The organism is Tenacibaculum sp. TB-56, assembly GCF_059716275.2.
Window position 1 is genome coordinate 1,641,444 of record NZ_CM201367.1, and the last position, 57,671, is coordinate 1,699,114.

Here is a 57,671-nt window from a genome sequence, read left to right on the forward strand (position 1 = left end):
TTGATTTTTTACTTCGGTAACTCGAACTTCAACCGCTAATACGTCAGCACGTTGCAAATACTCTTGCTTAAAACTATTTTCTGCCATTTGTTGGTTTGCTTCCGCAGCTTTTAAGGCTTTTTCTAATACTGAAACTCCCTTGTGAGCTAATTGTAATTGCATGTATGCTTTTTCTACTTCAAGTAATAAATATTCTTGAGTACGTTGCGTTTGCAAGTTGGTTGCTTCCATTTTAGTTTTAGCAGCTTTACGTTGGTAAATACCATCTAAATTCACTAAAGGTTGTTGTACTTCAATTTTAGTAGCAAAGTTTTGTGTTCGCTTTGGGTTGTTCAATAAATCAGGATTGAAATCCGCTTGCGTTAAAATTTCTTGATTCAACTTACTACCAAATGCCATTAATGGATTCGTAGTTACAATTCCTGTATGAGAAGCAGTAATATTTGGCAAGAACACAGTATTGGTTTGCTTATAATCGGCACGTGCTTGCTGATAGTTTTGTTCAGATATTTTTAAAGAGGTGTTATTTTCCTGAACTCTTTTTAAAACTTCACCTTTTGAAATGGAAATTTTAGTTTGAGCTTTTATAGTAGTAGCCATAAAAAAAGCGACTATAAATAAACTAACATATGATTTTTTCATCTTAACTATTTTGTTACAGCAAATTTAGTGGCATAAAACACAGTAGTCAGTAACTAATGTTACAATGAAAAAACGCCTAAACAAAAGTCTAGACGTTATTTACTAACAATTAAAAATCAACTAATACTTGGAAATGTTTCTGTTAAATGCGTTTAAGTGATTGTATGAAGCGTTTAATAAATTGGTATATACATTTATACTGTATTCATCATTGGTGTTCTTAATAGCTAACTGTAGATCTTCAATATCTTTTTCTTCAATTAGCTTACCTACTTCAAGTGCATCTAGTTTAGATTTTTGTCCTTTACTTATTAATTCATCATATAACTTTTGAAGTTCAGAATTTTTAAAAATACCTCTTTCTTTATTTAAGGTAAAGGCAATATTATTGTATTGTAATAAACCTTTCATGGCGTTCATATGTCGCTCTTCACTTTGACTGATGTTTCCAAAAACACGTAGGTTCCATTTTTCATTAAGGAAGTTATAAACATCAAAAGCTAATTTTTCTTCTTCTAACATCAAAAGCATTTCGTTTTTTTCTTGTTGAGAAAGAGTAAGATCGGTATTGTTTGTATTCTGGCAAGAGCTACTAATACTTGAAAAAAGTAATAAGAATATCAAGCCTATTGTATTTAAAGTTTTCATAATAACAGCTTTTAAATTATATACTAATTTAAATATTGTGTAGGCTGTAGTCTGCAACTTTAGTTACATAGGAGTAAGGTTTTAATAGAATGTCTTTTATTTAGTTAAGTATAAGAACTAGACTAATGCTCACCATAGTCTACATCATCCATTTTTCCTTTAAAAACTTTATACTGAATAACAAAATAAGCAACTACTAGTATGGCAGCTATAAAAAACCAATTTAAACCTACGGACAAACCATACTCGTTAGCAGCTACATTATAAATTGTTAAATCGGGATTTATGTTATTGGTTGAAGGTAAAACTTTAGGGAAAATTGAAGCGACTGTAGTTGCCAAACCTCCTAATAAAAACAAAGAAGAATATAAAAACCCAGTGATGTGTTTTTTGTGCTTTTTTACGTTGAATAAACCAAATAACCCTACAAAAGTTAGCAGAGGGAAAATCCATAAAAAAGGATGCTCTATGAAATTATGAAATGGTTTAGGCTCTATAACATGCCAAGCGATTAATGAAATAATTACTAAACCTAATAAAACAAAAGAAAGAGTAAAAACAACCTTTTTTAGTTGGTTGTTAATACTAGCATTAGTTTTGAAAATAACCCAATTAGCACCATGGATAGTTAGTGATACCACTGCAATAATTCCCAGAAGTAAAGTAAACCAATCTATAACTCCAAGTGTTTCAGAATGAGGAGAGAATTCCGAATTCCATAAAGGGAGGAAAAAGTAATGTGCTTCATGAGTAGAAACACCATCTACTACATTTCCTAGATTAACACCACGTACGACATTTCCTAATGCAACTCCAAAAAATAAGGCAAGAAGTAAACTGGCAATTCCAAAAGCTTTATCCCAAATACTTTCCCATATCCTATTATGTATTTGTCCGCGAAGCTCTAAACCAATAGCTCTAAAAATTAGTAACCATAAAACCATCATTAAAGGGAGGTAAAAACCACTAAATGAAGAAGCATATAAAGTAGGGAAAGCAAAAAATAAAACACCACCTGCAGCGATTAACCATACTTCGTTCGCATCCCAAAAAGGGCCTATTGCTTTTACAACCTTTTTTTTGTCCTCTTCTTTTTTAGCAAAGAATAAATGAATAATTCCTGCGCCAAAATCATAACCATCTAAAATAACATAAATGGCTAACATTGTAACTAATACTACATACCAAAATAGTTCCATAACTTAACGTGTTGTTTGAGGTCCTTTGTTAATGATTTTTCCAACTAAAATTAAAAATAACATTCCTAATAGTAAGTATAAACCTATAAACCCTAAAAGAGTAAATAAAGTGTTTCCTGATGATACTGTAGGAGATGCTCCAGCAGATGTTCGTAATAAGTTATAAACTAACCAAGGTTGACGACCTAGTTCAGCAGTATACCAACCAGTGGTGTTAGCAATATAAGGAAATGGAATCATGAAGAGTAATGACCATAAAATCCACTTTGTATCATATAACTTTTTTCTAAATAATTGAACAATGCTAGCTAGCATCAAAGCAATAAAAATAGTTCCTAATCCCACCATTATATGATATGCATAATACAAACCCGGTATATTTGTTGGGTAGTTTTTTTCATCAAACTCATTGAGTCCTTTAATCTCAGCATTCCATTCTTGATAGGTTAAAAAGCTTAAGATGTTAGGAACAGCAATTTTATTGTCTAATTTTTTCTCCAGCATATTTGGTTGTCCAATTAATACTATTTCAGAGCCTCCTTTTTCTGTTTCAAATATTCCTTCCATAGCAGCAAAGGTTATAGGTTGATATTTGACAACATTTTTAGCGGCTAAATCGCCAGTAGGAAAAGCAACCAAAATAGAAGCAATAACACCAAAAACAACTCCAGTTTTTAAAAATAATTTTCCAAATTCTAAGTGCTTCTTGTTTAAAAGGTATAGAGCTCCAATACCAGCTACTACAAAAGAACTAGTAACCAAAGAAGCTGCTTGATTATGTAAATAAGAAGGCCATAACCATGGATTTGAGAACAAGGCTGAAAAGTTATTTAGTACAAATTTACCATTGGCTAGTATTTCATAGCCTACAGGATTTTGCATCCAAGAATGTGTCGCAATGATTAAAAAGCCACTTGCCCAAGAGCCTAAAAAGACAAGGAATCCAGTTAAAAAATGAAGTTTATGTCCTAGCTTTTTTTCACCAAATAAAAACAATCCTAAAAAGGAAGATTCTAGGAAGAAAGAAAACATCCCTTCCATAGCTAATGTTTGACCTATAATACCACCAGTGAGCTCAGAGAACTTAGCCCAGTTAGTTCCAAATTGAAATTCCATAGGAATCCCAGTAACAACTCCCATGGCAAAGTTTAAAGCAAAGATTTTCATCCAAAACTTAGCAGCGTCGTTGTATTTTTCAAGTTTAGTTCTTAAAAATTTCCATTTAAAGAAGACTATCATTAACGATAGTCCCATTGTTAATTGTGGAAATAAGTAGTGAAAAGTAATAGTGAAAGCAAACTGCATTCTATCATAAAAGAGCATGTCTTCCATACCGAAGATTGTTTATGAGGTTATTAAATAAGAACGTTTTTAGTAGCAATAAGGAGGAATAAAAATAATGATATTATTTCACATGACTATTAATAATACTAATCAAATCGTTCTTATATAACATTCCTGATTGTCTCCATAATAGTTTGCCTTCTTTAAAAAGCATAAAGGTTGGAACACCTCTAATTTGGTAGGTATTGGCTATTTGTTGATTTTTATCAATGTCTATTTTTAAAATAATAACATTTTCTCCTAAATCTTCTTTTACCTCTTTTAATATAGGAGCCATCATTTTACATGGACCACACCATTCGGCAAAGAAATCTACCAAAACAGGTTTGTTTCCTTTAATTATTTCAGAAAATCTTCCCATAATTTTAATTTTTAAATGAATTATTTACTGTTGTTGTTAAATGAAATACTCCAAATACCACGTACTTGATTTACATCGTAACCCTGCGCTTTATCCGAAGTATATAAAAGAGCTAATTCTTGCAAAGTCTCGGTTTTTATTTGTGTTTTAGGAGTTCCGTGGCATTGTAAGCACATGTTATTCGTTATAATTGGATAATAGAATTGTGTTGTGCTTCCTACCTGTTTCGTAACGGGTTTGATAGTTTCGTTGTTACTTACCACTTTTTTATAGCCTTCAATAATCTCTAATTCTTCTTTGTTAGCAGCATTGTTAGGGTTTCTAGGTTTATCAGAAACTCTTTTGATTGTAGCATTGAACTTCGTAGCCATACTATCGGTTAATTTGTAAGCTTGCTCGTTGCAAAATTGTAAAGCGTGTAAAGTTCCTTGTTTTTGAATAGCTCCCATTAAGTTTTTACCTAATGCTTTTTTGGTTTCCATGGCGTATTCTAGCCCAATTTCTTCTGGAGTTTTGTCAGGTTCAATACTGCTTACTTTTCTACCTGAATTGATATAGCTTTTACCTTGTTTAGACTCCCAATGTTCTTTAAACCAACTAGGTTCTTCAATTTGATAGTTGTACAAATAATCAGCTATTTTTTTAAGGTCTTCTTCTTCAAATTTTTGATACGGCATTAGTCCAAATCGTTTAACAGCACCTCTCATTTTAGCGCTTTCTTCTGTAGGGTTTAGTACGAAACTTACAAAATTTTTAGTAAATTCTTCTTCCGTAGTATTTGCATTAAGATAATGAGCTTTGATAGCAATCATTGGAGGAGCTACTCTTTCGTCATGTGGTGTAGAAGCATTATGACAAACAAAACAGTTTGTTTCAAGCAATTTTTTCCCTGGAGGAATACTAGCTTCTACAGTTGTAATGTCTTTGGTGTTTTTTTTAGAGTAATCACTTTTTTTAGTTTGATTACAGCTAACAATAGATAAAATTGTAAGTAAGGCTATTAATTTTTTCATCGTTCTAATATTTAGTATAAAGGTAGAACGATTCTCTTATAAAATATGTAACTTAAGTTACAAGGTTAAAGTTCTAACACTTTAATCTGATTTCTATTCAGCTCTATTTTATCTTTTTTTTCTAACGCTTTTAAAAGTCTAGATACAACAACTCGAGAGGTGTGTAAGTCGTTAGCTATTTGTTGGTGTGTTACGCTAATTGTTTCGTTTTGGTTTACTAGAGCTTTATCTTTTAAATACTTTAACAAACGTTGATCCATGTTTAGAAAAGCAATAGTATCAATAGCATCAATAAATTCTTGTAGTCTACTATGATAACTATGTAAAATAAACTCTTGCCAACTTTTATATTTACTAAGCCATTCACTCATTTTTTGCTTAGGTATCATTAAAAGTTTTACATCAGTTTCTGCAACCGCTTTTATTTTACTTTTAGTTTCACCCATACAACATGAAAGCGTCATGGCGCAAGTATCACCTTTTTCAATATAGTATAAAACGAGATCGTCACCTTCTTTATCTTCACGTAAGATTTTAATTGCACCACTTAAAAGTAGAGGTATAGAGGTAATGTAGCTTCCTATATCAATAATTACATCATTTGCTTTTACATCTTTTGCTATGCCAACATCAGCTATTTCTTTTAATAATGCATCTTCAAATAAATACCCGTAGTATTTCTGTAAGTCTTCAATCAAGATAAAATATTTTTTGTAAAAATAGGTAATTATTTACACTTTAGATATACATAAAATAGTAGTTAATCTATGATTTTAATCAGTTTTTTAGTTGAATTTAATACTGAAATTTGAAATAGTTAATAACATAAAACTATAGTAAAATGAAAAAAAGAACTCCAGTTTCAGCTATAATGACCAAAGAAGTAATTACGTTAAGTAGTACGGATGATTTAATGACTGCGGAAAAAATATTTAAAAAAGAGAAGATAAGACATATTCCAGTAGTAAGTGGAAGCGAAATTAAAGGAATGTTAAGTTATACAGATTTGTTACGAATTAGTTTTGCAGATGCTGTTGATGATAATGAAACAGATGTAGACACTGTGGTATACAATATGTTTACAATAGACCAAGTAATGGCAAAAAACTTAGTAACCGTAAATTCAGATACAACTATTAAAGAGGTTGCTGAGATTTTAGCAAAAAAAGAATTTCATGCATTGCCTGTTGTAGATAATAATGAATTGGTGGGTATCGTAACAACGACTGATTTAATTAACTTTTTACTAGAACAATTTTAAAAGAAAAGGAGGTTTTTTAGCCTCCTTTTTTAATTTATAATATTTTTTAAGTTTTCAATTGTATCTGTAGGGTTATCACTACTAAAAACAAAACTACCTGCTACTAGTACATCAGCACCCACTTCGATTAGCTTATTTGCATTTTGGTCAGTTACACCTCCATCAATTTCAATTAAGGTAGATGCCTCGCTAAATTCAATCAAGTTTTTTAATTGTTGAATTTTTTTGTACGTATTTTCAATAAATGACTGTCCACCAAACCCAGGATTTACACTCATAATACAAACCACATCTAAGTCTTTGATGATGTCTTCTAAAACAGCGATTGGTGTATGCGGATTTAAAGCAACTCCTGCTTTCATTCCAGCTGCTTTAATAGCTTGAATTGTTCTATGTAAGTGAGTACAAGCTTCGTAGTGTACGGTTAAGATGTCAGCTCCTAAATCGGCAAAAGTTTGAATATAACGATCAGGGTCTACAATCATTAAGTGTACATCAATAGTTTTGTTAGCATGTTTTGTGATTGATTTTAAAACAGGCATTCCAAAAGAGATATTTGGTACAAAAACACCGTCCATAATATCAATGTGAAACCAATCAGCATCACTATTGTTAACCATTTCAACATCACGTTGTAGGTTTCCAAAATCAGCCGCTAAAATTGATGGGGCTACAAGTTTTTTCATTACTATAAGTTGTTGTGTTGTTATTTGATGCAAATATAGTTAAAACTAAGTGCATTAAAACCAAAAAGAAAGCTCTCGTATAGAGAGCTTTCATTCATTAATCAAAAAACGAATAGTTATGATAACTATTTGTTATTGTATATAGGTTTATCCTAAATATGTCATTAAAATCTTACTGCGAGATGTATGCTTTAATCTTCTAATAGCTTTTTCTTTAATTTGACGAACACGTTCACGAGTTAAATCGAAAGTTTCACCAATTTCTTCTAAAGTCATTGGTTGATGCTCTCCTAAACCAAAGTATAATTTTACAACATCAGCCTCACGTGGAGTTAATGTTTCTAGTGCGCGGTTAATTTCAATACGTAACGATTCATGTAATAATGTTTTGTCAGGGTTTGGTGATTCACCTGAGTTTAATACATCATATAAATTAGAATCTTCACCTTCAATCAAAGGAGCATCCATTGATACATGACGTCCAGAGTTTTTCATAGACTCTTTAACATCATTAACAGTCATGTCTAATTTCTTAGCAATTTCTTCAGCACTTGGTGGGCGCTCATTTTCTTGCTCTAAGAAAGCGTACATTTTGTTAATTTTATTGATAGAACCAATTTTGTTTAACGGTAAACGTACAATACGAGATTGTTCTGCTAAGGCTTGTAAGATAGATTGACGAATCCACCATACAGCATATGAAATGAATTTAAAACCACGCGTTTCGTCAAAACGTTTAGCAGCTTTAATTAATCCTAAATTTCCTTCGTTAATTAAATCAGGAAGAGTTAATCCTTGATTTTGGTATTGTTTTGCAACCGATACCACAAAACGTAAGTTAGCCTTGGTTAGTTTTTCAAGAGCTCTTTGGTCACCAGCTTTAATTCTTTGCGCTAATTCTACTTCTTCATCGGCAGTAATTAAGTCTACTTTTCCTATTTCTTGCAAATATTTGTCTAAAGACGCGGTTTCTCTGTTGGTAACCTGTTTTGTAATTTTAAGTTGTCTCATTCTACTTCAAATGTATTTTAATTTCAGTCTACATTATCTTATACGTAAGCGTTGAACCTTTTGTTACAAAAAAGATGTTTTTTTGAAATAATTTATTTGATTGTTCAGTATTGGTTAACTTTGTAGGCTAAAAAAGAAAAAGTAAGTGACCTTCTTTTAAATACTGTGTCTTACTACTATAACTAAAAGAAAACTAACTATACTACCCCTTGGAAAGTATTGATGTAACAATATTAAGCGACGAAGAATTGGTGCGTAAAATAGTAGAAAAAAATGATACTCATTTATTTGCTGTTTTATACGACCGTTATGCTGGTGTGGTATATAACAAATGTTATGGTTTCTCATCAAGCAAAGAAGAAGCACAAGATTTAACACATGATGTGTTTATTCGTCTATTTGTAAAATTGAGAACTTTTAAAGAAAAATCGAAGTTTTCTACCTGGTTATATTCTTTTACGTACAATTTTTGTGTAAACTACGTACAAAGAGACAAAGAAAAGAAACGAGAAAAAGTAATTGTAGCAACAGACGAAATAAAAGAAGAAAGCAATATTGAAGATATTGATGATGCGACACTATTCGAGTTAAAGTCAGACAAATTAGCTAAAGCACTCGAAATGATTTCTCCTTCAGAAAAAATGATTTTATTAATGAAATATCAAGATGAAATGAGCATAAAAGATATTTCTGAAGGATTAGAATTAGGAGAGAGTGCAGTAAAAATGCGCTTAAAAAGAGCAAAGGATAAAGTAGTAAAAGCGTATAATGAATTGTAATAATTATGGATAATCCGTTCAAAAAAATATTACATAACGAAGAGTTGCCCGAAGTACTTAAAAGTAAAGTGCTTAATGACGTGGCAATGATAAAACTATCCATAGACATGGCTGACTTATTTGTTGTTAAATATCCGAGCACCATCATCGATTTAGTAGGAGGAGGAAAAGCGAAAGAAAAAAAAGACGAGACTAATTAATTGAACCAAATATAGAATACTAGTTATGAATTTTTTAGAAATAGATATTTTACAGCCTTTTAAAGATATTTTTCAAGAGATTATAAACACGCTGCCCATGATAGCCATGTTTGTTCTTTTTGTTGTTCTTTCATGGTTAGTAATAAAAGTGTTTTTATACGTGGTAAGAAAAGCACTAGCAAAAACTAAAATTGATGAATGGTCTAAAAAACTACGAAAAACAGAAATTTTTGGTGATAGTACAATAAATATTGTATTAACCAATGTGATTTTAGCTGTGTTAAAGTGGTTTTTAATTTTCGTTTTTGTAATGGTAGGAGCTGAAATGTTTGGGTTACATATCGTTTCAGAAGGAATAAAGAGTTTTTTTGCATATTTACCTAAATTATTAACTGCCTTAGGAATTTTTGTTGCAGGAGCCTATTTAGGAACTGTAGTAAAAAAAGCAATTCAATCCATGTTTAAGTCTCTTGAAGTTTCAGGAGGAAACTTGGTAGGGAATATAGCTTTTTATTTGATTGTTGTTTTTTTATCGATTACGGCGTTAGATCAAGCAGGAGTAGATACTTCAGTAATAAAAAGTAACGTAACATTATTAATAGGATCGGTACTTTTAGCTTTTACCTTAGCCTTTGGTTTTGGAGCGAAAGAAGCGGTTGCTAGATTACTTTACGGCTATTATTCTAGAAAAAATATAGAAATAGGATCTAAGGTTATTATTAATGATGTTGAAGGAGTTGTTGTTGCTATAGATAATATTTGTGTAACCATTGCTACTGTAGATGGGAAGGTTATTTTACCAATTAAAGATGTGGTAGATAACAAAATAGTTATAAAAAATTAGTAAAAAATTAACATTTTTTTATATCTTTGGATTAGCTAAAAAACAATGTTTTTACAGTACGATAGATTTCGGGGGACTTCTATCTAATAATAAAGAGAAATCTTTATGAAAGAAGGTCACGAAAGTGACCTTTTTTTATTTTATGTAATGTGACTTTTACAGATAAAATGTATCTAAACATATAGAGAATAATAGATTTTGGGGGATTTCTATTTAACCTTAAGAAAAATGCTAACAGAATTCTGTTAGCATTTTCTATATTAGTTACTATTTATCGTAAAATTTTATTCAAAAGCTAAGTGTAAAAACACACCTCTGGTTCCTAAGTAATTAATAGGATCTGTCCACTGAGAAGCTTTGTTATCGTATTTAACTTCGTTATTTATAGCAAAAACACCTCTTATTGAAGGAGAAAATTTAAAGTAACTTAAGTAAAAATCTACTCCAATACCAACTTCGTACATAAAGTTGTTGGTTGTTGTTCTAAATTCTCCAGCAAAATTATCATCAGTATTACGTTCGTTGCTTGAAAAATTATGATCGTACGAAACTCCACCTATCACATAAGGTCTCATGTTATTAAGTCTGTTTGTGCTAAATTTTAATAATAAAGGCATATGTAAGTATGTAGCACCAACTTCACGCGTAGTTATATTTTCTGGACCAGATATATGATTGAAACGTAATGTTTTGGTGTTAGACATTAAACCAGGTTCAAAACGTAGGTTTATGTTGTTGTGAAGTCTTAAATCGGCAATTAAACCAACATTAAACCCAACAGACGACTCTACTTCAATTTCGGGATTGTTAATACTACTTGGTTTGTAGCCTATTTTGTAACCATTATTATTGGCTCCTAAATAAAAACCGTAGTGAAAAAGAGGTTTATCAAAACTAGGAAGTTTTAATATTTTTTCTCTTTGAGCTTGAGCAGCAATAGAAACTGCGAAAAATCCGAAAAGTAAAAGCCTTTTTAACATACTATTTTAAAGCGGTATAAATTGATGCAACACCAAAGGTTACAGGTATATTCTTTGCATTCTTAAACCCATTTTTTTGCAAAATATTGTTGAAAGCCTCTCCAAAAGGAAAAGAATTTGCTGTTTCAGATAAATAAGCGTAGGCAACTTTGTCTTTTGAAAATAGTTTACCGATAACTGGCAAAATGAAATTCGTGTAAAATTTGTATCCTTGTTTAAAAGGAAATTTGGTTGGATTTGAGGTTTCTAACACCACAAATTTACCCCCAGGTTTTAGTACACGAAGTATTTCGGTTATACCTTTATCTAAATTTTCAAAATTTCTAACACCAAAAGAAACTGTAATAGCATCAAAAGTATTGTCAGGGAAAGGGATGTTTTCACTATCGCCAACAACCATTTCTATTTTGTTTGATAAGTTGGCTTTGGCAACTTTTTGTCTACCTACTTGTAGCATTCCTTCAGAAATGTCTAAACCAACAATTCTTTCAGGATTTAATTCAGACATCATTAAGGCTAAATCACCAGTACCAGTAGCGATATCTAAAATTTGTTTCGGATTATTTTCTCCTACCAATTTTACTACTTTCTTACGCCAGCTAACATCTATTCCAAAAGAAATAACACGGTTTAATCCGTCATAATCTTCAGAAATATTGTCAAACATTTTAGCAACTTGCTCTTTCTTTCCTAATTCAGAATCTTTATATGGTTTGATGTTTTCAGACATGTGTTTTTGTATGGTTTACGGTGAAATTATCCGTTAATAGCGACTACTTCGTTAATTTGATTTGGTAGCATTTCTTTTAGCATGGTTTCAATACCATTTTTCAAGGTTACTGTTGAAGACGGACATCCGCTACATGCTCCTTGTAAAATAACGCTTACTCGTTTGCTTTCTGCGTCGTATGACTGAAAAGCAATGTTTCCTCCATCAGAAGCTACCGCAGGCTTGATATATTCATCTAGAATATCAACAATTTTAGTTTCAACATCAGTTAAATTCTCTTTAGGAATTTCAACGTTTTGTTTTGTTTGTTGCTTTGGTAATTCAGTAATGATTTCTTTACCTTCTTGAATAAAGTTGCGAATAAATGTACGAACCTCTTGGTAAACTTCATTCCATTCAATCATATCGTATTTTGTAATAGAAATATAGTTTTCAGAAATGAAAATTTCTTTTACAAAAGGAAAGTTAAATAAGGCTTGGGCTAGAGGAGAAGACTTACTAGCTTCTTCAATATTTGTAAATTCAACATCAGTTTGTGTTAACGCCTTGTTAGTTCCGAATTTCATTACAGCTGGATTCGGAGTAACTTCTGCATATACTTCAATAGCATCCTTTTTAGTAGTCTCTTCTTTTACTACAGGGTCTCCACTTTGAATATAAGCTTCAATTTGTTCTCTAACTTCTTCTTTAACATCATCCCATTGTACGATATCGTATCGTTGAATTGCTATAAAATTAGCAGTCACTAATACTTTTTTTACAAATGGAAGATAAAAAAGTTGTTGAGCTAAAGGTGAGTTTTTAGCTTCGTCAATATTGTTGTATTCATAACTACCACCGTTTACTAAAATTTTGTTGCTAACAAACTTTAAGATGGTTTCGTTATTGGTTTCTTGTATGTTTATTTTGATAGAACTCATAAGTTGTAAATAAGGAGCAAAATTAAGGTAAAAAACTGAGATATGGATATATAAAAAGTCCTGCTTTATGCAGGACTTTTTATATGGTATTTTCAAGAATTATAAACTGAATGTTACAGTTCCTGAAATTCTTGAGGTATTATTCTTAATAGCTAAATCACTGTTTTGGTAAATTGTATAATATTCTTTGTTGTTAGATTTGGTATAACTTAAGTCAATCTTCATATTGCCAAAGTTATATCCTAATCCAGCAGAGAAACCTTGTATATTATCGTCGTCAGTATTACCCCCTAAAAGTAAATTAGGGTCTTTTTCGTAATGGTATCCACCTCGTACGCTCATGTTATCAAAGCGCCATTCGGTACCGATATTTAAAGCATGAGTATTTCTGTAATCGTGAGTAAAACTAGCGTTAGTGCTCGAAAAGTCTCCGTCGCTAAACTTTATGTTTTTAAAATCTTTATAAGTGTAGTCTACACTAATTAATCCTTTTTTACCTATTACATAAGCTCCACTTGCGGTGAATCTGCTAGGGGTTTTGAACTTATATAAATATGCTTCAGGGCCAATAATGTCAAGATCTTCAGAAATGTTTAAGTCTTCAACTCTATCCATATAAAGTTCATCATAATAATCTTCTAAAACTTCTTGATACCATGTAGGTGTTTCATAAGCTAAACCAAGTCTAATATTCTGGTCGAGTTTGTAAATGAATCCTAAACCGATTGAAAAACCTGTTCCTTGTATATAACTTTCGGTATAATTTTCTACATCTAAAATATTGCCATCTATATCATCATTTATTTCATTAAACAAATGTTCTCTGTAAAATTCGATGTCATGAAAGTTTAAAGATGCACCAATATGTAGTTTGTTTTGATGTACAGATGAAAATCCTAAACTAAATACACTCGATTTTCCGTCAATATAACTAGAGTTGTATTGATTGATACTTCTATCAAACTGAGTTTTTATTGCTTTTGGATCAGCAACATGTTCGTTATAAATTAAATATTGACTATTACCTTCTGCTGCATGGAATCCGCTAAAATCTTTTTTGATTCGGTAATTAAAAGTCAGCGCAAAACGATTCCAATCAGAGTTAAGTGCAGAATCAAAAGATAAAATACCACCAGCTTGCGTTATGTTGAAAAAATCATCTTCTGTATTCGTAGAATTTCCATAGTAATTAGAGGTGTATTCTGTGTTTCTATTACCTAAAGTAACTCCAAAGGTACTTTTAATAGCAACAGCACTACCTGCAGGGTTAATTCCGAAGGAAGAAATATCGCCTCCTAATGCTCCGAAAGCACCACTCATAGCTTCGAAACGAGCAGTTCCGTAGTTGTCGTCTTTAGAAAATAAAACTCCTAAATCATTGTAGTTTAAATATTGTGAATAGGCAGTAAACGTACTGGCAATACCAATTGCTAAAGCTAAAATTCTTTTCATGTGTTCATTTTTTAAAATTATCTCCTAGGACTTCTTGAGTTATTGCTTCTTGAACTTGAGTTATTTCCAGAAGAATTACTTCGAGAACTTCTAGATGGTGCAGAATAACTACGAGAAGAGCTGTTAGAAGATCTTGAATAGCTTCTGTTATTTCTAGTATTACTGTTTCGAGAAGAATATTCCTTTTTACTTCGGTTATTAGATCTAGTGTAGTTGCGAGAATTTCTTGTCGGAGTAGATTTTTTTACTGATCTATTTCTGTCACTACTGTTAGTGTTATAACTTCTAGAATTTCTTGTAGATCTGGTTGTACTTCTGGTTGTACTTCTGTTGTAAGAATTATTATTACTTCTTACAGCATGCCCTCTAGAGCTTCTGGTGGTTCGTGGTACGCTTCTGTAACTTCCGTTAGAACGAGTTCCGCTAGAATTGTAACTTCTTGTTCTGGTAGAACGATTTATAGTTCTGTCGTTAGATCTGTTGCTTCTTGTGTTATAACCTCTAGTATCTCTTGTAGAACGAGTATTTCTAGAACTACGATAAGTTCTGTCGTTACTTCTTCTATAAACATCAGATGAACGTCTTGAAGCAGTAGTTCCTCTACGGTTAGTCGTATATCCTCTTCTAGAGCTTGAAGCTACTCGGTTGTTTCTATAGTAGTTAGCACCTCTATAAGGTCTGTAGTAATTATTGTTATAGTATCTGTTGTAATAATAAGGTCTGTAATAATTGTATCCGTAGTAAGGAGAATTCCAGTAAGAACCATAATAACCACCTCCTAAACCAACATAGAATCCAGAGTTCCAATGGTAAGGGTGCCAATGATGGTTATACCCCCAATAGTTATAATAACGAGGTCTCCACCAAGGTCTGTAGTAGTTGTATCCATAACCATAATAAGAGTCCCAATACCAATCATTGTAATAGCCCCATCTAGGATATGTGTTGATGTTTATAACTACATCACTATTGCTGCTATAGCCCCAAGGCTCATTGTCATTATAAGTAATTCTTGTTTGAGGTTCTTCTTCGTAAATATCTTCCTCTTCATAATAATCAGCATTTTCAGATTTGTAGTTTTCTATATCTGTAAAAATATCTGTTCCGTTTAAAGTACCTAAACGTTCAACTTCTTTGGTAAAGTAATTTTCTTCGTAATCATCATATTGTCTATCATCGGCAATAATTATTCTACGTTGTGGTTGTTCAATGTCGTCGGCATAAATTCCATCATCGTAACCAACAGTTGTTTGTGCAGATCCACAAGAAACGAATGTTGCTACCGTAAAAAGCGATAGAATAAAAAGAGGAAGTTTGGTGTTGGCGTATTGGAACTTCATGGCCTTATGTTTTTAGTTAATGCAAATTATTTTTTATTGAGCAGCAAAAATTAATTTCTTTGTTGGGCTTGTTACCTTATTTAATGTAGTTTTGCAGACACAATTTACGCATAAAAAATAACAATATTTATGCCAAACTTTTGAATATGAGCAAACATTTAACAAAAAGAGCCGAAGATTACTCGAAATGGTATAACGAATTGATTGTCAAAGCTGATTTAGCTGAAAACTCAGCGGTTAGAGGATGTATGGTAATTAAGCCCTACGGATTTGCAATTTGGGAAAACATGCAAAAAGAGTTAGATAGAATGTTTAAAGAAACAGGACATCAAAATGCATACTTTCCTCTTTTTGTTCCCAAAAGTTTGTTTGAAGCTGAAGAGAAAAATGCTGAAGGTTTTGCAAAAGAGTGTGCGGTAGTTACACATTATCGTTTGCAGAATGACCCTGAAAGAGAAGGGAAACTTCGTGTAGATCCTGAAGCAAAGTTAGAAGAAGAGTTAGTAGTGCGTCCAACTTCCGAAGCAATTATTTGGAATACCTATAAAGGATGGATTCAATCACACAGAGATTTACCATTATTAATAAATCAATGGGCGAATGTGGTACGTTGGGAAATGCGTACACGTTTATTTTTACGTACCGCAGAATTTTTATGGCAAGAAGGTCATACAGCACATGCTACAAAAACTGAAGCAATTGCAGAAGCAAAGCAAATGCAAGAAGTATATGCAACTTTTGCTGAAGAGTTCATGGCAATGCCAGTGGTAAAAGGTGCAAAAAGTGAGAGTGAGCGTTTCGCAGGAGCTGATGACACCTTAACTATTGAAGCGTTAATGCAAGATGGAAAAGCATTACAAGCAGGAACATCACATTTCTTAGGTCAGAACTTTGCTAAGGCATTTGATGTAAAGTATACGTCAAGAGAAGGGAAACAAGAATATGTATGGGCAACATCATGGGGGGTATCAACTCGATTAATAGGTGGGTTGATTATGACACACTCTGATGATGCAGGTTTAGTATTACCTCCAAAGTTAGCGCCAATCCAAGTAGTAATCGTTCCCATATATAAAGGAGAAGAGCAATTAGACGCTATTTCTGAAAAGGTAGATGTAATTGTAAATGAATTACGAGCTAAAGGTGTATCAGTAAAATTTGACGATAGAGATACTTTTAGACCAGGAGCTAAGTTTGCAGAATACGAATTAAAAGGAGTGCCTGTTCGAATTGCTATGGGAGCTCGTGATTTAGAAAATGGTACAGTTGAGGTTGCACGTCGTGATACTTTTGAAAAACAAACAGTTTCTAGAGAAGAGGTAGTAGATGTCGTAGCGAACTTATTAGAAGAGATCCAAGAGAATTTATATACAAGAGCGCTAAACTACAGAAACGATCATATTACAGAGGTAAACACATTCGATGAGTTTAAAGATGTGATAGAAAACAAAGGAGGATTCGTTTCTGCTCACTGGGATGGTACTATTGAAACAGAAGATACCATTAAAGAATTAACAAAAGCAACGATAAGATGTATTCCTAACGACGCTAAAGAAGAGGAGGGAGCGTGTGTGTTTACAGGGAAACCATCTACTAAAAGAGTGCTTTTTGCCAAGGCTTATTAAAAAAAATAAAAAAAAGCTTTGTGTAATAAAAAACAGTTTTTATATTTGCACCCGCAATCGCAAAATAGATTGTTTTGGTCCGTTCGTCTAGGGGTTAGGACGCCAGGTTTTCATCCTGGTAACACGGGTTCGATTCCCGTACGGACTACAAGTTCTTAAGCTAGTTTTAGAGTAAAAATAAAACTAATAAAAAGATAAAAATTATTGCAAATAACAAAAAGAGTTGTATATTTGCACCCGCAATCAGAACGATTGTTTTGGTCCGTTCGTCTAGGGGTTAGGACGCCAGGTTTTCATCCTGGTAACACGGGTTCGATTCCCGTACGGACTACGAGTTTTTTATAAACAATTAACGAATTTAGTACAATGGCAAATCATAAGTCAGCATTAAAGAGAATCAGAAGTAACGAAGCGAAGCGCTTAAGAAATAAATATCAGCATAAAACTACACGTAATGCTGTTAGAAAATTAAGAGCTACAGAAGATAAGAAGGAAGCAGAAGGAATGTTTTCGACTGTTGTATCTATGTTAGATAAGTTAGCAAAGAACAACATTATTCATAAGAATAAAGCAGCAAACTTAAAGTCAAAGTTGGCTAAGCATGTTGCAGCTTTATAAGAGTTTTAAGGTTAGTTAATAGTTAAAAACGCCCCGATTTTATCGGGGCGTTTTTGTTTTATAGTTAAGTTTAAAATGTACTTTCTTTTTTTTTTGATTCGAAATTAGTAATATAAATCACTAACGACGGCTGTAAATAAACTAACAGAATCAGTTTATTCCATATATAATCTGTAGGATAAGCTCATAGAGTTAGAGGCTACAAAATCAGTATTTCAAGCTGTTAATTAACTCGTTAGGCTTTTAGATTGTTTTGTTGAAGAAGGTTTTTCTAGCTATTTTTTTCAATAACCTTTTCTATTCTTATTATTCGATTAAAAAAGAAAAACCTAAGGTGTTACCAATCGTACTTTTTATGAGCATCTAAACGAATAAAGATGAATAAGAGTAGTGTGAATCCCCACAAAGAAGAACCACCGTAGCTGAAAAATGGGAGCGGAATTCCTACTGTAGGAAATAAACCGATTACCATACCTATATTCACAGCAACATGAAAAAAGAAGATAGAGGCTATACTGTAACCATATATTCTTGCAAATTTGTTAGTTTGAATTTCTGAAAGGTATATGATTCTATATAGAAGCGCCATAAATAAAATAATAACGAAGGAACTTCCTATAAAGCCCCATTCTTCACCTACGGTACTGTATATATAATCGGTGTGTTGTTCAGGAACAAAATTACCTTGTGTTCTATCTCCTTGTAAAAAACCTTTTCCAGAGAGGCCACCAGAACTAATGGTTTTTTCTGATTGAAAAGAGTTGTACCCAATCCCTTTATTGTCTTGAACTTTTCCTAATAAAATGTCAAATCTATCTTTTTGATGTTGCTCAAGAACATTATTATAGGTGTAACTTATACCTATAATAAACAAAGTAGTAAAGAGATATGAGCTAAGTATTTTTAATGCGTTAAAACGGAAAAAACGCTTGTCTTTATAAATTCCGTAAAGTGTGGCAAGTGTTATAATTAATAAACAAGAAATCAGTACCCATTTGGCGCCAAAAGAAACGGTTAAAATAAATAAAATAATGGTTGTTACTCCGAATAAGATATAGCTTAAGGTAAGTCCTTCTCTGTTTAACACAAAAAAGAACGCAAAATAAATTAATACTGACCCCATATCAGGTTGTAATGCAATAAAAAATGCGGGTAAAAAAATGAGGACAAAGGCTTTTGCTTGGTTTTTTAATAGTTTAAGGTTGTATTGCCGATCACTCATCAATTTAGCTAAGGCTAAAGCAGTGAAAGCTTTTGCAAATTCAGAGGGTTGCAGTCCAATTCCTCCAAAATTATACCAAGAAGTAGCTCCGTTAATTTTTTTTCCGAAGACTAAAACTCCAGCAAGTAAAACCAATGATATAATATATAAAACACTGGCGAATTGTTCGTAAAATTTAGAATTAAAGAAAAGAATAAAAATAATCACAGGAACACTCAACCCTATAAAAATAAGTTGTTTACCGTATTTTGTTGAGAAGTCAAATAGTTCTCTAGATTCTTCTGTTGAAGATGCGGCATAAATATTCATCCATCCAAAGCCAACTAATATGATATATAACAATACAAGTAGCCAGTCAATTCCTGCAAAAATATTATTTCGTTCTTGTCGCAATTGTATCTGTTTTTTGGATTAGTAATTGATTATCGTATCGTTCTTGAAGGCTTAAATTAATCATTCTATCTTCTACATGTTTTCTTGTAACTTCACCTTTTAAATACTTTTCAATTAAAAGACTGGTAATTGGTGCTGCAATTGTAGCTCCGTATCCTCCATTTTCAACAAAAATGGCAATGGCTATTTTAGGATCGTCTTTTGGAGCAAAAGCTACGAAGATTGAATGATCTATCAACTGAACTTTTTTTCCATTAACTCTAATAAAATTTTCAACAGTACCTGTTTTACCGCAAATGTCTATTCCTTTAACTTGACTATATCTAGCCGTACCTCTGGTAAATGTTTCGTACATCGCCTCAATTGCAACAGGAAAATGTTCAGGAGAAACAGTTGTGTTTCTTCGCATTATATAAGTAGAGTCTTTAATAGGTTTGTTATCTATTTTTTTAACAATATGAGGAGTGTAATAATATCCTTTGTTCGCAATTGCAGCAGTCATGTTTGCTAGCTGGATAGGAGTGGTTTCTACTTCACCTTGACCAATAGAATTGGAAATAGTAGTTGTTGCTCCCCATCTAAAATCATAACTTCTATCGTAGAATTTTCCGTCAGGAATTCGTCCTTTTTGGCCAGAAGGTAGGTCATACCCTAAATAATTTCCTAAACCAAAACTTTTGGCATGTTCACTCCAAGCATCTGTACCAATAGTAGCGTTTTCGTATTTATCAACAATTTTTCTGTAGGTGTTAGCAAAATACGTGTTACATGATTTAGCAATAGCTGTTTTTAAACGAACAGGACGACCAACAATATTACAGTGACAGCCCATGAATTCGTTTGGTCTTCTACCATAACGATAACCATGATTACAGAAAAACCCTGAGTTTTCATCAATTACACCTTCTTGTAAGCCAATTAAGCCTGTGAGTATTTTAAAAGGAGAACCAGGTGCGTATGATGCTTGTAAACCTCTGTCGAAAGTAGGCATGTTAATAGTATCGTTAAATAGTCTTACTGAGTTTGGAGAGCGATTTCTTCCAACTAATAAGTTTGGGTCATAAGAAGGGGCAGTTACCAGTGCTAAAATTTCACCTGTTTGAGGTTCTAAAGCTACAATTCCACCTCTTTTACCTTTCATTAATAATTCACCGTATTGTTGTAATTCACTATCAATAGTTAAGGTTAAGTCTTTTCCTGGAACTGCTAACGTGTCGTATTTTCCATCTTTGTACGAACCTGTTATTTCATTTAAGTTGTTACGTTTAAATCTTTTTTTTCCTTTAATACCTCTTAAATAATTTTCATATTGTTTTTCAACACCCCAAGCGCCAATTAATTCTCCTTGTTCGTAATAGTCGCTTTGTTTTGCTTTGTATTCACTTACCTCACTAATATAACCTAATACATTTGCAGCGGATTTTACAGGATAATTACGAATAATACGTTTTTGTACATAAAAGCCTTTGTATTTTGGTAGTTTTTCTTGAAGGTAGGCATAATCTTCTTTAGCTAATTGTTTTAAAAATACTGAAGGAAGCCAACGAGCATAATTTTCAGCTTTTTGAAAACGCTTTTTAAAATCGTCTTTATCAATTTTTAAAAGATTACAGAATTCTAAGGTGTCAAGCGGCTCTACTTCTTTCGGAACAATCATTACATCGTAGGATAATTGATTTGCTACGAGTAGTTTTCCATTACGATCATATATGTAGCCTCTAGAAGGATAATCATACTCAACCTTAATAGTAGCGCTATGAGTTAGATTGTTTTCACTTCCTTTTACGATTTGTAAGTGAAACAATCTAGAGATATAAATAATTCCGATAAGGGTAATTAAAAATAAGAGTAAAAAACTTCGTTTCATGTTAGCTTTTTCCTAAATATAAAACTTCCTAAAAAATACAAGAGTAACGTAAAAATACTAGAAAATAGTGTGTTGATAAGTACGTTAGTGAAATTGTAAAAGCTAAAGTTAGTTAAACTAAACAAGATAAAATGATGAATAAGTGTTAAAATAGCAGTGTAGTTAAACACCTTATCAAAAGATTCGTGTCTTAGGTTAAAAAGTTGATAGTCTGTAGTCGATTTTTTAAAGATAACCTTGAAAAAAAATAGCCTAAGGTAAGCTATAAACAAGGTAGCGAAAGTGTGTATACCTCCAGAGTTAGAAAATGCATCTACCGAAAGTCCTAATAAAAAAGCTGTAATTAAAATAGGAAAACGATTTTCTTTTATAGGATATAGAAAGATAAATACAATGTATATATAAGGGTTTACATATCCTAAAAATAAAATATTGTTAAGAACAAGCACTTGTAGTAACAAGAGAAAAACAAATAAAAGTATTAAGTAAATAGTTCTATTCATTATTGTTTTCTAAATTTTTAATTTCTTCTTTATGAAGATTCGTTACGACATAAATGTACCCTAAGTTAGACATGTCGTTAAAAAGTTTAATATCAATATTGTTAACAGCAGATAATTCTTCGGGAACTCTAATAATAGTACCAATAGGGATTCCTTCAGGAAAAATAATAGATCTACCTCCTGTAATAATCGTGTCACCTACTTGAAATACTGCTTGACGAGGAATATCAGTTAACTGAACAATATTATAATCTTCACCATTCCAAACTAATGTTCCGTAATGATGATTGTTTTTAAACTTAGCATTAATGTTACTTTTAGAGTTTAAAATAGATTGTACTCTGGCAAAATTATTAGATACATTATCAGTAATTCCAATAATACCTTTGCTGTTAATTACAGCCATTTCTTTTGAAACATTGTCGTTTTTTCCTCTGTTAATCGTTATAAAATTATCCGTTTTGCTATAGGAGTTCTTGATGATTTTTCCAGAAGTATAAATGTAATCAGGATTCAATTTAACTGTGTCAATAGCCTGATGACTCGAAATACTATCAAAGTAACTGTTAAGTCTTTCTAATTTATTTTTTAGAGATAGGTTTTCTTCAACTAAAACTGAATTTTTCTCTTTTAAGCTAAGGTAGTCCGATAAATTAGAAGATTTTTGATATAATCCACCAGTAATAAAATTAGTAGAACTAATAAATTTACTTTTATGAAAAGAGTGGTTGTTAATGATTAATGCAACAGCTATAATTTCTAGAAATAGAAAAAATAAGAAGAACTTATACTTCTGAAAGAAATAAATAAGCTGTTGCATAAATAATCATTCAATTTTATTTGATTAATACTGTTTTGTATTTTTCTAGGTTTTTTAACGCAATACCAGTACCACGTACAACCGCACGTAATGGATCCTCTGCAACGTAAACAGGTAAATCTGTTTTTCTAGACAAACGCTTGTCTAAACCTCTAAGCATAGATCCTCCACCAGCAAGATAAATACCAGTATTATAAATATCGGCAGCTAGTTCAGGTGGTGTTTTAGATAATGTTTCCATCACAGCATCCTCAATACGTAGAATAGACTTGTCTAAAGCTTTAGCAATTTCACGATACGAAACTTGTACTTGCTTAGGTTTTCCACTTAATAAGTCACGACCTTGCACCATCATGTCTTCAGGTGGATTGTCTAAATCTTCAGTTGCAGAACCTATTTGTAGTTTTATTTTTTCAGCTGTAGTTTCTCCAACATATAAGTTGTGTTGGGTACGCATGTAGTACATAATATCGCTTGTAAATAAATCACCAGCTACTTTTACTGATTGATCACATACAATGCCAGCAAGTGCTATAACAGCAATTTCAGTGGTACCACCACCTATATCAATAATCATGTTTCCTTTAGGTTCCATTATGTCAACACCAACACCAATAGCAGCAGCCATAGGTTCAAAGATTAAATAAATTTCTTTAGCGTTCATGTGACGACCAGAATCAATTACTGCTCGTTTTTCTACTTCGGTAATTCCTGAAGGAATACAAATTACCATACGTAATGATGGTGGAAAAAGCCTCTTTTTAATTGCAGGAATTTGTTTTACAAATTCCTTAATCATTTCTTCAGAAGCTTGGAAATCTGCTATAACACCGTCTTTTAACGGACGTATAGTTTTGATATTTTCATGGGTTTTTCCTTGCATTCTATTTGCTTCATGACCTGTGGCGATAATTTTACCTGTTATTCTGTTACGAGCAACAATAGAAGGGTTGTCTATAACAACCTTACCATTGTGAATTATAAGTGTATTGGCAGTACCTAAATCTACTGCAATATCTTCTGTCATGAAATCGAAAAAACCCATAAAGATTTCGTTATTTTATATTTATTTTAATGTATTTTCACAAATCTAATAAAAATCTGTGGGTAATTTACATTGAATATAATTAATGTTTAAAATGTCTTGTTCCAGTAAAAACCATTGCTACATTGTTATCATTACAATAGTCAATACTTAATTGATCTTTAATAGAACCTCCTGGTTGAATCACACTTTTAATTCCTGCTTTATCTGCAATTTCTACACAGTCAGGGAAAGGGAAAAATGCATCACTAGCCATAACCGCTCCGTTTAAATCGAAGTTAAAGCTTGTTGCTTTTTCAATTGCTTGTCTTAAAGCATCAACTCTACTTGTTTGACCAGTTCCGCCAGCTAATAATTGCTTATCTTTTACTAAGATAATTGTATTAGATTTTGTGTTTTTACATAGCTTAGATGCAAATAACAAGTCCTCTAACTCACTTTCTGATGGTTTATTGTTTGTTGGGTACGATAAATCTTCTAATTTATCAGTAATGTAGTCTTTATCTTGAACTAAAACCCCGTTTAAAGCAGTTCTTACTGTTTGTTTTGGTAATTCTATTTCTTTTTGAACTAAGATTACTCTGTTCTTTTTACCTTTTAATATTTCTAAAGCATCAGCATCGTAAGCAGGTGCAATAACAACTTCACAGAATAATTCGTGAATTTCTTCAGCAGTAGCTTTATCTATTTTTGTGTTTGCAATTAAGATTCCTCCAAAAGCAGAAACAGGATCACCTGCTAAAGCATCAACATAAGCTTGGTGAATTGTTTTACGTTGTGCAAAACCACAAGCATTGTTGTGTTTTAAAATAGCAAATGTTGGATCTTCACCTTTAAATTCTTCAATTAAGTTTACAGCAGCATCAACATCTAGTAAGTTGTTGTAGCTTAACTCTTTTCCGTGTAACTTATCAAACATTGCGTCTAAATCTCCAAAGAAAAATCCTTTTTGGTGTGGGTTTTCTCCATAACGTAATACTTTTGAAGTAGTTTCACTTGCTTTGTAAACGATTTCGTCTTCGTTAAAATAATTGAAGATAGCCGTGTCGTAGTGAGACGAAATATTAAAGGCTTTTGCAGCAAACTTTTTTCTGTCGGTTAAGGAAGTGTTTCCGTTGTTTTCAGAAATAATATTTAAGAACTCTGCGTATTGCTCCATTGAAGAAACAATTACTGTGTCTTTAAAGTTTTTAGCAGCAGCACGGATTAATGAAATTCCTCCGATATCAATTTTTTCAATGATATCTTGTTCAGGAGCACCAGAAGCTACTGTTTTTTCAAAAGGATATAAATCTACAATCACTAAATCTAACTGCGGAATGTTGTATTCTTCCATTTCAGAAACATCCCCGTCATGGTCTTGTCTGTTTAAAATACCACCAAAAACTTTAGGGTGTAATGTTTTAACACGACCTCCTAAAATTGAAGGGTACGAAGTAACGTCTTCTACAGGTACAACATCAATACCTAAGTCGTTGATAAATTTCTCTGTACCACCAGTAGAATAGATAGTAACACCTAGTTCGTTAAGTTTTTTTACGATAGGCTCTAATCCGTCTTTATGAAAAACGGAAATTAATGCTGATTTAATAGTTTTTGTATTGTCCATTATTGTTGTGTTGTTGAGCTTGCAAAGCTAGTAAAAGCCTAGGGCTTACACAATAAAATTTTAAGTTTTGAAAAGTAAAAAACGCCACCAAAATTAATTCGATTCTGGTGGCGCTTTCATACAACAAATATGAAAAAAGAAAACATTACTCTGCAGTTTCTAAAAAATTACGAAACCAAGCAGTAAATTTTTCTAGTAAAGATTGTTGAGATGCTGAACGAGCATTAGCATTACCTAATGCTGCATAAGAAGGATATTCTCTATTGCTCATAATAAGGGGATTAAATGGGGGTTATTAAAAAACTTACCAAATAAAACAAAAAAAATCCTAAAAATCAAATGATTATCTAAAAAATTAGATAAAACTTGCTACTTTGTTGCATACATATTCCAATAAAGCCTCATCATTAGGGGTAAAAGGGTTAACGGTATGAGAATCAATATCAATTTGACCGATGTTTTCTCCGTTTACAAAAATTGGAATTACAATTTCCGATTTCACCTTCCATCCGCAAGAAATATAATTATCTTGTTCGCTAACATCTTGTACTACAAAGTTTTTGTTACTTACAGCAACTTGACCACAAATTCCTTTTCCGAAAGGGATAATAGTGTGTTCGGTTGGTTCTCCGTTAAATTGTGCTAGCTTTAGTTCTTCCTTATCTCCGTTTCTAAAGTAAAACCCAACCCAATCGTAGTAAGCAATTTCAGAAGCTAAATAATCGCAAATTTGTTGTAGTTTTTCTTCTTTTGAAGAAGTGTTACTAACTATAGTATCAATATTATTTTTTAATTCTTGTATGTTCATTTTATATGTTTCTTATCTTGTTCGTAAAGACTTGTATGTGCTTACAAAAATAGCATAAAAAAATCCCGAGAAATAAGCTCGGGATTTTTTATTACATCATTTGTAAATTGTTAATTTCTTGTTGTGTAAGCTCACGCCATCTACCACGAGGTAAATTCTTCTTGGTTAATCCAGCAAAAACAACTCTATCAAGTTTTATTACATGGTAACCAAAGTGTTCAAAGATTTTACGAACGATACGGTTTCTTCCTGAGTGGATTTCAATACCAACTTCAGTCTTTTTCTCTCCATCTACATAAGAAACTGCATCAATAAATACCTTTCTTCCTTCGATAACTACATCACCACGTAATTTTTCTAAATCAGCTATAGTTAATTTCTTGTCTAACGAAGCATGATATAGTTTACGTACATTGTGCTTTGGATGTGTTAACTTCTTGGCCATTTCACCGTCATTGGTAAATAATAATAAACCAGTGGTGTTTCTGTCTAGTCTTCCTACAGGGTAAATACGTTCTTTGGTAGCATTCTCAATAATTTCCATCACTGTTTTACGACCGCGATCGTCTTCCATGGTTGTGATGTAATTTTTAGGTTTGTTAAGTAATACATAACGTTTTCTTTCCATAGAAATTAACGTACCATCAAAACGAACTTCATCAGTTGGTTGTACTTTATATCCCATTTCAGTAACTAATTTTCCGTTTACTGAAACACTTCCGTGCTCGATATAAGTGTCAGCTTCTCTACGAGAGCAAATTCCTGAGTTTGAGATGAATTTGTTTAAACGAATACCAGTATCTTCTGTTTTTTTCTGAACAGGTTTGTTGGTTTTAGGTTTTCTGAAATCTTTTTTGAATTGATTTTTTCCTTGAGGATTGCTGTTGCGTCCAGCTTGTCGTCCTCTCGACGAGTTTTTTGAATTCATTCTTAAATTTTTAAAAAGTGCGCAAATTTACGGTAATTATTTGAGTTTTAATCTAAAACTTCAATTACTTTATCTAAAATCAGCGATTTATCAATAAATAACAAACTGAATACTCCAATTAATAATAACACTTTTAAAATGTTATGTGCTAACCTGTATTGATTTTTATGAACGGAATTCCATGTGTAAAATCCGACAAAAATTAAGGTGATTGCTGCTAAATAGAAGTAGTATTTCATGTATTCAATAGCAGGGTAGGTGTTTATAATCCCGATAGGAACTAATGTAAGAAACATTAATAAAATAATAGTTCTTTTGGTAGTACGTTCGCCATAAATTACAGGAAAAGTATTGTAGTTGTTGGCGATAGCTCCTTTAATGTTTTCTAAATCTTTGATTAATTCTCGTGTCATAATAACTAAAAAGAGAAAAATTGCATGCACAAAAATCACTTTTGAAAAGTTTTTATAATGTACAAATACAACAAAAAAAGGGAGTATAGTTAAGATGGTTGCAGTAATGAGTCCAACCAACGGATATTTTTTTAATTTATGTGAATAAAACCAAATGCCGAAAATATACACCGCAAAAAAGAAAGCTGCTCTCCATGATACTAACCAGCCAAAACCAAAGCCAATAAAATTCAGTAAAAAATAAAGTCTGAGCTTTGTTTCTTGTTTTACGTAGGAGTCAATCCCAGTTTTTATAGGACGATTGATTTTATCAGCATTTTTATCATAAAAATTATTGATGATATATCCTGCTGCAACTACACAAACAGTAGCGATAACTAAGTAGAGTAAATGCCAATCGAAAACAACAGGCTTAACCGATTTTACATCAGAGAAAATAAAAATAGCAGCCAAATATTGGGCTGCTATTAATACTAAAATATTGTAACCTCTTATGACTGATAAAAGGCTTAATATTTTTAAAAGTAAGGTGTTGTTTTTAAATGTACTCATAGTAGCATTTTAAAAGCGGTACACCAATTCTAATTTATAATCTTTTAAACTATTTTTTGCTTTTTCGTAATCTTCAGTAAATCCTAAGATATAACCTCCACCACCAGAACCACAAAGCTTTAAGTAGTAATCGTTTGTTTGAATTCCATTTTCCCAAACTTTATGAAAAGCAGTAGGAATCATAGGTTTAAAGTTAGTTAATACTACTTTTGATAACTTTTTTACATTACCAAACAACGATTTTACGTTTCCTTGTAAAAAATCTTCAATACAAGCATCAGTATGCGTAGCAAACTCTTCGCTTATCATTTTACGGAATCCTTCGTTTTTCATCTTATTCATAAAGATGTTAACCATAGGTTCAGTTTCACCAACTTGTTCAGAATCTAGTAAGAAAACAGCTCCTTTTCCTTCTTTTTGAGATGGAATGCCAGCTGGTTCAATATGTTCTTTCGAATTGATTAAGATAGGTAAGCTTAAATATGAGTTTAACGGATCTAATCCAGAACTTTTTCCGTGGAAAAAAGATTCCATTAAAGAAAAAATCTGTTTTAATGCAAGTAACTTATCGCGTGTTAGGTTTTCTAAAACCGTAATTTTATCGTTAGCATACTGGTCGTAAATAGATGCCACTAAAGCACCAGAACTTCCCACTCCATATCCTTGCGGAATAGAAGAGTCGAAGTACATACCATTATCGATGTCATTTTTTAATGAAGCTAAATCAAAAGAAACTAAATCAGAGTTTAAGTTTGCTAAATACGTATAAAATTTAGCTAAACTTTGATTTGATTTTTCAGCTTCTCCGGTTAGGTTTTTAGCAGACTTTAATGCGCCTTTATAAGAGCTAAAAGGAATAGCTAGTCCTTTAGAATCTTTGATGATTCCGTATTCTCCGAAGAGTAATATTTTAGCGTAAAATAAGGGTCCTTTCATAGGTGTTTTAATTACAGGGCAAAGATACGAGTAAAAGTGCTAGTTTACAAACTAGTATACGTTTTTGTAAAAAGTTTTCCAAATACCAACTTTCTCGTTTTCTCGATATTTTCCTTTAGATTCGATTTTACCGTTTTTGTAAAAAGTTTTCCAAATGCCTTCTCTTTTACCATATTCGTATTTACCTTCTTCTTTAAGTTCTCCTGATTCGTAGTAAACTTTTCGTATGCCGTGTAACTTTCCGTCTTTATAATTGGCTTTATGAAAAGGTTTACCGTTAGGGTGATAATACAATACTAAACCGTCAAATTCTTCTTCATTAGGAATGTTAACAGTGCTAAATCCTTCCATTTGAATTTGGCCATTTTTGTAGTAATCTACAATCCAAAAGCCATTGTTCATTCTTTTAGGTGTGGGTCTGTAAAATTCGTGATTTTCTTTAGTTGTTTCTTGCCAGTTTTTATCAAACCACACAGTGTCTTGCGCAAAGATGGACGTAGTGATAAAAAGGGAAACAAAAAATAGTAGTATAGTTGAATTTCTCATGATAGTAGGAAATTTAGTTAAGGTTACACAAGTCTTGCACCAAGATCCGTGCTATCACAAATATACTGATTTTTTTGGCAGTATGCAGCTAAAATATTCTTAATAAACAGTTCAATTTCAGTCTTTTCTGAATTAGGGTAAAGTACATGTACGTTTGCACCTGCATCTAAAGTAAAGCAAATATTACTGTTGTTTTCCTCTCTGTATTCCCAGATTTTATTGATAATTTCTAACGTATTAGGTTTCATCAAAATAAAATACGGATTACTAGTTAACATCATTGCATGTAGCGTTAACGCTTCGCTTTCAACTAAATTGATAAAGGATTTGATGTCTCCGTTTTGAAGGATTTTGGATAGTTTTTCAAGGTTCTCATTCGCTTGAATAAAACGATTTTCAGCATACGGATGATCGTGCATCAAATTATGACCAACAGTACTAGAAACTTGTTTTTCTCCTTTATCAACCAATAAAATGGTGTCTTGATAGTTTTCGAAAATAGGATGTACTTCGTATGGGAATTTTACACCAAATAAGTCTGAGCTTCCATCGATCTTTGGATGTTTACCCCAAACCACTAACGGACCTTCAATACTTCTACTAGCACTTCCAGAACCTAAACGAGCTAAGAAAGATGCTTTTTTGTTGATGTATTCCTTAGTTAACTCTGGATTTAATTCTTTTTCTAAGCTCATTAAACACATAGCGATAGCGCTCATTCCGCTTGCAGAAGAAGCAATTCCGCTACTGTGCGGGAAAGAGTTTTCCGAAGAAATAACCATTGAATACTCTAAGATATACGGACAATATTCTTGAATTCGCTCAAAGAACTTAGCTATTTTAGGTTTAAAATCATCTTTCTTTTTTCCTTCAAAGAACAATTCAAATTGAGCTTGATTTTTAGGGGTTGTCTTTGAAAACTCAATTTTTGTAGTAGTATGACAGTTGTTTAGCGTGAAGCTTATTGAAGCATTTTTTGGGATTTGTGGTTCACTTTTTCCCCAGTATTTTACCAAAGCAATATTGCTAGGTGTTTGCCAAGTAACTGTTAAGTTTTCTACTTTTTTGTCTTGAGATTGAAATATAAAATCAGATGTATTCAAAGTGTAAAATTTTGCGGTAAAGATAAAGTTTCACTTACACTTGTGCTAATGAATTTTTAATTGGGTATTTTTGTTGCATGAGAAAAATTAAACTGATTTGGGATTTTAAAGGTCCTGATGGATTGGAAACGGCAAAGCATCACTGTATACATTTAAAAGAGTTTGCACAGATAGATAATTTGCCATATCATGAAGTAAATTTTGTATCTTTAAACAAAATGCATACCATTGCTTTTATAGTGGTTGATGAAGAGAATATGAAGATTTTTAGAGATGCATTAAAACCTCATAGAGGAGAATTAGCGTAAATAACACAAAAAAATAGACCTATGTTTTTAATTAATGCCTTAGCAAAACCAAAAAAATCATCTGAACATTACGATGAAGTTTTAGGAGCGTATGTAAGTTTGTATATCGATTATAAAGATATCGAAGGAGCTATGCAGTTAGCTAAATTTTACATCAAGGAAGAAGACTGGAAAGTAGTAGAAATAGAAGACGAATATTTTACGTTAGATTCTGTTGACGATGTAGAAGATGAAGAGCAAAAAGAGTTGTATGAAGAAGCTGTAGAGTATGGGTACTCTATCGTTTTTAACTGCTACGAAGAAGAAGGAGAAGAAGACGAAGATTAAAAAAAATAAAGTCATTTCGAACGAAGTGAAAAACTTCAATTTATGTTCGAAATGACTTTTAATCTATTCTGCAATAGCATTTGCGCAAATAAAACCTCCTGTCCACGCATTTTGAAAGTTGAAGCCACCAGTAACGGCATCAATATTTAATACTTCACCTACAAAAAACAAGTTTTTGTGTTTTTTGCTTTCAAAACGTTTAAAGTTAATTTCTTTTAAATCGATACCGCCAGCAGTTACAAATTCTTCTTTAAAAGTAGTACGGCCATTTGCGTTAAACAACCCTTTTGTTAATTGATTCGCTAAATTTTGAAGTTGCTTATTGCTCAAATCAGCCCAATTCTGATTGTTTTTTATTTCTGAAGCTGCAACTAATCGTTCCCATAATCGACGAGGAATATCGCTAAAAGGAGATTTTAAATTCACTTGCTTTTTAGCTTGCGATTTTTTTAACTGTTGCAACTCATCAAAAACTGAATCTGTATCTTGTCCTAGCCAATTTACCAATACGTTGTATTGATAATTTTTGTCAGCTAAAATACGAGCACCAAAAGCGGATAGTTTTAAGATAGCAGGACCACTTAATCCCCAATGGGTAATTAATAATGGACCAGAATTTTCTAAATTCGTTCCAACAAGTGTTACTTCGGCATTAGGAACGGATATTCCGCCTAAATCTATAATTCGTTTGTCTTTGATATTAAAAGTAAATAAAGAAGGAACAGGTTCAATAATTGTGTGATCTAGGGTTTTACATAAATCCCAAACTTTTTTACTACTTCCTGCAGCAACCACTACGAAATCAGCTTCAAAATTTTGATTTTTTGTGTTGATAATCCATTTCTCATTTTGTTGAGAAATGGAGTTCACACCATGATTTTTTAACACCGTAATTCCGAGGTTATCAACAGCGTCTTGAAAACAATCAATAATTGCTTGAGAAGTATTAGCTTCTGGAAATACTCGATTATCTTCTTCTATTTTTAAAGGAACTCCTCGATTTTCAAACCATTCAAAAGTATCACCCGTCATGAATTGATGAAATGGTCCAAGTAATTCTTTTTCTCCTCTAGGATAAAATTTTGTCAATTCCTTGGGATCAAAACAAGCATGCGTAACATTACAACGGCCTCCACCAGAAATTTTTACTTTTTGTAAAACCTCTTTTCCTTTCTCAAGAATAGTAATGTTCAATTCAGGATTGAGTTCTTTTGCATTAATAGCAGTAAAATAGCCTGCTGCTCCACCACCAATAATAATGACTTTTTTCATTATAAAATCATTTCTTTATATGAAAGGATAGTATTGAATCCTTTTTGTTGAAAATAGTTAATGCTGTCTTCATTACCTGTAGCCAAAATAAAATCTCCACCCCAAGCACCTAGGCTTTTTACTTGTCCAAAATAATCTGGAAATGTAGTTTCTTTTACAGGATTTATTTTAATTATTGAGCTAATAAGTTTTTCATGCTCAATAATAATTTTGTTTAGGTCTTTTGAAGTGTTCGTGTGCAAAAACTCTCGTGTCAAGTTATCTATTTCAGGAATTAACCGTAGCGCTTCTTCTTTGTGTTTTTTATAGTGAGCAATTCCTTCTCTACTATTTTGTTTTTGATTCAAATGCACAAAAAACAATTCCTCAGAAAAACTTGGATTGAAATTTACTTCTTCAATATGAGGTTGTTGACTTCGACTACGCTCAGTCATCATTAATCTATATAGAATAGGAGTGTTATGTTTTGCACAAGCAATATCGTAACCACTTCCAGAAAAAGCATTCCAAAGTAATGTAAACGGATTTATATTAGCCCAAGTAGCAATATTATTAATTAAAGTTGAAGAACTTCCTAATCCCCAGTTTTGTGGAAATGTTAGGTTTGTTTTTACAATATACCCATGATTAGTATTTAAAAAATTAGGATTTAATTTTTTTGCTTCTTGTAAAATATCATGTAAAGTTTCAGCTATAAATTCGGCACTACCTTCTTTATCAGAGTTAAATGTAGCTGAGGTTAACCTAAGTTTTGGTAAATCGAAAGAAGCTTCAAACCAACATTCTCCTGTATGGGTAAAACTTCCCCAAATAAGTTGTGGTTCTTTAATCGGTTCAACGATTAAGTCTTGTCCAAACTTGGTAGGAATAGCCAATGATGTAGCGCCATCTAGAACAACATATTCGCCGGTGAGTAATAATTTTCCGTTAGAATAGTGTCGCATTATACCAGCCCAAATTGTTTAAAATGATGGGTAAAGTGTTTTATTTGAAACTTTTTCCAATACTCATAATCCAACTCTCCAAAAAATGGATGCACTACTTTTCGGTTTGGATCTTCATTAAACACAGTCTCAAAATATTGAACCTGATGTATCAAATCATCAATAGCTTCGTTCATTGAATCAAACTTCAGTGGAGTTGGATCTTCTGATAAAAAAGGAGCTTTAAATCCAACTTGTAATTCGCCATCGGTATTTAAAAAAGGTTTTCTTCTAGCTGTTTTCTCATCAGAAACATACATGTCAACATGCCAATTTCCATTAGCTATTTGAGTAACTGTACTTAAATGCTCTACCATTTGTTGCCCGTTCATTTTTCCAAATAAGGGTTTTGCATCAGCTGCTAAATTTATAAGCTTACTACGTACTTCTTCCTCATTTAAAAAGTCTACCCATTGCACTTTTGGTTTGCGAAGCTCATTTAGTTTTTCAACTACAGCACTGTGTGAGGCCGTTCTATCTTCAAAATAAGCAACGACTGCTTCTTTTTCTTCGTTGGTGGCTTTGTGTTGATTTAAGATGTTCATCAAGTGCATTTTCATATGTCCATGTTGAATACCTTTAGTAGTTAAGGCACGTAAAGCAGCAAAATTTTGCGCTAAACCAGCCGCAGCGATAATTTGCATTAAGGTGCGTGCGCTTGGTTTTTGCATCATATCTAGCGATAGTTTCGCCATTGGGTGTAATGCTGTTAATCCACCCACAGTTCCTAATGCTAGAGGAATTTCAATCCAAAACCTAAAAATACCGTCTTTTACTTCACAGTGTGTTAGGCTTTTATATTGTCCATCTTTTGAAGCATACGCATGTGCTCCTGCTTCAATCGCTCTAAAATCGTTACCAGTTGCCAACACAACAGCATCTATTCCATTCATAATACCTTTATTGTGTGTAACTGCACGATACGGTTCTATTTCAGCGATTTTAACTGCTTGTTCAAATTTTTGAGCAAACTTTTCAGGATTTTTGCCTCCTAATTCTTCTACCTTACAGCTAACTTCCGCTCTAACTAAACATTCAGGAACGTAGTTAGAAAGTATGCTCATCACAATTTCAATATCATCTTTCCTAAAAGCTTTAGCAATAGCTTCTAAACAAGAATTGATAAAGTTAGCACCCATACTATCTTTTGTTTCAAACGTAACATGTAATTGATAGTAATCTGCTAGTTTATCGGTTTTGTCAACCAGTTGAATATCTAAAATACCACCACCACGTTTTTCCATATTCTTTGTAATGGATGCAGTGGCAGCATGTAATTCGGTTTTTTGTTGATTAAAATAGGTTTCTAACTCTTTTTTGTTACCAGCATACATAAAATGTACCTGACCAATTTTTGTAGTAGAAATTACTTCTGTTTTAAATCCTCCACGAGTACTCCAAAACTTGGCAACTAAAGAAGCAGCAGCAACAACAGAGCTTTCTTCAACCACCATTGGTATTACATAACTGCGTCCGTTAATAATAAAGTTAGGAGCAATGCCGTAAGGCATATAAAAATTAGAAATGGTATTTTCAATAAAATCATCGTGCAGCTGTTGTAGTTTTTCGTCTACATTCCAGTATTGCTTAATGGTTTGTATAATTTCTGGTTGATTGTTAAAGTAACTTTCTGCCAACCAGTCTATTTTTTCCTCTTTGGTAAGTTTTGAAAAACCAGAGATCGTTTTAGACATCCTCAATTCATTTTTTGATGGTTCAAAGATAAGTGAAACGTGTTAAAATAGGGGTGATATTTAGTTTTTATGATTTTTTTGAGGGGGTTTTTGGCTATTTTTCCGTAAACTTGGCAAACTTTTTAGATAAACAACAACTTAATATGAAGAAATTATTACTATTTTTTATAGGGATATCTTCGCTAGTGCAAGCTCAGAAAAAAGATATTTCCTTAGAAGATATATGGAGAAAAGGCACGTTTAGAGCAGATTATATGAACTCTTTAAATTCTATGAATGGAGATTTTTATTCGCTACTAAACTATGAAAATGGAAGTACTTCGGTAGATAAATACAGCTATGAAACTTTAGAAAAAGTAGCTACTATTGTAGATAGTAAAGATTTAGCAGGATTGAAATCATTTCAATCATATAGTTTTAACAATGACGAAACCAAATTGATTTTAGGTACTAACTTTAAGTCAATTTTTCGTCATTCTTTTTTAGGTACATTTTATGTGTACGACATTGCTAAAAAGACATTAGATCTTATAGGTACAGATATTCAGGAACCTACATTTTCTCCTGACAGCAAAAAAGTAGCCTATGCTAAAGCAAATAACTTATTTATTAAAGATTTTTCTGATAATACAGTTACTCAAATAACTAGCAACGGAAAAAAGAATGAAATAATTAATGGTATTACTGATTGGGTATACGAAGAAGAATTCGGTTTTGTAAAAGCTTTCGATTGGAGTGCAGATGGTAACAACCTAGCTTTTTTACGTTTCAATGAAAGTGAAGTAAAAACGTTTTCTATGGATGTTTACGGAAAAGAAAAATATCCATCTCAACACGTTTTTAAATATCCAAAAGCAGGAGAGGCTAACGCAAAAGTTTCATTACATATCTTCTCATTAAATACTGGTAAAACTGCTGAGATAAGAGTAGGAGATTATGAATATATTCCGAGAATTAACTGGACAAGCGATGCTAATTTATTAGCTGTTCGTACGTTAAATCGTCATCAAAATGATTTAAAAATGTATTTTGTTGATGCTAACTCTTACAGAAGTCACTTAGTTTTAAATGAAACAGATAAAGCTTACGTAGATATCAACGATGATTTAACATTTTTAGATGATAACAGTTTTATCTGGACAAGTGAAAAAGATGGTTACAATCACGTTTACCACTATAATAAAGACGGACAGTTATTAAATCAAGTAACTAAAGGAAACTGGGAAGTTACCTCTTACTACGGTTATAATGCTGTTAAGAAAACTATTTACTATCAATCGGTAGAAAATGGTTCTATCAATAGAGGAGTTTATAGTATTTCTTTAGACGGAAAGAATAAGAAGTTGTTAAGCAATCCTTCAGGAACAAACAATGCTTCTTTCAGTAAAAACATGCACTATTTTATCAATACGTTCTCAGATGCAAACACACCACCTGTGTATACTTTACGAAATGATGAAGGAAAAGTATTAAAGACAATTATTGATAATACAAATTTAAAAGAGGTTGTAGCAGGGTATAATTTAAGTGAAAAAGAGTTTTCAACGATCAATGTAAATGGAAACGATTTAAACATGTATACTATCAAGCCAGCAAACTTTGACGCGAATAAGAAATATCCAGTTTTAATGTATCAATATTCTGGCCCAGGTTCTCAAAATGTAAAGAATAGCTGGAATGGGGCTAACGATTACTGGCATCAAATGTTAGCACAAGACGGATATATTGTTGTTTGTGTTGACGGTAGAGGAACAGGATTTAAAGGTCGTGACTTTAAAAAAGTTACTTATATGAATTTGGTGAAGTATGAAACGGAAGACCAAATTTCAGTAGCTAAAGAATTAGCAAAATTATCGTATGTAGACGCAAATAGAATTGGTATTTGGGGATGGTCTTTTGGAGGACACATGAGTACCAACTGTTTATTAAAAGGAAATGATGTGTTTGCAGCGGCAATTGCTGTAGCACCAGTAACTACATGGCGTTTTTACGACACTATTTATACTGAGCGTTACATGCGTACACCAGAGGAGAATCCAGCAGGGTATGATGATAATTCACCATTAAATTATCCAGAATTATTAAAAGGAAAGTATTTATTAATTCACGGAACAGGTGATGATAACGTACACGTGCAAAATGCTTACAGAATGGCTGAAGCGTTAATTCAAGCTAACAAGCAATTTGAATGGGGTATATATCCTGACAAGAATCATGGTATTTATGGAGGTAACACACGCTTACACTTATATACTAAGATGACGAACTTTATTAAAAACAACTTATAAACTAAAACAATATATTATGGCTAAAAATGTAGCAACCGAAAGGGAAATATTTGGGCATCCAGTAGGATTATTTATGTTGTTCTTTACAGAAATGTGGGAACGTTTTTCATACTACGGTATGAGAGCTTTACTGGTTTTATATTTAATTAGCGAAGTAGCAAGCGATAATCCAGGTTTAGGATGGTCTAAAAGTGATGCTAGTAGTTTATATGGTTGGTACACAATGCTTGTTTATATTACTCCAATTATTGGAGGAATTATTGCCGATAAAATTTTAGGATTTAGAAAGGCAATTATCATAGGTGCTGTATTAATGACATTAGGGCATTTATCATTAGCTTTTGAACCAATGCCAGCGTTTTATTTAGGGCTTGGTTTATTAATTGTAGGTAACGGGTTTTTTAAACCTAACATTTCTTCAATTGTAGGGCAGTTATATCCAGAAGGAAGTGATAAAAAAGATTCAGGATACACTATTTTTTACCAAGGAATTAACGTAGGAGCTTTCTTAGGATCAATTTTATGTGGTTACTTAGGAGAAACTTTAGGATGGCACTATGGATTTGGATTAGCAGGTATATTCATGTTTATAGGATTAATTCAGTTCCATTTAGCACAAAAAATGTTTGGTGAAATTGGATTAGCACCAAAGAAAGAAACTTCTGAAGAAGCTGCAGCAGTAGAAAAAGAGCCATTAACAAAAGTAGAAACACAAAGATTAATTGTTGTTGGTGTTTTAGCATTTTTCTCTATCTTTTTCTGGGCAGCTTTTGAACAAGCAGGTTCAAGTATGAACATTTTCGCAAGTGAATATACTGATAGAAGTTTAGAGGGAGTTGGAGTTACAGTTTTTAAAATAGTTGGAGCTTTGTTATCTGCTTTACCAGTGGTAATTTTAACTTGGTTATTCATAGGAATGTTCAAGGCAATTGGTAAAACGTATGCTACAGCAATGATGTTTATGGCATTAAGTGTTACCATTTTATGGGGAATTATAGGATACATGATTTACAATCAATTTTTTGATGAAAATCCTGAAGTACCTGCAACATGGTTCCAGAGTTTAAATGCGTTATTCATCTTTACTTTAGCACCTTTATTTTCTTGGATTTGGCAAAAATTAGCGAAGACAAAATACAATCCTAACGGGCCTCAAAAATTTGCAATTGGTTTAATATTATTAGGATTAGGTTTTATTCCAATGGTAATAGGATCAGCAGGATTAGGTGTTGATTCAGTACAAAAAACGAGCATGATTTTCTTAGTATTAGCATATTTGTTACATACAATGGGAGAGTTAAGTTTATCTCCAGTAGGTCTTTCTTATGTAAATAAATTATCACCAAAAAGATTATTAGGTATCATGTTTGGTATTTGGTTCTTCGCTTCAGCGATGGGTAATAAGTTAGCAGGATCTTTTTCTAGCTACATGGAAAAAATCGCACAAGAATCTTCTATGGCCGATTTCTTCAACATCTTAGTTTGGATTCCAATCATCGGTGGTGTGGTATTATTCCTTTTAAGTTTCCCTCTTAAAAAATTAATGCACGGAGTAAAATAATAAGGAACATTTAACCTCATGATAGTTTTTTATCATGAGGTTTGTTATATATAAACGATAAATAAATATGAGTTCAGTTACATCAAATGATTTTTTTAAGTCAAAAGTATTAGGTCATCCTTCAGGGTTATTTGTGCTTTTTTTCACAGAAATGTGGGAACGTTTTTCGTTTTACGGAATGCGTGTATTATTAATAAACTTTTTAACAGCAGCAGCAATTGGTGCTAATCCAGGTTGGGAATGGTCGGCAGAAAACGCAGGAGCATTATTTGGTACCTATGCAATGTTATTATACTTAACCCCAATTTTAGGAGGTATCATAGCCGATAAATTAACAGGATACCGTTGGGCAGTAGTTATTGGTTCGATCATTATGACCTTAGGACACGCTGCAATGGCTATTGAAACAGAGTTTTGGTTGTATGTTGGTTTAGCTTTATTAGTAATAGGTACAGGTTTTTTTAAGCCTAATATGACGTCTATTATTTCAGAAATGTATAAAGACTTACCAGAAAAGAAAGATGGTGCTTATACTATTTTTTACATGGGAGTTAACGCAGGAGCTTTCTTTGGAATGATGTTATGCGGATACTTAGCAGAAAAAGAAGGATGGTCTTGGGGATTCGGTTTAGCTGGAATCTTTATGTTATTAGGAACGTTACAATTCTGGTTAGCGAAGCCATTATTCGGTACTATTGGAGATGTTCCTTCTAAAAATGGAAAAGAAGAAGCTGAAGTATCAGCTACAGAAACATCTAACGATAGCGATAAAACAAACCCTTTTACAAGTTTAGATAAAATTTTAATCGCGATTGCTTCGGTAATTGGTTTAGGATATGCAATTAACGATCCGTTATCAAAAATTGGAGGAATTGATCTTTTCGGAGCCTTAAAAATAGGTGATTTTGATGGACAGTACGTAGCTGTATTATTCGGTTTAGCAGTATTCTTGTTCTTAACAATTTCTCGTATATCAAGATATACCAGAATTGTAAGAGATAGAATGATAGCAGTAATTATTTTCGCATTCTTTACGGTATTCTTCTGGATGAGTTTCGAGCAAGGAGCAACTTCATTAATTCTTTTTGCTCGTGATAATGTAGATAGAGTTTTAACAGGTAATGCGCAGACAATCTTTAACATCGTAAATACATTGTTAACAGTAATTCCTTTAGTAATTATTACTTGGGTATTATACCTTTTAGGAAAAGAAACGGGTAAAAGAATACCAGCGTCAAACATTGTGTTAGCAGTATGTTTTTTAGGTGTTTGGGCTATAGTAGGATGGATGTTATATGTTGAGTTCTCTGCGGAAGCTTCAGAAATTACAGTTTCTTGGTTCTCAATATTAAACTCGTTCTTTATCATTGCATTTGCAAACTTATTCTCTAAGTGGTGGGATTCAAAATACAACCCATCTGCAGCGGTTAAATACGGTTTAGGTTTAATTATTATGGCTGTAGGATTTGGTTTATTAGCATTCGGAGCTTACGGAATTACCGACGGAGTTAAGGTAAGTATGGTATGGTTAATCTTAGCATACTTATTCCATACTTTAGGTGAATTATGTTTATCACCAGTTGGTCTTTCGTATGTATCTAAATTAGTACCAGCTCGTATGATTGCATTTATGTTTGGTATGTGGTACTTAGCAATTGCGATAGGAAACAAGCTAGCAGCAGTTTTTGGAGGACAAATTGAAAACATTACAAAAGAATACAGTTTATCAACTTTCTTCTTAATTTTTACAATTGTACCAACAATTGCAGGACTTTTAGTTATTGCTTTAAACCCAGTAATTAAAAAGTTAATGCACGGGGTGAAATAACCCTAAATATAGGTTAAAAGAACTTTTAACAACCTGTCAAGTCAAAAACTTGGCAGGTTTTTTTGTAAATTTGGAACACTTATTGAGACTTTAAGGATATGAAAAAAATAATAGTAGTAGCGGTTTTCGCCATTATTTCATTTGGAATAAGAGCACAAGAGAATAAAGTTAATTGGTTAACTTTTGAAGAAGCGATGGAAATGAGTGAGAAAGATCCTAAGCCAATTATGGTAGATATTTATACCGATTGGTGCGGATGGTGTAAAAAAATGGATAAAACAACGTACCAAAACAAGGTAATTATAGATTACATCAATACACATTACTACCCTGTAAAGTTAAATGGTGAAGCTAAACACGATATTATGTTTCAAGGAAGAACTTTCACTTACCAAGCACAGGGTAGAAGAGGATATCATGAATTAGCAGCAGCGATTATGAAAGGGCAATTAAGTTATCCGTCAACTGCTTTTTTTAATACAGAAAGACAATTATTGCAAAATGTTCCTGGATATTTAGAAGAGAAAAGATTTGAAAAAATACTAGCATATTTTAATAAAGAGAATTATAAGAGTACACCTTGGCCTGAGTTTGAAAAAAACTTTAAAAGTGCCATGTAAAAGCTATTCTCTAATAATATAAACACCATTTTGACCCGTATACCAAAATGGTGTTTTTTGTTTATCACAAGTTTCTTTCCATCTATTAACATACGATTTGTAGTTGCTTCCATCCGCAATAACTTGTTGAGGTTTTAGCGAAGTAATTAATCTGTTTAAATTGATTTTAGGACTGTTTTGTAGTAGCACTATCGGATTTTTAAGTCCGTTAATTTGATAAACGCCTAAGCTATCTATAATCAAGATTTGTTTATTGTTGAAAGATATAACGTTAAATACTGAATCTGTATTTTTAGAAAGAATATGTTCACCAATTCTGTAGGATTGTAAAAGTTTTTCTTGTTGAAGAATGGAATCACTTATCGAACTAAAAACGTGTAGTTCGTTACCATTTCTTTTTCCTAAAACAGTATGCCTGCTTTTGTGAAATACAATAAACTCACTTTTGTTTACCTTCTCATGTTTTTCATAAAAATATATTCCTTGTAAAAGAAGAATAGAAGTGAACAAGAAAACAACACTTTTAGAAGTTTTGCGAATCCAAACCTGAAAGAAGAAAATGGTAAATACATACCAAGCCAACATCGCCCAGAATGACATCGATATCTCTTTCAATAGAAAATCTTCCTGATGTGAAATCCAATCGACAAAATAATTCATCAAAGAAATTACGAATCCGTACGCATTAGCTGCAAATTGAGGTAAGATATTGAAGGTTGCTAATAGAATGATTACTATTCCGCAGCCTAAAATTGTTCCTAAAAAGGGAATGATAATTAAGTTAGATAGAATAAACAATCCTGGAAACTGATGAAAATAGTACAAACTAATAGGTAAAATTCCTGCTTGTGCGGCTACCGAAACTGTAAATAGTTGCCAACCTTTGTCGAGAACTCGTAACTTAGGTTTCCATAAATCATAGAGTAACGGTTGTACCCAAACAATGCCAAAAACGGCTAAATAACTGAGTTGAAATCCAACATCGAATAAGAACATGGGTTTTACCAATAGTAAAAATAGCATGGAACTGATTAAAGAAAACTCAATAATCTTTTTTCGTTTAAATGATTGTCCAATTGAAACAAAAGTGAACATGGTTACAGCTCTAACTACAGAGGCTGATAAGCCTGCGATAAAAGCAAAAAACCAGAGTAATACTACAATGCAAGTAGTTTTAATAAGCATTCCATGCGGAATTCTTTCCAAAGGTTTTAATAGATAGGTGAGTAGCCATAGTAAAATTCCTATGTGTAACCCTGAAATGGCTAGGATATGAATTGCGCCTGCATTAGTATAGCTTTCTAATAATTCTTTTGATATTTCTTGACGCTGACCGAGTAATAAAGCATTAATGACTGCAAATTCATCGTTTGAAAAATGATATTGTTTTAAGGAAGTTTGTACTTTTTCTCTAATACTAGCCGATAAATTGATTAAAGAAAAACTTGTATCATCAAGTTGTTTAAATTGCTGTTTGCTTAAAAATACTTGATGATAAATATACTGTTTGGCTAAATACTGTTTGTAGTCAAATTGATGCGGATTTAAAGGAGGAATTAATTCTTTAAAAGGAGTTTTAATAAAAATCCGATTACCAACAGCAAGTGAGGTTTGTGTACTGTCTTTTTGAATGTTTAGAAGAATAGTTCCGTTTGTTTTGGTAGAATCAACCTGAGAGACTTTAGCTACATACTTTGTATAATAATTTCCGGGTTTTAATACTTTTTGAATAGTTAGTACAGAAGATGAGTCGTCTGTTAATTGATGTTCGTAATAATTCGCATAATTCTTCGGATTGTGAATGTAGGTAGTGCTAATTCCGATAGAAACAAATAATAGTAAGCTAACGATACTAAGCACTTTTCGCTTTTGAAACCTTTTTAAAAAGTAGAGAGCAATTAGAAAAACTAGCAATAAAACTCCTAAATAAAGAAGGTTAAAATGCCAAATCTGTGTGTAAAACTGAAGTGTTATTCCAATAATCACACATAGCAAAAAATGAAAAGGAGGGTATGTAAGCAACTTTTTCATAACCTTTTAAAGTTATGAAAAAATTAAATAAAAATAGTATCCGTTTGAATAAGAGAGAAATATAATTAATAAGTTGTTGTCATATTATCATCTACACAAATAATAAAATCAGCTTTTTTGAGGTTTTCTTTTTCAAGCTTGTTAATGTCCTTTTGTAAAACCGTGGTGATTGTTGCATAATTCAAATTAGTATTTTCATTCTTCAAATACCACAAAATTCCTTCGTAATAATCAGAGTGATAAGCTCCGTTATAGTGCAAAAACAAATGATTTGGCAGGTGGTTTTTCAAAATGAAATGTGCCATAGTAGCATCTTTTATGGCTTGAGCCATGACTAATTTTGGAGTACCATGATCTCCCATCATCGTCAGTATTTTTTTATAGGTAGGTAATTCGCTGTCAAATTTTATAGGCAAAGGAGCAATCCATGATTTTTCGGTGTCTGATAAAGCATCAAGCGCTTCAAACCCTTTTTTATACACCAAATTAGCATATGTTCTAGGAATGTTACTTGCAACAAAGTTCAGCTTTTGGTCTTTTGCAAAATTAACAAGCGGAGCATAATCGGTTTTATAGTTCGACCATAATCTAGCCAAGGTGTCTAGTTGTTTGCTATTGATACTACCGTTTACATATTGACTTAAAGGTTGTTGATTATCAGCTTCAAACATTTCAGCACCTAAAATAAGTTTTCGTGTTTTGTTAAGGTCGTTGGTCACTTCATACTGAAGCCAATGCGCAATAGGGTTATTATGAAGTTCTCCAAACAAAACAATATCATTTTTTGCTATTTTTTTAAGCATTCTGTCATAAGAAACTTTCTTTCCTTTAGCATTGTATATTTTATAAGCCCTTTTTTGAGCAACTAAGTTAAGAGCGACAAACAAGAATAGAAGTAAAAAGGGAGTCTTTTTCATATTGGTTTGTTTTAATTGACAGAATTAGAGTTCAGTTTTAATAACTAATATCCATAGCTAGCTAATTTACCCAAAATTGCAGAATAGCCAAATAAAAAAAGCAACCTTATTGGTTACTGAGCGTAGCCGAAGTAAGATTGCTTTTCAATGCTATTTAGTCTTTGAAATACGTTAAACGATTTCTACAAATAAACCTTCCTCTGTTTTTTCAACTTTAGCAAGGTTGTTTTTAGTTAATCCTTTAATGGTTTTGTCCCACTTTTTGTTAGACAAACCACTTTGCGTTTTTAACTCGTTTAAATCTATTTTTTCAGCTTTTTCTATCAATGCTAACAATGCTTTTTCATCATCATTTAACTCAACAGAAGGAGCTTGCTTCTCAGGTTTCATTTGTGGGAAGAATAACACTTCTTGAATTGATGGATTGTTCGTTAAATACATAATTAAACGATCCATTCCAATTCCTAATCCAGAAGTAGGAGGCATCCCATATTCTAAAGCGCGTAAGAAATCTTGATCGATAAACTGACCTGCTTCATCATCTCCACGCTCCGCTAATTTTAATTGTGCTTCAAAACGCTCGCGTTGATCTATTGGGTCATTTAATTCAGAGTATGCATTGGCAATTTCTTTACCACATACCATTAACTCAAAACGCTCAGTTAACTCAGGATTGTCACGGTGCTCTTTACATAACGGAGACATTTCCTTCGGATAATCAGTAATAAATGTTGGCTGAATGTAGTTTCCTTCACATTTCTCACCAAAAATCTCATCAATTAACTTTCCTTTACCCATTGTTTCATCCACTTCGATACCCATGTCTTGAGCAGCTTTACGGATTTCATCTTCCGATTTTCCGTTGATGTCAAAACCAGTAAAATGTTTGATAGAGTCTGCCATAGTAACACGTGCATACGGAGCTTTAAAATCTACTTTATGCTCTCCAAAAGTAGCTTCAGTAGTTCCGTTTACAGCTAAAGCGCAGTGTTCTAATAATTTTTCGGTAAACTCCATCATCCAGTTGTAGTCTTTGTAGGCTACATAAATTTCCATTGCGGTAAATTCAGGGTTGTGCGTTCTGTCCATTCCTTCGTTACGGAAGTTTTTCGAAAACTCATATACACCGTCAAAACCACCAACAATCAAACGTTTTAAGTATAACTCATTCGCAATACGCATGTATAACGGAATGTCTAAGGCGTTGTGATGTGTAATAAATGGTCTTGCAGCAGCACCACCTGGAATAGGTTGTAAAATTGGCGTTTCTACTTCAAAATATCCTGCATCGTTAAAAAACTGACGCATCGCATTGAATAACTTTGTACGCTTTACAAAAACTTCTTTTACCTGTGGATTTACTACCAAATCAGCATAACGCTGACGGTAACGCATTTCAGGATCTGTAAATCCGTCAAAAGTATTTCCTTCAGCATCTACTTTTGGTAATGGTAATGGCTTTAAAGATTTACTTAATAATTTAAAATCTTTTACCATTACAGTGATTTCTCCTACCTGAGTTTTAAATAACTCACCTTCAATTCCTACAAAATCACCTATATCTAATAACTTTTTGTACACTTCATTGTACAAGTTTTTGTCTTCACCAGTACAAATCTCGTCACGGTTAAAATATACCTGTACACGACCTTCACTATCTTGTAATTCAGCGAAAGACGCTTTTCCTTGAATACGACGTGACATTAATCTACCTGCAATCACCACCTTTTTACCCTCTTCAAACTTCTGTTTAATCTCTTTCGAGTTTGAATTTAATGGGAATAAATCAGCTGGGTAGGGATTGATGCCTAATTCTCTTAGCTTCCCTAACTTTTCTCTACGTACAACTTCTTGTTCTGATAATTGCATGGGTTATTTTTTATTAATTTTTAATGAAGCTGCAAAGATACAATCAATTGCAGAATTAAACAACGCTTAACAGATTCACCTTTTTTGTAAAAAACTCAAAAAAGTTTGCAAACTTTAAAAAAGGTTGTATATTTGCAGTCTGTCTAATTTTAAAAGGACAGCATTTAGTTGTGTTGTTAGGTACTTTAAATAGTACCATGGTTTTGTTAACCAATGGAAAGCTTCCCTGAGATGGGTTGCTTTTTTTTTGCGCTAAATTTAAGTGTTTTTTGAAGCCATTTCCCGCTTTTCGCACTCGCTTCCCGAAGTGTCGGGAGAGCTCAAACAATTGCTACAATCGGGGCTAAGCGTATTTGCTAACTTTCCTAATTATTTAAGGGGTCTTTAAGCATATCCGAAGGGACATTATCAATAAAACATCTTCCTAAAAGAAAGAATTACTGTACTCAAAAAACTTCACGATAAATAAAACTAAGTATACCGTAGCAATAGAAAATTTAATAGTTGCGGATGCTAAAAATCCAAGAAAAGCACCGAACGAGGCTTTAATAGCTCTGTTGGTATCTTTATTGTCATAAATCAATTCACCAACTAAAGCTCCCACAAAAGCACCAATTAAAATTCCGAAGGGAATAGGAGTAAAGAGCCCCACAATTAAACCAATTGTGGTACCATATACACCGTATTTAGAGCCTCCAAAGCGTTTGGTTCCCATAGCAGGGATAAAATAATCAAGAATAAATATGAAGATAGCAATAGCTAGGGTAATGCCTAAGAACGTCCAGTTTTGAGGAATAACACTTGTTAAGTGTAATAATAACAAACCTACCCAGCTAGTAATAGGTCCTGGTAATACAGGTAAAAACGACCCAACAATTCCTAAACAAGCAAATACAAACCCAAGTATAACTAAAAATATATCCATTAACTTTTTTATTGATATGACGAAGATAGGAAAGGTTTGTTACATATTTATTAACTAAAAAATTAGTTTAAACTAATTTTTTAGTTATATTTGTTTCAGAAATATTTCATATAAAGCACTATGAGTAAACAATTAACGAAAGCAGAAGAGCAGATAATGCAGGTGCTATGGGAACTAAAAATAGCTTCGGTAAAAGAAGTGATTGAGCAGTTGCCAGAACCAAAGCCAGCATACAATACGGTTTCTACCATAATTAGAATTTTAGAAACGAAAGAATTTGTGGGGCATAAACCAAAGGGGAGGGGTTACGTGTATTATCCGTTAGTAGAAAAGTCAGAATATAGCAATGAAAGTTTACACAAGTTAATGGATGGTTATTTTGGAGGTTCATTTAAAAGCATGGTTTCCTTTTTTATGAAAGAAAACAAAATGGACATTCAAGAACTAGAAAGTATTTTAAAAGAGGTGAATAAAAATAAGAAGTCATGATCAACTATATTATTCAAGTTATATTATTTCAGGTACTGTTTGTAGCGGTGTACGATTTCTTTTTAAGCAAAGAAACCTTTTTTACTAAAAACCGATGGTATTTGTTGGGTACAGCAGTGCTGTCGTTTGTATTGCCTTTGTTTAAAATTCCAACAGTTCAAAAAACAGTGCCGCAAGAATATTATATTTTATTACCAGAGGTAGTGTTGTCGCCCCAAAAAGTGATTGAAAAAGCGGCTTGGTATCAATCCATTACTTATTTAGACCTGTTATTTTGGAGTGGATGTACCTTGTTTCTAATAGTGTTTTTAGTAAAGTTAGAACGTATTATTCGACTGGTATTACAATACGGAACTATTCCAAAAGGAAATTATAAATTGATATTACTTCCGAAGGAAACCAAAGCGTTTTCATTTTTCAATTATATTTTTTTAGGAAAGGATATTCCATCATCAAAGCAAGAAAAAATCATTCAACACGAATTGGTGCATAGTGAACAAAAACACACGTTGGACTTACTGTTTTTTGAGTTTTTAAAAATAGTAATGTGGTTCAACCCGATGGTGTATGTGTATCAAAATCGTATTTCTTTAGTTCATGAGTATATTTCAGATGCTGTAGCAAGTAAATCTGATCAAAAAGAAAATTATATCAACCATTTACTCGCTGATATTTTTCAGGTCGAGCATATTTCATTCATTAATCAATTTTATAAACATTCATTAATCAAAAAACGAATTATTATGATGACAAAAACACAATCAAAAAAGGTAAAACAGCTAAAATATTTGCTGCTGATTCCGCTTTTAGGAAGCATGATTTTGTATACGGCTTGTTCTAGAGAAGAAGTTAAGATAGAAAAGCAGCCTGTAACAGTATATAAAACTGAAGATGGTAAAATTGTAAAAAAACCTTCTACTGGTTACCAAAGTAAATATTTGGACATTTATTTAGGAGATGGAATGCCTAATGCAAAAGAATACTCTATTGATGAATTAAGAGAAGAGGAAAAAGGAGAGTATTTAGATTTGTTGAAAGGATTTAATAAAGAAGGAATGCCTCAATTAAATATTAGAGTTTTTGAAGCTGAGAACGGTAGAAAAATGGTTGCTTTTGAAAAACCTAATTTAAGTCAGTATGGTAAGCTTGGAAAGATTAATTATCATGATTCAGAAAATGTTCCTTTTGCTATGCTAGATAAAGCTCCAACTTTTCCTGGATGTGCAGAAGGAGATAAAGATTGTTTTCATAAAAGTGTAAGCAAGTTTGTGCAAGATAATTTTGATATGTCAATAACTAAAGATCTTGGACTTCCAACAGGGAAAAAAAGAATCTATGTGCAATTTAAAATAGACAAAGAAGGTAAAATAATTGATGTTAAGGCAAGAGCTCCACATCCAACATTAAAACAATATGCTGAAGAATTGGCACAAAAATTGCCACAAATGGAACCAGGTGAACAGCGAGGAAAAAAAGTAAGAGTAGGCTATACCTTACCAATTACTTTTGAGGTGAAATAAAATAAGTATCTTGGTCACAGATAACCAATGAACAATACCAAAAATAGAAACGTGAAAAATAAAATTTTACTTATTGTTTTTGTAGTAGGAATTATAAAAGTCGAGGCGCAAGTTTCGGCTTTTCAAACTATTGATAGTTTACTAAATAAAGGACGCTATCAAACAGCATTAACAAAGTTACATGAGTTGGATACTACTTTTCAATCAACTTCAAAAATAGCGGCAATTTATGCATCTATAGATAATCATAAACAAGCTTCTAAATACTATGAGAAAGCATTGGCATTGCAAGATGATTATGCTGTAAAAGTAAACTTGGGAAAAGCGTATCAGAAAGAAAAAAAGTTAGAAAAGGCAATTGAAATTTATGAAGGAATTATAAATGAGGATGCCGAAAATTTATTGATACAATATCAACTAGGAAAATTATACGCAAAAACCAAACAACCTGCTAAGTCGATAGAAACTTTTAAGAATTTAACCCAAATAGATAGTACAAATGCAAATTATTACTATCAATTAGGAATTGGATATGCAATGTTGAACAAGAATAATTTAAAAATTAATAGCTTTTTAGAAGCTTACAAAAACGATGAGGAGCATATTAAATCGATTCATCAATTGGCGTTGGCGTATACTTTTTTAAGAGATAAAGATTCTGCAACTATTTTTATCAATAAAGGGTTGGAAGTCGATCCTAATCATATAGCTTTAAATAAACTTAAAATTAATAACCTCTACAGAAAAGAAAAGTATAAAGAAGCGATTAAACTATTAGATAAGATAGATTCTATAGAGCCTAATGAGCATTATACTCAAAAAATGTTAGGACGAAGTTATTTTAACTTGAAGAAGTATAAGAAGGCAAAAGAGTATTTTAATAAAGCGCTTAAAATAGATCGATCAGATTTTAAAGCATATAAATATTTAGGAGATATTGATTTTGAACAGAGAAAATTTCATAAAGCACAGTTGAATTATACATTAGCGACTTTTGTTGGTAAAGAACCAAGAGATGAGGAATATTACCAATTAGCAAGAGTGTATAAAGAGTTAGGTAACTCTAAAGAAGAGTTGAGTTTATATAAAAAGGCTTTTGATGAGAATAAAAAAAATTATCGAGCATTGTTTCAATTGGCTTTAAAGAGTGAAGTTTATTATGAAGACAAGAAAATTGCATATAAGTACTATAAAACTTATATAAATCGTTTTGAAAGAAAAGATGTTTCATATACTGAATATGTGAAAACACGATTAGAAGCGATAAAAAAACATTATTTCTTACAAGGAGAAATCTTAGATTAGTAGTAAAATTCGTATATTCATCTTAAAATCAATAAGATGAATATACGTTATGCCGTCTTTTTACTTTTACTAACTACTTCTTGTGATTTTTTTTCACCACCCAAAAACAAAAATCTACAAACTCTTGATACTATAGTAGATTTTACGAAAGTAGATGTTTCTCCTGCTTTTAATAGATGTAGAAGTCTTTCAGAAGAAGAAAAATCAAATTGTTTTAGGGAAGAAATTCATCAAAGGTTTGCTAAAAGTTTACAAGAGTATTCTTTTGTAATACAAGAAGGAATAGAAGAAGAGGTACTTATTGATTTATTAATTACTGCTGAAGGTAAATTTATATTGAAAAATATTACGGCTTCAAATAATGTTACGCAGCAACTTCCAGAGTTGGATAGTATTTTAAAATCTACTATTGAAAAATTACCGCAAATACAACCCGCAACAAAAAGAGGTATTCCTGTAGTTACGCAATATCACTTGCCGTTAAAAATTCAAACAAAATAAGCTTAGAGTTTTAACAACTCTTCTACAAAACCACGTTCGTTAGATAATCTCGGAACTTTGTGTTGACCACCTAATTTCCCTTTTTCTTTCATCCAATCGTAAAATAAACCTTTACGGGCTTGATGCACTTTTGGCATTGCCAAGGTCATGTTGTTATAACGTTTAGCCTCGTAGTCAGAATTGCAATTTTTTAGGGCGTTATCTAACATTTCAGTAAAGAAGGCAAGATTTTTAGGAGGCTTTTCAAACTCTATAATCCATTCATGTGCTCCATTTTCCTTTCCGTTCATAAAAATAGGCCCAACTGTATATTCTTTTATTTCACTATTGGTTTTATCACTGGCAGCTTTTAATGCTTCTTCGGCATTTTCAATAATTAATTCCTCTCCAAAAACGTTTATGTGATGTTTGGTACGCCCAGTAATTTTTATACGATAAGGATCGGTTGAGGTAAATTTAACTGTGTCTCCAATTAAATAACGCCATAAACCACCATTGGTAGTTATTACAACAGCATAGTTAACATCTTTCTTTACTTCGGAAAGAGGAATTGCAATAGAGTTTTCACCATCGTATTGATCCATAGGAATGAACTCGTAGAAAATTCCGTAATCTAACATCAATAACATTTCATCAGAGTTGTTTCGATCTTGGATAGCGAAGAATCCTTCAGAAGCGTTATAGGTTTCATAGTATTTAAAATCGTCTTTCGGAATCAACTTTTTGTACTGTTCACGATATGGGTTGAAGTTGATTCCTCCGTGAAAATATACTTCTAAATTAGGCCAAACTTCTAAAATATTATCCTTTCCAGTTTTTTCTAAAACTTTGTTTAGTAAAACTAGCATCCAAGAAGGAACTCCAACCAAACTGGTAATGTTTTCGTGAATGGTTTCGTTGATAATGGCTTCCATTTTCGTTTCCCATTCACTCATCAATGCTGTTTCTTGTTTAGGCGCAGAGCTGAAATCTGCCCAAAAAGGCATGTTTTCAATAATAATAGCTGAAAGATCTCCGAAAAAAGAATTATTATCTTCATATACAGCAGAGCTTCCGCCTAAGCGAAGTCCTTTTCCTGTAAATAACTTAGCATCTTCATTGTTGTTGATATACAGGCACAACATATCCTTTCCTGCTTTAAAATGGCAATATTCAATAGCTTCATCACTTACAGGAATAAACTTACTTTTTGCGTTGGTGGTGCCGCTAGATTTTGCAAACCAACGGATAGGTGTTGGCCAAAACAAATTTTGTTCTCCTTTCCTACAGCGTTCAATAAGTGGTTCAATACTCTCGTAACGTTGAATAGGAATATTATTTGCAAAGTCTGAGTAATTTTTAATTGAAGCAAAGTTTTGTTGTTTTCCGAATTCAGTATTCTTAGCTGCACTCACAAGTTTGAGTAACAACTCATTTTGCACATCAATAGGGTATTTTAAAAACAACTCAACTTGATGTTTACGCTTTTTTAAGAACCAAGAAATGATTGAATTTATAAATGGAAACGTCATAGTTTAACTCTTAATTCAATTTTTTTACAGTAAGTTTGTGAAGCTAAAAGTAATAAAATTTAAGACATGCAATACCAAGGAGTTTTAAAAAAAATGCCTACCGAGAATCTAACGACTGTTCAGTATTATTTAGAGATGTCATCTGGTTATTTGAATATGAATCAGTTATTGAATAGAGAAATGTCTTTAAGCTTTGTTACTTATGAGTGTTTAAATTGTCATTTAGAAAAGAAAATTTACCGTCAAGGTTTTTGTAAGAGTTGTTTTTTTGAAATACCTACTGCTGGTGATTGGATTATGCGTCCTGAATTGAGTAAAGCGCACCTAGGAGAAGAAGATAGAGACTTAGAATATGAGAAAAAAGTGCAGTTGCAGCCACATATTGTGTACTTGGCAAATTCAAGTAATGTAAAAGTGGGAGTAACGAGAAAACAACAAGTGCCAACTCGTTGGATTGATCAAGGAGCACATGAAGCTATTGAAATAGTTGAGGTGCCAAATCGATATTTAGCAGGAATAACAGAAGTAGCTTTAAAAGAACACGTTGCTGATAAGACCAATTGGAGAACGATGCTGAAAAACGACATTAAAGATGAAAATTTGGTGGAGTGGAGAGAGCGCTTACAAGAGTTTATTCCTGAAGAAGCAAAAGAATATTATATAGCTACAAATACGGAAACAAATATTCAATTTCCTGTAGAGAAATACCCCAAAAAGCCTAAGAGTTTAAACTTAGAGAAAGAAGAAAACTACACAGGTAAGTTGGTTGGAATAAAAGGACAATACCTAATTTTTGAAGACGAAACGGTTTTTAATGTTCGCTCTAATGAAGGGTTAGTTGTAAAGATTGAGTTGCTATAGTAAATCTATTTCTCGTTGAATATTTTCACGAGCAGCTTTTTCAAATTTTTGATGGAAGTATTCAGTTTTAAATATATTATCCATGGTTAAAAAATGTTTTAGTGCTTTTTTTCGACCAGAATTGTAAACTAAGTTGGGATACACAGCGTACTCTTTTCGCACATTTTTATAGTATTGCTCGTATGTTTCCCAATTTGAACCTAAAATAGCTAAGTCAGCATCGGTAAAATAGTTGGTGTCAGTATCTTCTGATACTTTATGATGTTTAGTCGCTAAAATTTGATTTCCACACCTTTTAATAATTTCTTCAGGTACAGAGAGTAGTTGCATTCTTTTTATAGCAAATTCAGCACTCTTTTCTTCATTATTACTTTTAAGTGAATTGTAGATTACATCGTGATATAAAAGTGTAAATAAAATAGTATTCCAAGAGTTAATTTCTGTTTTCACTTGAGATAATTGAAAAAGTAAATTTTCTAGATGAACTAAAGTGTGATAGTATCGTTTTTTGTCAGTATGGTTTTTAACAATCTCTTCCCAAAGAGTTAGGTGCAGTACTTTGTCATCAGAATAATTAGCGGCTAAACTTAGAAAAGTATTTTTTAGCATAGGAAATAAAATAATGAGATAAAAAAAACGGGGATATCCCCGTTTTTTAATTTTTTATAGCAACTTGATGGTTATTCATTCGTAACTCACTCAATACATTTAATGCCTCATTAATGTAAATATCTTTCTGAAGGTTTTTATGCCATGCAACACGTTTTTCTTCTAAAACAGTGTCTTTTTTAAATAAGCTTAGTTCGTATTTAGGAGATTCAAATGTTAAATGAGAATCGAACTTGAAGATATCTTTATATTGTTCGGCTTCTTTAACTTTAGCTTCGCTTTCCTTTTTAAAAGTTTCGTAGTTTAATGAGTATACTCTTTCGTCTTGATTTTTCTTTAACCACTTAGCGTACTCGTTTATTTTATTAAACTTTTCATCATTCATTACACGTTGCTTGCTGTTGTAAACAACATCAGCAAAATTGCTATAGGTATTGGTAGTTGTATACTTAGCTTGTTTTACTTTATCCCATGGTAAAGCCCCTTCTAAATCACGTTCACCAAAGTCCATATAGCTGTATCTACTAGGTAATGAAATATCAGAATATACACCTTCAATTTGTGTAGAACCACCATTGATTCTATAAAACTTTTGAATGGTCATTTTTAAAGCTCCTAAGTCGTCAGGATACTGCTCATAAAATCGATTGATTGGCAATACGTTTTGTACGGTTCCTTTACCATAAGTTTGTTTACCACCAATAATAACGCCACGCTTATAATCTTGCATTGCTGCAGCAAAAATTTCTGAAGCAGAAGCAGAGAATTCATTTACCATTACTACTAATGGTCACTTCCCATTGTATTTTAGAATCGGTGTCATTTTTTACTAAAGGATCTTCTCCACGGTACTTTACTTGTACTATAGGTCCTTCTTTAATGAATAATCCTCCGATTTCAATGGCTGTTTTTAACGAACCACCACCATTATCACGTAAGTCAACAATTAAACCTTCAACATTTTCTTTCTTTAAACGCTCAATTTCTTGCTCCATGTCTTTTGCAGCATCTCTTCTGCTTAAGTCGTTGAAATCAATATAAAATCTCGGAAGATTTATTACTCCGTATTTTTTACCATCCTTTTCAACAATACTCGATTTTACAAAAGTTTCCTCCAGTTCTACTACATCTCTAATAATTGGAATAATTTTAATAGAACCATCAATTTTTTTCTTAACGGTTAAACGTACCTCAGTTCCTTTTTTACCTTTGATAAATTTAATAGCATCATCTAAACGCATTCCTACGATATCAAGAGGTTCTTCGTCTCCTTGAGCAACTTTTAAAATGATATCATCAGCTTCTAGTTCACCTTGTTTCCAAGCAGGCCCACCAGAAATTAACTCAACAATATGCGTGTAAATTCCTTTCTTTTGTAAACGAGCACCAATTCCCTCAAGTTTACCAGACATTTCTTGATCGAAACGTGTTTTAATATTAGGAGACATGTAAGTTGTGTGCGGATCAAAACCACTTACCACACTATTTAAGAACGTAGAGTACCAGTCAGAGTTTTCCAATTCTCCAATACGCATGTACAAATCGTCCATGTTTTTTAATACTTTCTTTCTGGCTTCAACTTCTAATTCTTTAAAAGATTTCTTTTTGAAGTTTTTATCTTTTTTAGCTTTTTCGTTTTGCTGTGCTTCAGCATCTTCTATATTACTTAAAATAGATAATTTTAATTGTTTTCTCCAGTAGTCGGTTAATTCAGTTTCGTTTTTAGCAAACGGAATCTTATCGTAATCAATATCAATTACCTCATTTTTTTTGTAGTTAAAAGGTTGTTTTAATAAAGCGCGATAATTTGCTTTTCCTGATTCCATTTTTTCAAGAAAACGACTATAAACTAGTTTGTAAAAATCAATATTAGATTCTCTTAGTTGATTATCAATTTGATATTTATATTGAGAGAATTCTTTTAAATCTTCTTGTGTAAAATAGCGTTTACTTGGATCTAAACCATCAATAAAAGTAGTATATACATGTTCAGAAAAATCATCATTCAAATCTTTTTGAACGTAATGGTAACGACTTAAAATGTTTTTTAAAACGTATACAATAACTCTATCTTTTTCTGGGTCATTATTAGGAAGTGTATTCGAGCTAACAGAGTTCGAAAATAATAATGTAATAGCTAAAAATGGTATAATAAACTTCGTCTTCATAAAACCTTCTATCTTTTAAATTTGTGTTGAGTAGTTTAGTTGTGTTGCTAAGCTACTAAAATAATGCCAATTTTCTAAGTTTTGTTGCTTTTTATAAAAGCAGCAATTTAATTTTTATTCTCTTGATTTAACCTTTAGGTTCATTAAAGGATGTAATACTACGATCTCTCTTAAAGCACTTAGATAATATATCTTATGTTAGATTGAAATAATAGCGCAAAAAGCCGAAATAATAAAAACGGTAAGGTGAACAATAATTCGTATCATGACGCTTGTGTTTGATTACCACAATTTTACATATAAAATAAACGAATCTGTCTTTACAAAATGTTAAAAAAAGAATCCTTTTTTTATGTTACATTTGTTGTAAAACTTACATAAAATGCAAGACAGACCTTTAATTTTGGTTACCAATGACGATGGAATTACTGCTCCTGGTATTCGAATGTTGATTGAAATTATGAATAAAATAGGAGACGTGGTAGTAGTAGCTCCTGATAGCCCGCAAAGTGGAATGGGACATGCAATTACGGTGAATAATGTGCTGCATTGTAACCCAATTACCATAGATGAAGGCCCACAAATAGAATATAGTTGTTCAGGTACTCCAGCCGATTGTGTTAAAATGGCAAAGAATCAAATATTAAATCGCACACCTGATTTATGTGTTTCTGGAATCAATCATGGTTCTAATTCATCTATCAATGTAATTTATTCAGGAACGATGAGTGCTGCTGTTGAAGCAGGTATTGAAGGAATTCCAGCCATCGGTTTTTCATTGTTAGATTTTGATTGGCATGCAGATTTTAGAGCTGCGCGTAAGTTTATAGAAAAAATAGCGTTAAATGTGTTGTTAAATGGCTTGCCTGATGGAGTTATTTTAAACGTAAACATTCCGAAGTTAAAAGAGAAAGATATTAAAGGAGTTCGTATTTGTAGACAAGCAAACGGATATTGGAAAGAAACATTTGATAAGCGTAAAAGTCCGTTCGGAAAAGAATATTATTGGTTATCAGGAGAGTTTGTAAACAGAGATAAAGGACAAGATACCGATATTTGGGCGTTAGAAAACGGTTATATTTCTGTGGTGCCTGTTCAGTTTGATATGACAGCGCATCACGCAATTCAAAAATTACATACATGGGACATATAAAGAAAGAAATAGCCATAGGAATTTTAGTATCGTTGTTGGCAACAGCATGTGGATTTTTTGTGTATTTGCAATACATTTCACAATCAGACTTATCTGAAACACTAAACAAAATAAAAGAAGGAGGTATGTTAGGATCGGTAATAGCATTATCGGCAATACCTAATTTATTTGTGTTTTGGGTGTTTTTAAAAAAGAAGCAAGATTATAGAGCAAGAGGAGTGTTAATAACTACGATTGCAGTAGCGCTATTAACCGCAATTTTAAAATTTTTCTAATTTTAGTAAATGAAGTATTACATTCTTGTAGGGGAAGCTTCGGGTGATTTACACGGAGCAAACTTAATGAAGGCGTTGTTGAAACAAGATCCAGAAGCAGAGATTCGCTTTTGGGGTGGAGATTTGATGCAAGAAGTCGGAGGTACGTTGGTAAAACATTACAAAGAGCGTGCTTTTATGGGGTTTGTTGAGGTGTTGATGAACTTACGTAAGATTTTAGGTATGATTTCTTTCTGTAAAAAAGACATTGCTCAATTC

58 protein-coding genes and 2 tRNA genes (2 of these 60 cut by a window edge) are annotated in these 57,671 nt (G+C 32.4%); 22 read left to right on the forward strand and 38 right to left on the reverse strand.

The genetic code is table 11. The features are described 5' to 3' along the window. The 7 genes from AC3VI6_RS07940 to AC3VI6_RS07970 all read right to left on the reverse strand — a co-directional run. On the reverse strand, positions 1–642 hold the beginning of the coding sequence (locus AC3VI6_RS07940; protein WP_497705786.1) for a TolC family protein. Its footprint begins 672 nt before the window's first position; only the first 642 of its 1,314 coding nucleotides appear in the window; the start codon lies at positions 640–642; its stop codon lies beyond the left edge, outside the window. A gap of 120 nt (positions 643–762) precedes the next feature. After that, the gene (locus AC3VI6_RS07945; RefSeq protein WP_497705787.1) at positions 763–1,290 is read right to left on the reverse strand and encodes a DUF2202 domain-containing protein; all 528 of its coding nucleotides are present in this window, start codon (positions 1,288–1,290) and stop codon (positions 763–765) included. Positions 1,291–1,412: 122 nt separating this feature from the next. Continuing rightward, the gene (gene cydB, locus AC3VI6_RS07950) at positions 1,413–2,489 is read right to left on the reverse strand and encodes a cytochrome d ubiquinol oxidase subunit II (protein ID WP_497705788.1); all 1,077 of its coding nucleotides are present in this window, start codon (positions 2,487–2,489) and stop codon (positions 1,413–1,415) included. A 3-nt stretch (positions 2,490–2,492) separates the two neighbouring features. Continuing rightward, positions 2,493–3,821 (reverse strand): cytochrome ubiquinol oxidase subunit I, encoded by a 1,329-nt coding sequence (locus AC3VI6_RS07955; RefSeq protein WP_497705789.1) that lies wholly within the window; start codon positions 3,819–3,821, stop codon positions 2,493–2,495. A 73-nt stretch (positions 3,822–3,894) separates the two neighbouring features. Next, on the reverse strand, positions 3,895–4,194 hold the full coding sequence (gene trxA / locus AC3VI6_RS07960) for a thioredoxin (protein ID WP_299006124.1): 300 nt from the start codon (positions 4,192–4,194) through the stop codon (positions 3,895–3,897). Positions 4,195–4,214: 20 nt separating this feature from the next. Beyond that, on the reverse strand, positions 4,215–5,207 hold the full coding sequence (locus tag AC3VI6_RS07965) for a c-type heme family protein (RefSeq protein WP_497705790.1): 993 nt from the start codon (positions 5,205–5,207) through the stop codon (positions 4,215–4,217). 65 nt (positions 5,208–5,272) lie between these two features. Then, complete coding sequence (locus AC3VI6_RS07970; RefSeq protein WP_497705791.1) at positions 5,273–5,905, reverse strand: Crp/Fnr family transcriptional regulator; 633 nt, start codon at positions 5,903–5,905, stop codon at positions 5,273–5,275. Positions 5,906–6,048: 143 nt separating this feature from the next. Here AC3VI6_RS07970 and AC3VI6_RS07975 point away from each other — a divergent pair, with 143 nt between their 5' ends. Further along, a complete protein-coding gene (locus AC3VI6_RS07975; protein ID WP_497705792.1) occupies positions 6,049–6,468 on the forward strand; it encodes a CBS domain-containing protein in 420 nt (139 codons plus the stop codon). Between the two features lie 29 nt (positions 6,469–6,497). Here AC3VI6_RS07975 and rpe read toward each other — a convergent pair whose 3' ends face one another. Beyond that, positions 6,498–7,154, reverse strand: coding sequence for a ribulose-phosphate 3-epimerase (rpe, locus tag AC3VI6_RS07980; RefSeq protein WP_274633729.1), 657 nt, complete (start codon positions 7,152–7,154; stop codon positions 6,498–6,500). Between the two features lie 147 nt (positions 7,155–7,301). Beyond that, on the reverse strand, positions 7,302–8,165 hold the full coding sequence (locus AC3VI6_RS07985) for a sigma-70 family RNA polymerase sigma factor (RefSeq protein ID WP_028891227.1): 864 nt from the start codon (positions 8,163–8,165) through the stop codon (positions 7,302–7,304). Between the two features lie 209 nt (positions 8,166–8,374). On the opposite strand from AC3VI6_RS07985, the gene AC3VI6_RS07990 reads away from it, so the two are divergent. The 3 genes from AC3VI6_RS07990 to AC3VI6_RS08000 are packed head-to-tail and all read left to right on the forward strand — an operon-like array spanning position 8,375 to position 9,988. Beyond that, complete coding sequence (locus tag AC3VI6_RS07990; protein WP_497705793.1) at positions 8,375–8,944, forward strand: RNA polymerase sigma factor; 570 nt, start codon at positions 8,375–8,377, stop codon at positions 8,942–8,944. A gap of 5 nt (positions 8,945–8,949) precedes the next feature. Beyond that, on the forward strand, positions 8,950–9,144 hold the full coding sequence (locus AC3VI6_RS07995; RefSeq protein ID WP_274633731.1) for a hypothetical protein: 195 nt from the start codon (positions 8,950–8,952) through the stop codon (positions 9,142–9,144). A gap of 25 nt (positions 9,145–9,169) precedes the next feature. Further along, positions 9,170–9,988, forward strand: coding sequence for a mechanosensitive ion channel family protein (locus AC3VI6_RS08000; RefSeq protein ID WP_497705794.1), 819 nt, complete (start codon positions 9,170–9,172; stop codon positions 9,986–9,988). A gap of 284 nt (positions 9,989–10,272) precedes the next feature. Here AC3VI6_RS08000 and porT read toward each other — a convergent pair whose 3' ends face one another. The 5 genes from porT to AC3VI6_RS08025 form a co-directional block, all read right to left on the reverse strand. Continuing rightward, positions 10,273–10,968 (reverse strand): type IX secretion/gliding motility protein PorT/SprT, encoded by a 696-nt coding sequence (gene porT / locus AC3VI6_RS08005; protein WP_497705795.1) that lies wholly within the window; start codon positions 10,966–10,968, stop codon positions 10,273–10,275. Between the two features lies 1 nt (position 10,969). Beyond that, positions 10,970–11,698 carry a bifunctional demethylmenaquinone methyltransferase/2-methoxy-6-polyprenyl-1,4-benzoquinol methylase UbiE gene (gene ubiE / locus AC3VI6_RS08010; RefSeq protein ID WP_408034751.1) on the reverse strand — a complete coding sequence of 243 codons (729 nt, stop codon included), beginning with the start codon at positions 11,696–11,698 and terminating at the stop codon, positions 10,970–10,972. Positions 11,699–11,724: 26 nt separating this feature from the next. Continuing rightward, positions 11,725–12,618: a NifU family protein gene (locus tag AC3VI6_RS08015; RefSeq protein WP_497705796.1), complete on the reverse strand. Its 894-nt coding sequence runs from the start codon at positions 12,616–12,618 to the stop codon at positions 11,725–11,727. Positions 12,619–12,717: 99 nt separating this feature from the next. Then, the gene (locus tag AC3VI6_RS08020) at positions 12,718–14,070 is read right to left on the reverse strand and encodes an OmpP1/FadL family transporter (RefSeq protein WP_497705797.1); all 1,353 of its coding nucleotides are present in this window, start codon (positions 14,068–14,070) and stop codon (positions 12,718–12,720) included. A 17-nt stretch (positions 14,071–14,087) separates the two neighbouring features. Next, positions 14,088–15,410, reverse strand: coding sequence for a hypothetical protein (locus AC3VI6_RS08025; RefSeq protein ID WP_497705798.1), 1,323 nt, complete (start codon positions 15,408–15,410; stop codon positions 14,088–14,090). A gap of 146 nt (positions 15,411–15,556) precedes the next feature. Here AC3VI6_RS08025 and proS point away from each other — a divergent pair, with 146 nt between their 5' ends. The 4 genes from proS to rpsT all read left to right on the forward strand — a co-directional run bounded on the left by proS (position 15,557) and on the right by rpsT (position 17,653). After that, positions 15,557–17,035, forward strand: coding sequence for a proline--tRNA ligase (gene proS, locus AC3VI6_RS08030; RefSeq protein WP_497705799.1), 1,479 nt, complete (start codon positions 15,557–15,559; stop codon positions 17,033–17,035). A 76-nt stretch (positions 17,036–17,111) separates the two neighbouring features. Further along, positions 17,112–17,183: transfer RNA gene (locus tag AC3VI6_RS08035), tRNA-Glu, on the forward strand. 111 nt (positions 17,184–17,294) lie between these two features. After that, positions 17,295–17,366, forward strand: a tRNA-Glu gene (locus AC3VI6_RS08040). A gap of 35 nt (positions 17,367–17,401) precedes the next feature. After that, positions 17,402–17,653 carry a 30S ribosomal protein S20 gene (gene rpsT / locus AC3VI6_RS08045; RefSeq protein WP_028891217.1) on the forward strand — a complete coding sequence of 84 codons (252 nt, stop codon included), beginning with the start codon at positions 17,402–17,404 and terminating at the stop codon, positions 17,651–17,653. A gap of 337 nt (positions 17,654–17,990) precedes the next feature. Here the strand turns inward: rpsT and rodA are convergent, their stop codons facing one another. The 13 genes from rodA to AC3VI6_RS08110 form a co-directional block, all read right to left on the reverse strand. After that, the gene (gene rodA / locus AC3VI6_RS08050; RefSeq protein WP_497705800.1) at positions 17,991–19,268 is read right to left on the reverse strand and encodes a rod shape-determining protein RodA; all 1,278 of its coding nucleotides are present in this window, start codon (positions 19,266–19,268) and stop codon (positions 17,991–17,993) included. Further along, complete coding sequence (gene mrdA / locus AC3VI6_RS08055; protein ID WP_497705801.1) at positions 19,249–21,135, reverse strand: penicillin-binding protein 2; 1,887 nt, start codon at positions 21,133–21,135, stop codon at positions 19,249–19,251. Before mrdA ends, rodA begins: the two co-directional genes overlap by 20 nt. Next, entirely contained in the window at positions 21,132–21,638 is a 507-nt protein-coding gene (mreD, locus tag AC3VI6_RS08060; protein ID WP_497705802.1) for a rod shape-determining protein MreD, read from the reverse strand. The genes mrdA and mreD overlap by 4 nt, the downstream gene beginning before the upstream one ends. Beyond that, positions 21,631–22,458 carry a rod shape-determining protein MreC gene (gene mreC, locus AC3VI6_RS08065; RefSeq protein WP_497705803.1) on the reverse strand — a complete coding sequence of 276 codons (828 nt, stop codon included), beginning with the start codon at positions 22,456–22,458 and terminating at the stop codon, positions 21,631–21,633. The genes mreD and mreC overlap by 8 nt, the downstream gene beginning before the upstream one ends. Positions 22,459–22,474: 16 nt before the next feature. Further along, positions 22,475–23,503: a rod shape-determining protein gene (locus tag AC3VI6_RS08070; RefSeq protein ID WP_298996445.1), complete on the reverse strand. Its 1,029-nt coding sequence runs from the start codon at positions 23,501–23,503 to the stop codon at positions 22,475–22,477. An 82-nt stretch (positions 23,504–23,585) separates the two neighbouring features. After that, positions 23,586–25,112, reverse strand: coding sequence for a bifunctional phosphoribosylaminoimidazolecarboxamide formyltransferase/IMP cyclohydrolase (gene purH / locus AC3VI6_RS08075; protein WP_497705804.1), 1,527 nt, complete (start codon positions 25,110–25,112; stop codon positions 23,586–23,588). A gap of 145 nt (positions 25,113–25,257) precedes the next feature. Next, positions 25,258–25,383 carry a hypothetical protein gene (locus AC3VI6_RS08080; RefSeq protein WP_408034764.1) on the reverse strand — a complete coding sequence of 42 codons (126 nt, stop codon included), beginning with the start codon at positions 25,381–25,383 and terminating at the stop codon, positions 25,258–25,260. 84 nt (positions 25,384–25,467) lie between these two features. Next, complete coding sequence (locus AC3VI6_RS08085) at positions 25,468–25,920, reverse strand: XrtF-associated fRMsr-like GAF protein (protein WP_298996437.1); 453 nt, start codon at positions 25,918–25,920, stop codon at positions 25,468–25,470. Positions 25,921–26,011: 91 nt separating this feature from the next. Further along, positions 26,012–26,848 (reverse strand): pseudouridine synthase, encoded by an 837-nt coding sequence (locus AC3VI6_RS08090; protein WP_497705805.1) that lies wholly within the window; start codon positions 26,846–26,848, stop codon positions 26,012–26,014. A 47-nt stretch (positions 26,849–26,895) separates the two neighbouring features. Continuing rightward, positions 26,896–27,813, reverse strand: coding sequence for a geranylgeranylglycerol-phosphate geranylgeranyltransferase (locus tag AC3VI6_RS08095; RefSeq protein WP_274634480.1), 918 nt, complete (start codon positions 27,811–27,813; stop codon positions 26,896–26,898). Between the two features lie 9 nt (positions 27,814–27,822). Next, entirely contained in the window at positions 27,823–28,749 is a 927-nt protein-coding gene (locus AC3VI6_RS08100) for a mevalonate kinase family protein (protein WP_497705806.1), read from the reverse strand. Between the two features lie 51 nt (positions 28,750–28,800). Continuing rightward, positions 28,801–29,295 (reverse strand): toxin-antitoxin system YwqK family antitoxin, encoded by a 495-nt coding sequence (locus AC3VI6_RS08105; protein ID WP_497705807.1) that lies wholly within the window; start codon positions 29,293–29,295, stop codon positions 28,801–28,803. Between the two features lie 23 nt (positions 29,296–29,318). Next, on the reverse strand, positions 29,319–30,398 hold the full coding sequence (locus AC3VI6_RS08110) for a diphosphomevalonate decarboxylase (protein ID WP_497705808.1): 1,080 nt from the start codon (positions 30,396–30,398) through the stop codon (positions 29,319–29,321). Between the two features lie 77 nt (positions 30,399–30,475). On the opposite strand from AC3VI6_RS08110, the gene AC3VI6_RS08115 reads away from it, so the two are divergent. Together AC3VI6_RS08115 and AC3VI6_RS08120 are read left to right on the forward strand one after the other, a co-directional pair. Next, complete coding sequence (locus AC3VI6_RS08115) at positions 30,476–30,706, forward strand: hypothetical protein (protein ID WP_497705809.1); 231 nt, start codon at positions 30,476–30,478, stop codon at positions 30,704–30,706. 21 nt (positions 30,707–30,727) lie between these two features. Then, positions 30,728–31,033: a hypothetical protein gene (locus tag AC3VI6_RS08120; protein ID WP_497705810.1), complete on the forward strand. Its 306-nt coding sequence runs from the start codon at positions 30,728–30,730 to the stop codon at positions 31,031–31,033. Positions 31,034–31,096: 63 nt separating this feature from the next. On the opposite strand, the gene AC3VI6_RS08125 is transcribed toward AC3VI6_RS08120, so the two are convergent. Genes AC3VI6_RS08125 through AC3VI6_RS08135 form a run of 3 tightly spaced genes read right to left on the reverse strand, consistent with a single transcriptional unit; the run spans position 31,097 to position 34,988 of the window. Beyond that, positions 31,097–32,305, reverse strand: a complete 1,209-nt coding sequence (locus AC3VI6_RS08125; protein ID WP_497705811.1) for a BaiN/RdsA family NAD(P)/FAD-dependent oxidoreductase — start codon at positions 32,303–32,305, stop codon at positions 31,097–31,099. After that, positions 32,305–33,249, reverse strand: coding sequence for a GYDIA family GHMP kinase (locus tag AC3VI6_RS08130; protein WP_497705812.1), 945 nt, complete (start codon positions 33,247–33,249; stop codon positions 32,305–32,307). The genes AC3VI6_RS08125 and AC3VI6_RS08130 overlap by 1 nt, the downstream gene beginning before the upstream one ends. Beyond that, entirely contained in the window at positions 33,249–34,988 is a 1,740-nt protein-coding gene (locus AC3VI6_RS08135) for a hydroxymethylglutaryl-CoA reductase, degradative (protein ID WP_497705813.1), read from the reverse strand. Before AC3VI6_RS08135 ends, AC3VI6_RS08130 begins: the two co-directional genes overlap by 1 nt. Before the next feature lie 137 nt (positions 34,989–35,125). Between AC3VI6_RS08135 and AC3VI6_RS08140 the strand changes: the two genes are divergently transcribed. From AC3VI6_RS08140 to AC3VI6_RS08155, 4 genes are all read left to right on the forward strand, one after another. Beyond that, a complete protein-coding gene (locus AC3VI6_RS08140) occupies positions 35,126–37,270 on the forward strand; it encodes a S9 family peptidase (RefSeq protein ID WP_497705814.1) in 2,145 nt (714 codons plus the stop codon). Positions 37,271–37,286: 16 nt separating this feature from the next. After that, entirely contained in the window at positions 37,287–38,831 is a 1,545-nt protein-coding gene (locus AC3VI6_RS08145) for a peptide MFS transporter (RefSeq protein WP_497705815.1), read from the forward strand. A 67-nt stretch (positions 38,832–38,898) separates the two neighbouring features. Beyond that, positions 38,899–40,659 (forward strand): peptide MFS transporter, encoded by a 1,761-nt coding sequence (locus AC3VI6_RS08150; RefSeq protein WP_497705816.1) that lies wholly within the window; start codon positions 38,899–38,901, stop codon positions 40,657–40,659. Between the two features lie 98 nt (positions 40,660–40,757). Then, entirely contained in the window at positions 40,758–41,279 is a 522-nt protein-coding gene (locus tag AC3VI6_RS08155; RefSeq protein WP_274634492.1) for a thioredoxin family protein, read from the forward strand. A gap of 3 nt (positions 41,280–41,282) precedes the next feature. On the opposite strand, the gene AC3VI6_RS08160 is transcribed toward AC3VI6_RS08155, so the two are convergent. The 4 genes from AC3VI6_RS08160 to AC3VI6_RS08175 all read right to left on the reverse strand — a co-directional run bounded on the left by AC3VI6_RS08160 (position 41,283) and on the right by AC3VI6_RS08175 (position 47,021). Beyond that, positions 41,283–43,310: a ComEC/Rec2 family competence protein gene (locus AC3VI6_RS08160; RefSeq protein WP_497705817.1), complete on the reverse strand. Its 2,028-nt coding sequence runs from the start codon at positions 43,308–43,310 to the stop codon at positions 41,283–41,285. 65 nt (positions 43,311–43,375) lie between these two features. Further along, positions 43,376–44,227 (reverse strand): ChaN family lipoprotein, encoded by an 852-nt coding sequence (locus AC3VI6_RS08165; RefSeq protein WP_497705818.1) that lies wholly within the window; start codon positions 44,225–44,227, stop codon positions 43,376–43,378. 171 nt (positions 44,228–44,398) lie between these two features. Then, on the reverse strand, positions 44,399–46,096 hold the full coding sequence (gene lysS / locus AC3VI6_RS08170; protein WP_497705819.1) for a lysine--tRNA ligase: 1,698 nt from the start codon (positions 46,094–46,096) through the stop codon (positions 44,399–44,401). Between the two features lie 424 nt (positions 46,097–46,520). Then, positions 46,521–47,021 (reverse strand): DUF456 domain-containing protein, encoded by a 501-nt coding sequence (locus AC3VI6_RS08175; RefSeq protein ID WP_497705820.1) that lies wholly within the window; start codon positions 47,019–47,021, stop codon positions 46,521–46,523. A gap of 120 nt (positions 47,022–47,141) precedes the next feature. Between AC3VI6_RS08175 and AC3VI6_RS08180 the strand changes: the two genes are divergently transcribed. Genes AC3VI6_RS08180 through AC3VI6_RS08195 form a run of 4 tightly spaced genes read left to right on the forward strand, consistent with a single transcriptional unit; the run spans position 47,142 to position 50,836 of the window. Beyond that, entirely contained in the window at positions 47,142–47,510 is a 369-nt protein-coding gene (locus tag AC3VI6_RS08180; protein ID WP_497705821.1) for a BlaI/MecI/CopY family transcriptional regulator, read from the forward strand. Then, a complete protein-coding gene (locus AC3VI6_RS08185) occupies positions 47,507–49,030 on the forward strand; it encodes a M56 family metallopeptidase (protein ID WP_497705822.1) in 1,524 nt (507 codons plus the stop codon). Before AC3VI6_RS08180 ends, AC3VI6_RS08185 begins: the two co-directional genes overlap by 4 nt. A gap of 51 nt (positions 49,031–49,081) precedes the next feature. Then, on the forward strand, positions 49,082–50,335 hold the full coding sequence (locus AC3VI6_RS08190; RefSeq protein ID WP_497705823.1) for a tetratricopeptide repeat protein: 1,254 nt from the start codon (positions 49,082–49,084) through the stop codon (positions 50,333–50,335). 36 nt (positions 50,336–50,371) lie between these two features. After that, positions 50,372–50,836, forward strand: coding sequence for a hypothetical protein (locus AC3VI6_RS08195; protein WP_497705824.1), 465 nt, complete (start codon positions 50,372–50,374; stop codon positions 50,834–50,836). Between the two features lie 2 nt (positions 50,837–50,838). Here AC3VI6_RS08195 and AC3VI6_RS08200 read toward each other — a convergent pair whose 3' ends face one another. Further along, a complete protein-coding gene (locus AC3VI6_RS08200; protein WP_497705825.1) occupies positions 50,839–52,347 on the reverse strand; it encodes a GH3 auxin-responsive promoter family protein in 1,509 nt (502 codons plus the stop codon). Between the two features lie 66 nt (positions 52,348–52,413). Here AC3VI6_RS08200 and AC3VI6_RS08205 point away from each other — a divergent pair, with 66 nt between their 5' ends. Next, positions 52,414–53,208: a DUF2797 domain-containing protein gene (locus AC3VI6_RS08205; protein ID WP_497705826.1), complete on the forward strand. Its 795-nt coding sequence runs from the start codon at positions 52,414–52,416 to the stop codon at positions 53,206–53,208. Here the strand turns inward: AC3VI6_RS08205 and AC3VI6_RS08210 are convergent. From AC3VI6_RS08210 to AC3VI6_RS08220, 3 genes are read right to left on the reverse strand one after another with little or no spacing between them, the layout of a single operon-like run. Next, complete coding sequence (locus AC3VI6_RS08210; protein WP_497705827.1) at positions 53,203–53,817, reverse strand: HD domain-containing protein; 615 nt, start codon at positions 53,815–53,817, stop codon at positions 53,203–53,205. The genes AC3VI6_RS08205 and AC3VI6_RS08210 overlap by 6 nt on opposite strands. Positions 53,818–53,863: 46 nt before the next feature. Then, positions 53,864–54,595 carry a carboxy terminal-processing peptidase gene (locus AC3VI6_RS08215; RefSeq protein ID WP_497705828.1) on the reverse strand — a complete coding sequence of 244 codons (732 nt, stop codon included), beginning with the start codon at positions 54,593–54,595 and terminating at the stop codon, positions 53,864–53,866. Continuing rightward, positions 54,585–55,985, reverse strand: a complete 1,401-nt coding sequence (locus tag AC3VI6_RS08220; RefSeq protein ID WP_497705829.1) for a S41 family peptidase — start codon at positions 55,983–55,985, stop codon at positions 54,585–54,587. Before AC3VI6_RS08220 ends, AC3VI6_RS08215 begins: the two co-directional genes overlap by 11 nt. 382 nt (positions 55,986–56,367) lie before the next feature. Here AC3VI6_RS08220 and surE point away from each other — a divergent pair, with 382 nt between their 5' ends. The 3 genes in view from surE to lpxB are tightly spaced (at most 9 nt apart) and all read left to right on the forward strand, a layout consistent with a single transcriptional unit that may run on beyond the window. Beyond that, positions 56,368–57,138 carry a 5'/3'-nucleotidase SurE gene (surE, locus tag AC3VI6_RS08225; protein WP_298996366.1) on the forward strand — a complete coding sequence of 257 codons (771 nt, stop codon included), beginning with the start codon at positions 56,368–56,370 and terminating at the stop codon, positions 57,136–57,138. Further along, positions 57,126–57,413 carry a hypothetical protein gene (locus AC3VI6_RS08230; protein WP_274634930.1) on the forward strand — a complete coding sequence of 96 codons (288 nt, stop codon included), beginning with the start codon at positions 57,126–57,128 and terminating at the stop codon, positions 57,411–57,413. The genes surE and AC3VI6_RS08230 overlap by 13 nt, the downstream gene beginning before the upstream one ends. 9 nt (positions 57,414–57,422) lie before the next feature. Then, on the forward strand, positions 57,423–57,671 hold the beginning of the coding sequence (gene lpxB, locus AC3VI6_RS08235) for a lipid-A-disaccharide synthase (protein ID WP_435254297.1). Its footprint extends 864 nt past the window's final position; the window shows 249 of its 1,113 coding nt (coding positions 1–249); the start codon lies at positions 57,423–57,425; its stop codon lies beyond the right edge, outside the window.

Coding starts and splice junctions, on each gene's coding strand:
- AC3VI6_RS07945 (WP_497705787.1), bottom strand. CDS start 1,290: ATGAAAACTTTAAATACAATAGGCTTGATATTCTTATTACTTTTTTCA.
- cydB (WP_497705788.1), bottom strand. CDS start 2,489: ATGGAACTATTTTGGTATGTAGTATTAGTTACAATGTTAGCCATTTAT.
- AC3VI6_RS07955 (WP_497705789.1), bottom strand. CDS start 3,821: ATGGAAGACATGCTCTTTTATGATAGAATGCAGTTTGCTTTCACTATT.
- trxA (WP_299006124.1), bottom strand. CDS start 4,194: ATGGGAAGATTTTCTGAAATAATTAAAGGAAACAAACCTGTTTTGGTA.
- AC3VI6_RS07965 (WP_497705790.1), bottom strand. CDS start 5,207: ATGAAAAAATTAATAGCCTTACTTACAATTTTATCTATTGTTAGCTGT.
- AC3VI6_RS07975 (WP_497705792.1), top strand. CDS start 6,049: ATGAAAAAAAGAACTCCAGTTTCAGCTATAATGACCAAAGAAGTAATT.
- rpe (WP_274633729.1), bottom strand. CDS start 7,154: ATGAAAAAACTTGTAGCCCCATCAATTTTAGCGGCTGATTTTGGAAAC.
- AC3VI6_RS07985 (WP_028891227.1), bottom strand. CDS start 8,165: ATGAGACAACTTAAAATTACAAAACAGGTTACCAACAGAGAAACCGCG.
- AC3VI6_RS07995 (WP_274633731.1), top strand. CDS start 8,950: ATGGATAATCCGTTCAAAAAAATATTACATAACGAAGAGTTGCCCGAA.
- AC3VI6_RS08000 (WP_497705794.1), top strand. CDS start 9,170: ATGAATTTTTTAGAAATAGATATTTTACAGCCTTTTAAAGATATTTTT.
- porT (WP_497705795.1), bottom strand. CDS start 10,968: ATGTTAAAAAGGCTTTTACTTTTCGGATTTTTCGCAGTTTCTATTGCT.
- ubiE (WP_408034751.1), bottom strand. CDS start 11,698: ATGTCTGAAAACATCAAACCATATAAAGATTCTGAATTAGGAAAGAAA.
- AC3VI6_RS08015 (WP_497705796.1), bottom strand. CDS start 12,618: ATGAGTTCTATCAAAATAAACATACAAGAAACCAATAACGAAACCATC.
- AC3VI6_RS08020 (WP_497705797.1), bottom strand. CDS start 14,070: ATGAAAAGAATTTTAGCTTTAGCAATTGGTATTGCCAGTACGTTTACT.
- AC3VI6_RS08025 (WP_497705798.1), bottom strand. CDS start 15,410: ATGAAGTTCCAATACGCCAACACCAAACTTCCTCTTTTTATTCTATCG.
- proS (WP_497705799.1), top strand. CDS start 15,557: ATGAGCAAACATTTAACAAAAAGAGCCGAAGATTACTCGAAATGGTAT.
- rpsT (WP_028891217.1), top strand. CDS start 17,402: ATGGCAAATCATAAGTCAGCATTAAAGAGAATCAGAAGTAACGAAGCG.
- mrdA (WP_497705801.1), bottom strand. CDS start 21,135: ATGAAACGAAGTTTTTTACTCTTATTTTTAATTACCCTTATCGGAATT.
- mreD (WP_497705802.1), bottom strand. CDS start 21,638: ATGAATAGAACTATTTACTTAATACTTTTATTTGTTTTTCTCTTGTTA.
- mreC (WP_497705803.1), bottom strand. CDS start 22,458: ATGCAACAGCTTATTTATTTCTTTCAGAAGTATAAGTTCTTCTTATTT.
- AC3VI6_RS08070 (WP_298996445.1), bottom strand. CDS start 23,503: ATGGGTTTTTTCGATTTCATGACAGAAGATATTGCAGTAGATTTAGGT.
- purH (WP_497705804.1), bottom strand. CDS start 25,112: ATGGACAATACAAAAACTATTAAATCAGCATTAATTTCCGTTTTTCAT.
- AC3VI6_RS08080 (WP_408034764.1), bottom strand. CDS start 25,383: ATGAGCAATAGAGAATATCCTTCTTATGCAGCATTAGGTAATGCTAAT.
- AC3VI6_RS08085 (WP_298996437.1), bottom strand. CDS start 25,920: ATGAACATACAAGAATTAAAAAATAATATTGATACTATAGTTAGTAAC.
- AC3VI6_RS08090 (WP_497705805.1), bottom strand. CDS start 26,848: ATGAATTCAAAAAACTCGTCGAGAGGACGACAAGCTGGACGCAACAGC.
- AC3VI6_RS08095 (WP_274634480.1), bottom strand. CDS start 27,813: ATGAGTACATTTAAAAACAACACCTTACTTTTAAAAATATTAAGCCTT.
- AC3VI6_RS08100 (WP_497705806.1), bottom strand. CDS start 28,749: ATGAAAGGACCCTTATTTTACGCTAAAATATTACTCTTCGGAGAATAC.
- AC3VI6_RS08105 (WP_497705807.1), bottom strand. CDS start 29,295: ATGAGAAATTCAACTATACTACTATTTTTTGTTTCCCTTTTTATCACT.
- AC3VI6_RS08115 (WP_497705809.1), top strand. CDS start 30,476: ATGAGAAAAATTAAACTGATTTGGGATTTTAAAGGTCCTGATGGATTG.
- AC3VI6_RS08120 (WP_497705810.1), top strand. CDS start 30,728: ATGTTTTTAATTAATGCCTTAGCAAAACCAAAAAAATCATCTGAACAT.
- AC3VI6_RS08125 (WP_497705811.1), bottom strand. CDS start 32,305: ATGAAAAAAGTCATTATTATTGGTGGTGGAGCAGCAGGCTATTTTACT.
- AC3VI6_RS08130 (WP_497705812.1), bottom strand. CDS start 33,249: ATGCGACACTATTCTAACGGAAAATTATTACTCACCGGCGAATATGTT.
- AC3VI6_RS08140 (WP_497705814.1), top strand. CDS start 35,126: ATGAAGAAATTATTACTATTTTTTATAGGGATATCTTCGCTAGTGCAA.
- AC3VI6_RS08145 (WP_497705815.1), top strand. CDS start 37,287: ATGGCTAAAAATGTAGCAACCGAAAGGGAAATATTTGGGCATCCAGTA.
- AC3VI6_RS08150 (WP_497705816.1), top strand. CDS start 38,899: ATGAGTTCAGTTACATCAAATGATTTTTTTAAGTCAAAAGTATTAGGT.
- AC3VI6_RS08155 (WP_274634492.1), top strand. CDS start 40,758: ATGAAAAAAATAATAGTAGTAGCGGTTTTCGCCATTATTTCATTTGGA.
- AC3VI6_RS08160 (WP_497705817.1), bottom strand. CDS start 43,310: ATGAAAAAGTTGCTTACATACCCTCCTTTTCATTTTTTGCTATGTGTG.
- AC3VI6_RS08165 (WP_497705818.1), bottom strand. CDS start 44,227: ATGAAAAAGACTCCCTTTTTACTTCTATTCTTGTTTGTCGCTCTTAAC.
- lysS (WP_497705819.1), bottom strand. CDS start 46,096: ATGCAATTATCAGAACAAGAAGTTGTACGTAGAGAAAAGTTAGGGAAG.
- AC3VI6_RS08175 (WP_497705820.1), bottom strand. CDS start 47,021: ATGGATATATTTTTAGTTATACTTGGGTTTGTATTTGCTTGTTTAGGA.
- AC3VI6_RS08180 (WP_497705821.1), top strand. CDS start 47,142: ATGAGTAAACAATTAACGAAAGCAGAAGAGCAGATAATGCAGGTGCTA.
- AC3VI6_RS08185 (WP_497705822.1), top strand. CDS start 47,507: ATGATCAACTATATTATTCAAGTTATATTATTTCAGGTACTGTTTGTA.
- AC3VI6_RS08195 (WP_497705824.1), top strand. CDS start 50,372: ATGAATATACGTTATGCCGTCTTTTTACTTTTACTAACTACTTCTTGT.
- AC3VI6_RS08200 (WP_497705825.1), bottom strand. CDS start 52,347: ATGACGTTTCCATTTATAAATTCAATCATTTCTTGGTTCTTAAAAAAG.
- AC3VI6_RS08205 (WP_497705826.1), top strand. CDS start 52,414: ATGCAATACCAAGGAGTTTTAAAAAAAATGCCTACCGAGAATCTAACG.
- AC3VI6_RS08210 (WP_497705827.1), bottom strand. CDS start 53,817: ATGCTAAAAAATACTTTTCTAAGTTTAGCCGCTAATTATTCTGATGAC.
- AC3VI6_RS08215 (WP_497705828.1), bottom strand. CDS start 54,595: ATGGTAAATGAATTCTCTGCTTCTGCTTCAGAAATTTTTGCTGCAGCA.
- AC3VI6_RS08220 (WP_497705829.1), bottom strand. CDS start 55,985: ATGAAGACGAAGTTTATTATACCATTTTTAGCTATTACATTATTATTT.
- surE (WP_298996366.1), top strand. CDS start 56,368: ATGCAAGACAGACCTTTAATTTTGGTTACCAATGACGATGGAATTACT.
- AC3VI6_RS08230 (WP_274634930.1), top strand. CDS start 57,126: ATGGGACATATAAAGAAAGAAATAGCCATAGGAATTTTAGTATCGTTG.